We start from the raw sequence: 43,835 nt of genomic DNA on the forward strand, positions 1-43,835 counted from the left end.
CGGTGGGGGCGCACTGGTCAGCGTAGAGGATGTCACCGATATCCTGCACCAGGTGAAACAAGAGATGCCCCACCATCTTGGCAGGGTGGTCTTTCGGCCCGAGAACCAAAACGAGGAGCATCCTCTCCTGGCCCCCCGCAGGGAAGAGCAGCGCCTGGGACTGCGACCCAAACAGGCCTGGGAGTGGCGCCATGACCGCGACTAGGCGGGACTCCACCGTCAGCCTGGGACTGTTTATCTCCCTGATGGTACTGGTGGGCCTCAACCTGCGCCCTGCCCTCTCCTCCCTGGCCCCGCTGCTGACTCGTGTCCAGCAGGACATGGGGCTATCGCCCTTGGCCATCGGCACCCTCACCACGCTACCGGTTCTCTGCCTGGGGCTGTTTGCGCCCATGGCCCCCTGGCTGGCCAAGCGCCTGGGGCCCGAGCGGGCCCTGGCCGCCGGGCTGATACTGCTGGCCGTGGGACTGGCGCTGCGTGGCATTCCCGTCATCGCCACGCTCTTTATCGGCACGCTGATGGCAGGCGCCGCCATCGGGGTGGCTGGCACCCTGCTGCCGGCGCTGGTCAAGCGCGAGCTCCCCGCGGGGGCCGATCTGATGACAGGCGTCTACACCATGGCGCTGTGCCTGGGCGGGGCCCTGGGGGCGGGCTTGAGCATTCCTCTGGCCGACTGGCTGGGAGCGTGGCATCTGGGGCTTGCCGGCTGGTCGGCGCTGGCGCTCATCGCCCTGGTGGCCTGGCAGACCCTGGCTCCCCGCCGCGATGAGGCGGCGCTGCCCGGCGGCGGCGGTTCGATGCGCGCGGTGCTGACCCAGCCCCTGGCGTGGCAGGTCATGCTGATGATGGGGTTGCAGTCATCCCTGGCCTATATCGTCTTTGGCTGGCTTCCCACCCTGCTGGTGGCCCGTGGCTACGGAGAAGCCGAGGCCGGCTGGATGATGGGCGCCTCGGTGATGGTGCAGTTGCCCGCCGCCCTGGCCGCCCCCTGGCTGGCACGCCTGGGCCGGGATCAGCGTCCCGCCCTGCTCCTGGTACTGACGCTGGTCGCCTCGGGATTCTGGCTGCTGCTGCAGGGGGCACCCTCACTGCGCTGGGTCGGCGTGGTCCTGCTCGGCCTGGGCCAGGGGGGCAGCTTCAGTCTCGCCCTGACGCTGATCGTATTGCGCACTGGCAACTCGCGCCTGGCCGGCAAGCTCTCCGGCCTTGCCCAGGGCGGTGGCTACACGCTGGCTGCCATGGGCCCGCTGGGGGTAGGCGTGATGCTTCAGCTCGACCTGGGGCTTGGCAGCATCACCGGCGTGCTGCTGGCGATCTGTGCGTTAGCGGCCACCTTTGCCCTCTTTGCCGGTCGCAACCGCCGCCTGGAGATCGACAATGATGGCCAGGTGGTCACCCGATAGCGACCAGACGCTCTGATCATGGCCCTGTGCCACCATGATATCGGCCATACGCCACTTACATGATATCGGCCACAGCCACTTAGGAGCCGCCCATGAGCACGCCTGACTCCCGACGGCCTCGTCCCCTGCTGGTGATCTACACCGGCGGCACCCTGGGGATGCAGGAGACGCCCAGGGGACTGGCCCCGGGCGGCAATATCGAAGCCCGCCTGGCACGCGCCCTGAGGGGCCTGCCGGCGGGCAGCGTCGCCGAACTGCCCGCCTACGAGCTGCTCTCCCTATCGAACCCCATCGACTCCAGCGCGGCCACCCCCGCCGACTGGTCGCGACTGGCCGCGATCATCGCCGCGCGCTACCGTGACCATGCCGGCATCGTGGTACTTCACGGCACCGACACCCTGGCCTGGAGCGCCGCGAGTCTCGCCTACCAGCTGCAGGGCATCGACCGCCCCGTGGTGCTCACCGGCGCCATGAAGCCCCTGGAGGCGCCGGACAGCGACGCCGCCGGAAACGTCGCCCTGGCACTGCGCTTCGCCGCCAACCCGGCACTCCAGGAAATCGCCATCGCCTTCGGGGGAAGGCTGCTCCGCGGTGTATGTACCCGCAAGTGGCATACTCGCGATGCCATCGCCTTCGAAAGTCCCAACGCCCCGCTGCTCGGCGAGCAGATCGCAGGCACCGCCAGGCATTATCCCGAACATGGCCTTGACCGAGAGCATGGCCTTGACCAGGAGAAAGATATCGCGCCGCGCTTTGAGCTGCCCGATTATGCGCCGCTTGGCGACGGCGGCGTGGCACGCATCGCGCTGTGGCCTGGCATCAGCACCCGCCAGCTGGCGGCCTGGCTCAACGACCCACGCCTCAAGGGGGCACTGTTCGAGGTGTGGGGAGCCGGCAACCTGCCCGACGATCCTGCCCTGCTGGAACAGCTGACCCGAGCCAGCACTGACGGCAAGCTGATCGCCGCCATCAGCCAGTGCCCCCATGGCACCATCAGCCCGGGGGACTATGCCGCCGGCCAGGGGCTCACCGATGCCGGGGTGCTGGCGGGTGGAGCCATGACTCCCGAGGCGGCCCTGACCAAGCTGGTTCACCTGCTCGCCCAGCCGCTGGAGGATGCCGAGCGGCGACGTCGCTTCCTTGCGCCACTGGTGGGAGAGCGTTAGCGCCACCGACTCGGGAGCGTTGACGCGCCTCAGGCAGAGGGCGCGACAAATGGCTATGGTGGGGGTGCATGATTCGCGGTCACCATCGGCTGACCGCCCCACTGACCCAGCCGGGGACGCCACCATGGAACATCCCGACCACCCCTTCAGCGAACTCTTCGAACAGCTCGGGCTCGCGTCCGATCCCGATTCGATCAAGCGCTTTATCGACCGCCACGCCCCCATCCCCGAGGAGACGGCCCTGCCCGATGCCGCCTGCTGGAACGAAGGACAGGCGGAGTTCCTGCGCGAAGCGATCGAGGAGGATGCCGACTGGGCCGAGGTGGTCGATCACCTCAACGCCTCACTGCGCAAGGGGTGACATCCCACCCGAATGATCGCCATATACGCCGCGAGCCCACTCCCTGGAAAGGGGTGGGCTCGCATCGCCTCTCACCTGCATGACGCCGGTATGAGCGCCTCGCCGCCCATCCCGGCATTGGGGAGAGGTGGCGCCGACTGGCTCTTTACCGCAGCAATCCCCCGTCAGCCGAGATCGCGCATCAGCAGCGCAAACTCGATTCGCTCCGGAGCGATCGCCTCGCCAGGCACCGGGATGCGCACCACATGACCCGAACCGGGGGCGGCGCCGACGGATTCACCGCGCCTGTTCTCGATATGCTCGAGGACGAAACGACGATTGCCACCCGGCAACATCAGTTCCATGCCATCCCCCACCTCGAAGCGGTTCTTGACGTCGATCTCGAGAACGCCGCGATCGGGGTCGTAGCCGATCACCTCGCCGACAAACTGCTGGTGCACCCCCACGGAGTTGCCACGCTCATAGTTCTGATACTCGTCGTGGACATGGCGGCGATAGAAGCCCTCCGTGTAGCCGCGGTTGGCGAGGTTGTCGAGTTCATCCATCAGACGCATGTCGAAGGGACGGCCCGCCACGGCGTCATCGATGGCCCGACGATAGACCTGGGCGGTGCGCGCCACATAGTAGTGGGACTTGGTGCGCCCCTCGATCTTCAACGAGGAGACGCCCATCTCGGTGAGCCGCGGCACGTGCTGCACGGCGCGCAGATCCTTGGAGTTCATGATATAGGTGCCGTGCTCATCCTCGAAGATCGGCATCAGCTCACCGGGGCGTGTGGCATCCTCGATCAGGGCCGAGAGCTCATCCTGCCCCTCTACCCCACCGGCCGTGGCCGTGCTGTGGCGCGTGCTGCCACCGCCCGATGCGATCAATCCGCCCTGGCCGCCCCCCTGGCCCGGTGTCCAGACACCGCTGGCGGCATGGGCCGCGGCCGAGTTGGCCGGCACCAGGTCGCCGGTCTCGTCGTGGGCCGCCGCCACGGTGTTGTACTGCCAGCGGCAGGCATTGGTGCAGGTACCCTGGTTGGGGTCGCGGTGATTGAAGTAGCCCGAGAGCAGGCAGCGACCCGAGTAGGCGATGCACAGGGCACCGTGCACGAAGGTCTCGATCTCGAGATCGGGGCACTCGGCACGGATCTCGGCGATCTCCTCGAGCGACAGCTCGCGAGAGAGAATGATTCGGCTGATCCCCTGCTGCTGCCAGAAGCGGGCCGCAGCCCAGTTGACTACATTGGACTGCACCGAGAGGTGAATCTCCTGCTCGGGCCAGCGCTCGCGAATCATCATGATCAGCCCGGGGTCGGACATGATCAGCGCATCCGGCCCGGCCTCGATCACCGGCTCCATATCGCGCAGATAGGTCTTCAACTTGCTGTTATGCGGCGCAATATTCGAGGCCACGTAAAACTGCTTGCCCCGCTCATGCGCATAGGCGATGCCCTTGTGCAGGTTATCGAGCTTGAAATCGTTGTTGCGCACGCGCAGCGAGTAGCGCGGCTGGCCGGCATAGACCGCATCCGCGCCATAGGCGAAGGCGTAGCGCATGTTCTTGAAGGTGCCTGCGGGGGACAGCAGTTCAGGGGCTTGCATGGGGATCACCGTTGTCAGGACGATGGCACCCTCGACGGCGTCTGGCCGCAGGGATGCAAGGGGATGAAAGGCGCGAAAGTGTAGCAACTCACGCCGATCCTGGCCAGAATCTCCCGTCTTGCGTAGACTAGGCGGCCTTCCGGACCGGACCCCGGCCAAGATCCCGACGCGCCCGACAGATGGTGCGACGGGACGGACAAATTCTCCGACTCATCAGGTATCCCCATGACCCAACCCGACTCCCCGGCCACCGTGGTGATCTACTCCGGTGGCATGGACTCCTATACCGTGCTGCACCGTGCCCTGCGCGAGGGCCGCCGGGTACACGCCCTCTCCTTCGACTACGGTCAGCGCCATTCCCGTGAGCTCGAGGTCGCCCGCCGAGTCTGCCAGCGGCTCGGCGTGCCCCATCGGGTGGTCGACATCACCGCCATCCATGGCCTGATCGACGCCTCGGCACTGACCGATGCCAGCCGTACGCTACCGGAGGCCGACTACGAAGAGACCAGCCTTCAGGACACCGTGGTGCCCAACCGCAACATGATCCTGCTCTCGCTGGCCATCGCCAAGGCCGTGAACATCGGCGCCGACCGGGTCGATTACGGTGCCCATGGTGGCGACCACGTGCTCTACCCGGACTGCCGACCCGAATTCGTCGCGGCCATGCAGGCCGTGGCCGGCCTCGCCCACTTCACACCGATCGCCGTTCATGCGCCCTACCTGCACCACGACAAGGCCGCCATCCTCGCCGATGGCCTGGCCATGGGACTCGACTATGCCGAGACCTGGACCTGCTACCGGGGGGAAGCCCTGGCCTGCGGGCGTTGCGGCAGCTGCCGGGAGCGCCTGGCGGCCTTCGCCGCCAACGGGGTGCGCGATCCGCTGAGCTATTCCCGGCGGCCCGACGCCGCCGCCGATGATCAGCAACCCGACCCCGCCGCCTCCCCGGCCCTACGCTCTGCCACAGGAGATCACTGATGTATCAGGTCAAGGAGGCCTTCTACTCGCTGCAGGGCGAAGGCGGCCAGGCCGGCCGCGCCAGCGTCTTCTGCCGCTTTTCCGGCTGCAACCTCTGGTCGGGTCGCGAGGAGGACCGGGCCCGGGCAGTGTGCCGCTTCTGCGATACCGACTTTGTCGGCACCGATGGCCAGAACGGCGGACGGTTCGCCTCGGCCTCGGCGCTGGCCGACCACCTGGTCGCCCTGTGGCCGGACGCCCCCGGCACGGCCACGCCGCAGGTGATCTTTACCGGAGGCGAGCCGCTGCTGCAACTCGACGACCCCCTGATTGCCGCCATGCATGCCCGCAATTTCGATGTCGCCGTGGAGACCAACGGCACTCTGCCGGCGCCGCCTGGCATCGACTGGCTGTGTGTCAGCCCCAAGGGCACCGCCCCGCTCGTCCAGGCCTCGGGCGACGAGCTCAAGCTGGTCTACCCCCAGGCCGAGGCGCTGCCCGAACAGTTTGTCGACCTGGACTTCCGGCACTTCTTCCTGCAGCCCATGGACACCGCTCCCCGAGGAGTCGTCGGCGACACCCTGTCCGAGACCGTGGCCTACTGTCTGGCCAACCCCCAGTGGCGGCTGTCGCTGCAGACCCACAAGATTGCGGGGATCGACTGATGACACTGTTCGTCAACCGCCTCACCCATCTCGACGTTTCCCTGTGGTGTCCCAGCCGAGGCCTGATCGGCGCCAGCTGGTCCGTGGATGCCGAGCTTGACGGCGAGCTCGGCGAGGATGGCATGCTATTCGACTTCGGCGAGGTGAAGCCGTGGATCAAGACGCGGCTCGACCGGGACGCCGACCACACCCTGCTGGTACCTACCGCGGCCGCCGGCATCAGTGTGCACGACTGCGACGAGGGGCTCTGTGTGCGCACCGAGACTCCCTATGTCATGGAGGTCCGTGGCCCTCGCCAGGCCTTCACCCTGCTGCCCTGGGATGCGATCACCCCGAGCCGACTGGCCGAGCAGCTGGCCGCCGAGCTGTCGCACGAGCCACCGCCGCGGGTTGAGGCCATTCGACTGACACTGCGCGAAGAGACCATCGAGGGGGCAAGCTACACCTATAGCCATGGCCTCAGGCGCCATGCCGGCAACTGCCAGCGCATCGCCCACGGTCATCGCTCGAGACTCCATATTTGGCAGGATGGCCGGCGCCAACCGGCGCTCGAAGCCGACTGGGCCTCGCGCCTGTCGGATCGCTACCTGGTGGACGCGGCCGACGTGACCGAGGGCCTGGGCGCCTCCTCTCTCGGCCGGCTGACCAGCCGTTACACCGCCGAACAGGGGCACTTCATGCTGACCCTGCCTCGGGAGCGCTGCGCGGTGTTGCCGAGCCCGACCACGGTGGAGCATATCGCCGCCTGGCTCGCCGGCGTGATCAGCCAGGAAACCGGTCGGGTGACTCGAGTGCAGGCCTTCGAGGGTGTCGACAAGGGCGCCGTGGCCACGGCCCGGCCATAAGCGAGCCGCTCCACAGTCGCGAGGAGAGCATCATGCAACAGGCACAGGAGACGCCGGGGTGTCGCCCCGGTGCGGGGCATGCTGTATCGCCCCCTCGATCACCTCGCCCATACCCGGCATGCCGGAGGGCAAGCCGGCCGGGACACGCTGCGTACAGCTGGACGAGCATAACCTCTGTCGGCTGTTCAGTGATCCCTCTCGGCCGGCAGTTTGCCGGCTATTCGACTATGACGCCGAACTGTGCGGCCATCATCGCCACCAGGCGCTGGAGCGTATCACGGCGCTGGAGCTATCCACCCGAGAGGCGTGATGCCCTCAGGTATTCGACTCGAAGTGCTGCAGGGTTTCCAGCAACTCCCTGACACGTTGTGAAGAGAAGTCATACTCCGCCATCAGCGCCTCGAGTCGTTGTTCAAACCCTTCGGGGGCCGTTGTCGTCCGAGCCATATCCTCTGCGTCGGAAGGCTCGAGCGCCAGTTCGGAAGCAGGTTCGGCCGCCGGCGTGGTGTCCAGCGCGCGCAGGGCCTCGGCAAAGGCATCGTCGAGTTCCCGGAACTGGCGCAGCTTATCGCGCTCACCCATGGCTTTGCGTGGTGTCTGTTGTTTCATTGGTGGTCATCTTAAAGCGGGCGAAATGAGGCGTGCATGGCACATCGCCCGATTGGAGAAGCGTCGATTATACTCGCATTCAGCGCGCTCGCTAAAGCCATCATGCTCCACACGCCAGAGCCAGCCCCTGGGAATGGCTCCAGCCCAGCGGCTCGCCCTCCCGTTCAAGAGCAGACTGCGGCCTGATGGCGGGATACACGAACGGCGCCCACAGGCGCCGTTCGCAAGAGCCGGTCTCTGCCGTTCACGCCAGAAACCTAGTCTTCAACACGCACCAGCCAGGACTCGACGGTGTCGGGACCGAACTCATCCTTCCACGCCTTGAGAGTCTTCTGGTTACCACCGCGAGTCTCGACGACTTCTCCGGTATTGGGGTTCTTGTAGATCTTCAGCTTGCGCTTGCGACGCGTGCCGGTGGAAGCGGTTGTCGCCGCCTTGGTCCCGGAAGTTGCCGGCTTGGGATCGAGCAGTGCAATGACCTCGGCTGCACTCTTGCCATACTCCTTCATCAGCGACTCGAGCTTTTCCTTGAACTCGAGCTCGCTCTGTAGGCGCTTATCATTTTGCAGCTTATCAAGATTTGCCTGGAGCTCCTTCAACTGCTGCTCCATCTGCATATATTCGTTAAGAAGAGACATGGGAAGTTTCCTTGGAAATTACGACGGGATGCAAGGGATGTATATTATGCGCGTTAATCTCGATCCTTGGCAATAGTCTGGTTGAATTGATTAGCCAGTACAAGCCGTCGCAATTAAATACTTCCACCGACACTCAAGCTCAACAGTAGTGGCAAGCAAATAAATCACCAGGATGATGAACTCTCCTTGGCAAATAACTTTACGAGTTCATGGCACCACTATTAAGCAGAGACCCCGAGAGGCCGGAGCTCGCCCATCATCTCGATCATCGAGAGGGGAAATATCTCGTATAAAAAAACCGCCGCCCCGTAGGGCGGCGGTCTTGGCGGATCGGAAAGCGTTATCCGATCAGTCCTGACCCATCTGCTGCTTGATCAGGTCACCGATGGTGGTCGGGCCACCACTCTCGGGAGCCTCTTCACGCAGCTTCTTCAGGTTCTGACGAGTGTCGTCCTGATCCTTGGCCTTGATGGAGAGGTTGATCTGACGGTTCTTGCGATCCACACCGATGATGCGAGCCTCGACGCTGTCACCCTCGTTGAGGACGTTGCGAGCATCCTCGACGCGGTCGGCGCTGATCTCGGAGGCCTTGAGCACGGCGATGACATCGGTCGCCAGCTCGACCTGGGCTTCCTTGGCATCGACCTCGATCACACGACCGGTCACCACAGTGCCCTTGTCGTTCACGGCCAGGAACTCGGCGACCGGATCGGTATCCAGCTGCTTGATGCCCAGGGAGATGCGCTCGCGTTCCGGATCGATGGAGAGGATCACGGCCTCGGCCTCGTCGCCCTTCTTGAACTGGCGAACCGCTTCTTCGCCGGTATCGGTCCAGGAGATGTCGGAGAGGTGCACCAGGCCATCGATGCCGCCTTCCAGGCCGATGAAGATACCGAAGTCGGTGATCGACTTGATGGTACCGGCAACGCGATCGCCCTTGTTGTACGTGGCGCTGAAGGTCTCCCACGGGTTGGCGGTGCACTGCTTGATACCCAGGGAGATACGACGACGCTCCTCGTCGATGTCCAGCACCATGACGTCCACGTCGTCGCCGACCTGCACCACCTTGGACGGATGGATGTTCTTGTTGGTCCAGTCCATCTCGGAGACGTGAACCAGACCCTCGACACCCTCTTCCAGCTCGGCGAAGCAGCCGTAGTCGGTGAGGTTGGTGACGGTGGCGTGAACCTTGGTACCTTCCGGGTAACGATCCTTGATGTTGACCCACGGATCCTCGCCCAGCTGCTTCAGACCCAGAGACACACGGTTGCGCTCGCGGTCGAACTTGAGGACCTTGACGCTGATCTCGTCACCCACGGCCACGATCTCGCTCGGATGCTTGATACGCTTCCAGGCCATGTCGGTGATGTGCAGCAGACCGTCGACGCCACCCAGATCGACGAAGGCGCCGTAATCGGTGAGGTTCTTGACGATACCCAGGATCTGCTGGCCTTCCTGCAGAGTCGCAAGCAGGGCCTCACGCTCGGCGCTGTTCTCGGCCTCGAGGACGGCACGACGGGAAACGACAACGTTGTTGCGCTTCGGGTCGAGTTTGATGACCTTGAAGTCGAGCTCCTTGTTCTCGAGGTGCGTGGTGTCGCGCACCGGACGCACGTCGACCAGGGAGCCCGGCAGGAAGGCACGGATGGAGTCGACATCGACGGTGAAGCCACCCTTGACCTTACCGTTGATCACGCCCTTGACGATCTCGTCCTTCTCGAAGGCAGCTTCCAGCACCTTCCACGCTTCGGCACGCTTGGCCTTCTCGCGGGACAGGCGGGTCTCGCCGAAACCGTCTTCAACGGCTTCCAGGGCGACGTGGACCTCGTCACCGACGGCGATGGCCAGCTCACCGTTCTCGTCACGGAACTGGGCCGAGGGGATCTGACCTTCGGACTTCAGGCCGGCATTGACGGTAACCCAGTCACCCTCGATGTCGACAACGGTAGCCACGACGATGGCGCCCGGCTCCATGTTGATGTCCTGGAGAGACTGTTCAAAAAGTTCAGCAAAGCTTTCGCTCATGATGTTCCTACGTGATCAACGTTAAAGTGCGGCAGGGCCGCTTCCTCCGCACCACCAGCGAGTGCGGGCCTTATTCACCAAACCCCCGGAGATGTTGGCGCTGGTTCGACCTGGCTCGGCTCTCGGCAAACGGTGCCGAGCCACGTCATCACATGCTGCCGGAGGCGCCGCAAGGGAGTTTCAGGCGTCGGGGAGCAGACCACGCTGGGTCAGCAGCTCCGTCAGCCGATCCACCACTTCCGGTATCGTCAGGCGCGTGGTATCAAGCGTGATGGCATCTTCTGCCGGCTTGAGTGGCGCCACGCTGCGCTGCATGTCGCGGGCGTCGCGCGCCTGAATCTCCTTCAAAAGACTCGATAGACTAGCATCCACACCGGACTCCCGCAACTGGGCCTGGCGACGATGGGCCCGCTCCTCGGCACTCGCGGTGAGAAATATCTTCAGAGGTGCATCGGTGAAGACCACGGTGCCCATATCACGGCCATCGGCCACCAGCCCCGGGGACTGGCGGAAGTCACGCTGGCGACTCAGCAGTGCCTCACGGACCGCCGGCAACGCCGCCACACGGGAGGCCGCATCGCCTACCTGCTCGGTGCGGATGGTAGTGGTGGCATCGCTGCCCTCGAGCATCACCCGGGTGGCGCCGCCTTCGGCGACAAACACCACCTCGAGATGGCGCGCCACCTCGGCGAGACTCGCCTCATCATCCAGGGAGACGTCATGCTTGCCGGCAGCCAGTGCCGTGAGTCGATAGAGGGCGCCACTGTCGAGCAGGTGCCAGCCCAGGCGTTCAGCCACCAGGCGGCTGATGGTGCCCTTGCCGGCACCACCGGGGCCATCGATCGTCAATACCGGCGCCTGGGGGGTGGTCTGGGAATCGCTCATGCCCCCTCCTCGCCGCTCTCTTCCGTGAGTGTCAGCCCCACCTTGCGCGCCAGGTCGACGAACCCGGGGAAGGAGGTAGCCACGTTGGCACAGTCATCGATGATGATCTCCTCGCTCGCCCGCAGCGCAGCGATGGCGAACGACATGGCGATGCGATGGTCCTCGAGGCTGTCGATACGGCCGCCACCATAGTTGGGACCCTCGGCACTGCCTCCACCAACGATATCGATGCCATCGGGGTAGAGGGTGTGCTCGACGCCGATGGCGGCCAGCCCGTCGGCCATCGCCTGCAACCGGTCGGACTCCTTGACGCGCAGCTCTTCCGCGCCGCGCAGACGCGTGGTTCCCCGGGCATTGGCCGCGGCAATAAACAGCGCCGGAAACTCGTCGATGGCCAGGGGCACCTGCTCCAGCGGAATACCGATGCCCTGCAGCGGCGCATGACGGATATGCAGATCGGCTACCGGTTCGCCCCCTACCTCGCGCTCGTTCTCCAGGCGCAGATCGGCTCCCATCAACTTGAGGATATTGATCACGCCGATACGAGTCGGGTTGATGCCCACATGCTCGAGCACCAGGTCCGAGCCCGGGGTTATCGCCGCGGCCACCAGGAAGAAGGTCGCCGAGGAGATATCGCTGGGCACATCGATGGGCGCCGCGGTGAGACGACCACCACCGGAGAGCCAGCAGGTATCCCCATCACGGTGCACCGTATAGCCGAACCCGGCCAGCATGCGCTCGGTGTGATCACGGGTCGGGGCCGGTTCGCTGACCCGGGTCTCCCCCTCCGCATACAGGCCGGCAAGCAGCAGGCAGGACTTCACCTGGGCACTGGCCATGGGCATGTCGTAGGTGATGCCTTTGAGCGGACGACCACCATGGAGTCGCAGCGGCGGACGCCCCCCCTCGGCGGTGTCGATCTCGGCCCCCATCAGGCGCAGCGGGTCGGCCACCCGGTTCATCGGACGCTTGGTCAGGGAGGTATCGCCGGTGAGCACGGTATCGAAGGCCTGTCCGGCCAGCAGCCCGGCGAACAGGCGCATGGCGGTACCGGCATTGCCGACATACAGGGGGCCAGAGGGCTTCTTGAGGCCGTGCAGGCCGACCCCATGGACGGTGACTCGTCCCTGGTTTGGCCCCTCGATGGCCACCCCCATCTCGCGGAATGCCTGAAGGGTCGCCAGACTGTCCTCTCCCTCCAGAAACCCCTTGATCTCGGTGACCCCCTCGGCCAGTGCGCCGAGCATGATGGAGCGATGGGAGATCGACTTGTCGCCGGGAACACGAATGCGCCCGACCACGGCACCACCGGGGCTCATCCGGTAGCGCAGATTACCTTGCTGTTGCATCTGATATTCCGCCTGATAGCTGGTCTTGTTGAGCAGGGATTCGAAGTAGTGCCGAGCATGGCTGGCGCGATCGAAGATCGCCAACATGGCGTCACCATCACCACGCTCCACGGCATCACGCAGGCGTGCCACGCCGGCCTCGAAGTCATCGAGGGAGGCGAGCACGGCATCACGATTGGCGGTGAAGATGTCACGCCACATGACGGGGTCGCTGCCGGCGATACGCGTGAAGTCACGAAAGCCACCGGCGGCATAGCGAAAGATCTCCAGGCGCTCATCCTGGCGCGCCAGCGTGTCCACCAGCGAGAAGGCCAGCAGATGTGGCAGGTGGCTGGTGCGAGCCAGCACCTGATCGTGGCGCTCCACCTCCATCTCCAGCACGTCGGCACCACAGGCGCCCCACAGCGCCTGTACGCGGGCCAGCGCCTCGGGGTCGGTATTCGGTTCGGGCGTGAGGATCACCTTGTGGCCGATATAGAGCTCGGGGTCGGCCGCGGCCACGCCGCTCTTTTCGGAGCCGGCGATGGGGTGGCCGAGCACCAGGTTGGCCGGCATCCGACCGAAGACCTCCAGCGCACAGTCGCGGATGGCCGCCTTGGTACTGCCCACATCGGTGATCACCACGTCGCCGACGGCGTCACCCAGATAGCGGGCCAGCTCAACCATCACGCTGCGCATGGCCAGCACCGGCACGGCCAGCACGATCAGCGAAGCACCGTCGACCACCCTTTCGAGGCGAGTATCACCGCGATCGATCAGCCCCATCTCGAGGCCGCGCCGAATCTCGTCCGGATCCGGATCACAGGCGACGATCTGCTCAGCCGGCCCGAAGCCGCCGAGATCGCCGCTGTCGCGACGACCGTAGCCACTGGCTCTCAGGGCGGCGGCCAGCGAGCCCCCGATCAGGCCGAGCCCGACGATCAGGATGCGAGACTCCTCGTGCTTGCGCGTCACCATCGATGCCATGCCCTAGAGCACGCCGACGGGGTAGGACCCCAGCACCTTGACCTCGGCGGCGCGCAGGCGCACCTCCTCCAGCACCGCGGCCACCCGGGGCTCCTCGTGATGCCCCTTGAAGTCGATAAAGAAGACATAGTTCCACACGCCGCTGCGCGAGGGACGGGTCTCCAGGCGTGTCATGTCGATCTGATGGCGATGGAAGGGCTCAAGCAGATCATGCAGCGCCCCGGGCTGGTTGCGCATGGCCACCACGATCGAGGTCTTGTCGTCGCCGGACATGGGCACATCCTGATTGCCGATAATCAGGAAGCGTGTGGAGTTGTCCGGGCGGTCCTCGATCTTCTCGGCCAGGCGGGTCAGACCATAGAGCTTGGCCGACATGTCGCCGGCGATCGCCGCGCTGTGCCACTCGGTCTTGACCAGGCGTGCCGCCTCGGCATTGGAGGAGACCGGCACCCGCTCGGCCTGGGGATAGTGGGCATCCAGCCACTTGCGGCACTGGGCGAAGGACTGCGGATGCGAGTAGATCCGCGACACCTTGTCACGCCGGGTGGTCTCGCCCACCAGCAGGTGATGGTGGATTCGCAGCACCACCTCGCCGCAGATACGCAGTCCGGAATCGATGAAGGAGTCCAGGGTGTGGTTGATCACGCCCTCGGTGGAGTTCTCCACCGGCACCACCCCGTAGTTGACCGCCCCAGCCTCCACCTCACGAAACACTTCGTCGATGGCGGCCATCGGCAGGCTGATGGCACTCTCGCCGAAGTGCTTGAGGGTCGCCTGCTGGGTAAAGGTACCCTCGGGGCCGAGATAGGCGACCTTGATGGGCTGCTCCAGCGCCAGACAGGCCGACATGATCTCGCGGAACAGGCGTGCCACCTCCTCGCTATCCAGCGGTCCCTTGTTGAGCGCCATGATACGACGCAGCACCTGGGCCTCGCGCTCGGGGCGATAGAACACCGCTCCGGCATCCTCGGCGGTCTTGACCTGGGCCACCTGCTGGGCGCACTGGGCGCGCTCGTTCATCAGCGTCAGCAGCTGGCTGTCCAGATCATCGATGCGGCTGCGCAGCGCATCGAGATCGATGGGAGTGTCGCTCATGATATTCAGCCCTTTCTATTTTCGAAGTCGGCCATGAAATCGATCAGTGCATCCACGGCAGCTTCGGGAACGGCGTTGTAAAGGCTGGCCCGCATGCCGCCCACGCTGCGGTGGCCCTTGAGATTGAGAAGCCCCGCCTGCTCGGCCTCGGCGAGGAACGGCCTGTCCAGACGCTCATCGGCAAGCACGAAGGGGACGTTCATGCGTGAACGGTTCGCCGGCGCGATGGGGTTGGAGTAGAGCTCGCTGTCATCGATGGCGGCATATAGCTTGGCGGCCTTGCGCGCATTGATGGCCTCCATGGCCGGCAAGCCACCGATATCGTGCCTGAGCCACTCGAACACCAGCCCCGCCAGATACCAGCTGTAGGTCGCCGGCGTATTGACCATCGAGCCGCCCTCGGCGAGGGTTTTGTAGCCAAACAGCGTGGGCATGTCGGGGCGTGCGCGCTCGAGCAGATCATCACGCACGATCACCACGACCAGCCCGGCGGGGCCGATGTTCTTCTGCGCTCCGGCGTAGATAACGCCATATCGTGAGACATCCAGCGGGCCGGAGAGAATCGACGAGGACATGTCGCAGACCAGCGGCACCTCACCCCCGTCCGGACGCACCGCCCGCGGGGTATAGTCGAAGGCGAGTCCGCCGATGGTCTCGTTGGCGGTGACATGCAGGTAGGCCGCATCATGGGAGAGCTCGATCTCTCCCTGCTGCGGCACCCGGGTATTGCCACTGGCCTCACTCGAGGCCGCCACCCGGGCGTCACCGAACAGGTGGTGCGACTCGGCGATGGCCTTGCGACTCCAGATGCCGGTATCCACGAAGTTGGCGGTGCCGCCGTTTCCCAGCAGGTTGTAGGGCACCGCGGCAAACTGCTGGGTCGCCCCGCCCTGGGTGAAGAGCACCCGATAGTTGGCGGGGATCGCCAGAAGCTCGCGCAGATCGGCCTCGGCCTTTTCGGCGATGGCAACATACTCCGCCGAGCGGTGGCTCATCTCCATCACCGACAGGCCGTGACCACGGTAGTCGAGCATCTCGTCGCGGGCCCGCTCGAGCACCGCGGTAGGCAGCGCCGCCGGACCGGCGCAGAAGTTGAAATGACGTGTCATGCGTCCTGGTTCTCCATTGGGGTCAGCCCCTTCAATCCTCTTCGGCGCCTGATCCCGCACCCTCGTTGCCTGCCTCGGCGGAGTCGTCGCCTGCGCCTTCAGCCTCTCCAGCGCCCTCGGGCTCTTCCGACTCCTCGGGCTCATCGACGCGCACCGTCTTGACCAGCTTCTCCTCGTTACCCAGTCGAATCAGCATCACGCCCTGAGTATTGCGCGAGGTGATCGAGACCTCATCGACGCGGGTGCGCACCAGGGTGCCACGGTCGGTGATCAGCATCATTTCATCGGAGGAGTAGACCTGCATGGCCGCCACCAGCGAGCCATTGCGCTCGCTGGTCTGCATGGCGATGACACCCTGACCGCCACGACCGCGCAGCGGGAACTCCTCGAGACGACTGCGCTTGCCGTAGCCGTTCTCGGAGGCGGTCAGGATATAGATCTGGCCGCCATTAGCGGCCTCCACGGACGCCCCCTCCTCACCCTCGATCTCGGCGTCACTCTCCGCCCTTCTATCAAAGCCGGCCTCGGCATCGATCAGCTGGCTCTGGGGGATGATCAGGCTGATCACTTCGGCACCATCGAGGAGGCGCATGCCACGCACGCCGCGCGCGGTACGCCCCATGGCCCGTACATTCCCCTCCTCGAAACGGATCGCCTTGCCATTGGAGGAGAGCAGCATGACATGATCGGAACCCGAGGTGATGGCCGCACCGACCAGGCGGTCGCCCTCCTCGAGATCGATGGCGATCAGGCCGACGCTGCGCGGCCGCGAGAACTGCTCGAGGCTGGTACGCTTCACCGTGCCCTTGGCGGTGGCGAAGAAGATATAGCTTTCGGGGTCATAGTCGCGCACCGGCAGGATGGCATTGATCGACTCGCCCTCGTCCAGCGGCAGCATGTTGACCAGCGGCTTGCCGCGCGACCCACGGCTGGCCGCCGGCATCTCATAGACCTTGAGCCAGTAGACCTTGCCGCGATTGGAGAACAGCAGCACGGTGTCATGGGTCGAGGCCACCAGCAGATGCTCGATGACATCCTCGTCCTTCATGGCGGTGGCGGACTTGCCGCGTCCACCGCGCCGCTGGGCCTGGTAGTCCGAGAGCGGCTGGGTCTTGGCATAGCCGGAGCGGGACACGGTGACCACCATGTCCTCCTCGGCGATCAGGTCCTCCATGGAGAGGTCGAGGTGGCTTGCCTGAATCTCGGTCTTGCGCGGATTGCCGAACTGGTCACGTACCGCAACCAACTCCTCGCGGATCACCTCGAGCAGACGCTCGGCGGACGCCAGGATGGCCATCAACTCGGCGATCTTCTCGAGGATACCGAGATATTCGTCGAGCAGCTTCTCGGTTTCGAGCCCCGTCAGGCGGTGCAGACGCAGCTCGAGGATAGCCTGGGCCTGGGCCGGCGACAGGCGATACTCGCTGCCCGCCGTATTGAGCCCGAAGCCCTCCTCGAGATCCTCGGGCTTGCAGGAGGTGGCGCCGGCCCGCTCGAGCATGCCGGTGACCTGCCCGGGCGACCAGTCTCGTGCAAGCAGCTTCTCCTTGGCCTCGGCCGCATTGGGCGAGGCCTTGATCAGCTCGATGACCTCGTCGATGTTCGAGATGGCAACGGTGAGGCCCTCGAGAATATGGCCACGTTCGCGAGCCTTGCGAAGCTCGTACAGGGTGCGCCGTGTCACCACCTCGCGACGATGACGAATGAATGCCTCGAGAATCTCCTTGAGATTGAGGATCTTCGGCTGACCGTTTTCGATCGCCACCATATTGATGCCGAAAACGGTCTGCAGCTGGGTCTGGGCGAACAGGTTGTTGACCACCACCTCCCCGGACTCGCCACGCTTGACCTCGATCACCACCCGCAGACCGTCCTTGTCGGACTCGTCGCGCAGCTCGGCGATCCCCTCGATGCGCTTCTCCTTGACCAGCTCGGCGATCTTCTCGATCAGACGCGCCTTGTTCACCTGATAGGGAAGCTCATCGATGATGATGTGATCCCGGCCACTCTTCTCGTCATGCTCGATGGTGTGGCAGGCGCGCACGTAGATGCGCCCCCGGCCGGTGCGATAGGCCTCGAGGATCCCGGCACGGCCGTTGATGATGCCGCCCGTGGGGAAGTCAGGGCCGGGGATATGCTCCATCAGATCGTCGACGGTGAGGGTGTAGTCATCGATCAACGCCAGGCAGGCGTTGATGATCTCTCCCATGTTGTGCGGCGGGATATTGGTGGCCATGCCCACGGCGATACCCGACGAGCCATTGACCAGCAGGTTGGGCACCTTGGTGGGCAGCACCTCGGGGATACGCTCGGTGCCGTCGTAGTTGTCGACCCAGTCGACGGTCTCCTTCTCCAGATCGGCAAGTAGCTCGTGGGAGAGCCGCGCCATGCGAACCTCGGTGTAACGCATGGCGGCGGCACTGTCGCCGTCAATGGAGCCGAAGTTGCCCTGGCCGTCGACCAGCACATGGCGCATGGAGAAGTCCTGAGCCATGCGCACGATGGTGTCGTAGACGGCACTATCACCGTGGGGGTGATACTTACCGATGACGTCGCCCACCACACGAGCGGACTTCTTGTAGGGTTTGTTCCAGTCATTGCCGAGCTCGTGCATGGCAAACAGCACGCGCCGATGCACGGGCTTGAGGCCGTCGCGCACATCCGGCAGCGCCCGGCCGATGATCACGCTCATCGCGTAATCGAGGTACGACTGCTTGAGTTCGTCCTCGATGTTGACTGGCAGAATCTCTCTGGCGAGCTCACCCATGGGTCGTCGAATCCTTTGCACTGCAGGAGGTTGGCCGCCCGCCGTGGCGTTGCCCGGGGCGCCATTTACAGCCGCACATCATATCACTCCGGCGCGGGCAAAGGGAGCTGACTATTCGAGTTCCGCCCCGCCATCGCTACTCCAGCACGAGGGGAGCCAACAGCTCATGCAGCTCCCCCTCGATGGGAATGGCACGGTTGGCAGCCACGTCGAGCAACACGAAGGTAATGGTGGCACGACTGACCAGTGCATCATCGCCACATCGATGAATCTCCTGGGCCATGCGCGCGCTACGCGCGCCGAGCTCGCAGACCCTGCTGCTGACCTTGAGATCGTCGCCGGCCACGGCCGCCGCGCAGTAGTCGATATTGACATTTACCGCCACGAAGGCCACATCACCGCGCTGTAGACGATGAAACAGCTCGGGTCGATCATCGAAATAGGCCCAGCGCCCCTCTTCCAGGAACTCCAGATAGCGGGCATTGTTGACGTGACCATAACCATCGAGATGGTAACCACGCACGCGCAGTGAAACAGAGGAAATTCGACTATCCACGGGTCATCACTCCTTGGCCTGAAAAGGCTCGATTCTAGGCATCCACACCGCCCGAATTCAAACATTCGTTTTATATCTGTCTCATGATCGATGCTGGCACCCTCGCGCCCCTTCGGTGATAATGGCGACCCTTTTCTCCGGGGAAAAATGCTGCATGTGGTTCAAGCACTTACACCTTTATCGGCTACACAACGCACCTGAACTGGATGCCGCCACGCTGGAAGAAGCCCTGGCCGAACAGGCGGCGCGACCTCTGAGCGGACAGGATCCCCGCCGCCTGGGCTGGACCTTCCCGGGCGGTCGTGCCGACACCAGCCGCCTCCACGAGCTGCAGGGGCAACGCCTGCTCAGCGCCCTGCGTCAGGAACGGCTGCTGCCCGCCAGCGTCGTCAAGGAGGAGGTCGACGAGCGCGCCGCCGAGGTAGAGGCTCGCGAGGGGCGCAAGCTGCGCCGCCAGGAGAAGATCACCCTCAAGGAGCAGGTAGTCGAGGAGCTGCTGCCCCGCGCCTTCGTGCGCAGCCAGAAGATCGACCTCTGGTGGGACACCCGGCGTCGGCTGATCGGGGTCAACGCAAGTTCGCGAACACGAGCCGAGGAGCTACTCGACCTGCTGCGGGAAACCCTGGGCAGTCTGAAGGTCACGCCACTGGCAACTCAGGTAATGCCCATGCGCGCCATGACCCAGTGGCTTACCGACCCCGCCTCACGCCCCGCCGACCTGGTGATGGGTGACCAGGTGGAGCTCAAGGCCAAGGGCGATGACGGCGTGCTGCGAGCCCGCCAGGTCGACCTCGACAGCGACGAGATCCAGCAGCTGCTGGAGAGCGGCCGGCAGGCCAGCAAGCTGGCCGTGGAGATCGAGGGCCGGCTAAGCTTCGTCCTGCATGACGACCTGGCGCTGAAGTCGCTGCGCTTCGGCGACGCACTGATCGACGAGGCCAACGCCAGCGATGATGGCGATGACGCCCTGCTGCGCCTGGATACCGATTTCGTACTGATGGCCCAGGCTTTGGGCGACAACACCGAACGCCTCATTGCCTGGCTGGGCGGCGAGGCCGGCACCGCAAGCGACATCCAAGCATCATGACCGAGAACCGACCCGACAGCAGCGCCCAGGACCCCTGGGCCGACATCCGCCCCTTCAACGACGAGGAAGTCGCGGGGGTGCTAGCGAATCTCACCCAGGAGCCCGAGTTGCTCGACGCCCTGACCCGCTATCGCCTGCCGCGACTCTCGCGCCTGATGCCTGGCCTCTCGCGCCGACTGGCAAGCCTGGCGCTGCGCCGGCAGGTGCGTGGCGTTCAAAGCATCAAGCAGTTCCAGCAGCGTATCGCCGGCTACATGGAGCGGATGATTCGCACCACGACCGATGAGTTCAGCACCGCCGGTCTCGACAGGCTCGACCCGGCGACGGCGTATCTGTTTATCGGCAACCATCGCGACATCTCCCTGGACCCCGCCTTCGTCAACTACGCCCTCTACCTGGCGGGTCGTAACACGGTGCGCATCGCCATCGGCGACAACCTGCTCAAGAAGCCCTATGTCACCGACCTGATGCGCCTCAACAAGAGCTTTATCGTGCCGCGCAGCGCGCGTGGCAAGCGCGCCATGCTGGCCGCCTACCAGAAGCTTTCCGGCTATATGCGTCACTCCATTACCGGCGACAATCACTCCATCTGGATGGCCCAGCGTGAGGGGCGCGCCAAGGACGGCATCGATGGCACCGACCCGGCGATCATCAAGATGATGACGATGTCGCGGCGGGCCGAGGATCGCCAGGCAAGCCTCGGCGAGGCGATTCGCGAACTTCGCCTGGTACCGGTCGCGATCAGCTACGAGTATGACCCGTGCGACGTACAGAAGGCCCGCGAACTGCATGCGATGCATACACTCGGTAAATACGAAAAGGGTCAGTACGAGGACATCAGCTCCATTGTTGCCGGCATCACCGGCCACAAGGGGCGCGTCAAGCTCACCTTCGGCACGCCGCTCAGCGCCGACTTCACGGCGCCTGATGAGGTCGCCGCCGAGATCGACCGACAGGTACTGGAAGGCTACCAGCTCTTCCCCAGCCACTATCTGGCACTGGAGACCCTGGGGCACGCAGCGGAGCTTGTCGACCTCGGTGAGGTCACCGAGGCCGACCGCGAGCGCTTCCAGACACGGCTTGCTCAGGTGCCTGCCGAGCTTCGGGAGTGGTGGCTGGCCCAGTACGCCAACCCGGTTCTCAACAAGGCGGGGCGCGCCCCCTTCACGCCAGTCGCGGCCCAGAACGAACCCAGGAGCGAGGCACGCTGAGTTCAGGCCGACGGCACGCCTGGTCAGCTGGACCGGAACCCTCCCCCCCGACGACCCATTAATCTCCATGCCGGCCGACACTCTAACGTGCGGCTGGGCATGGGTGTGCGGATACGGCATGGCCAGAGTAGCCAAGCCTTCCGACCCCGAGCCTCGGCCTTAGCCGGCAATTCTGTAAACTGATGTAAACTGACGTTAGTTGATGTAAGCTGATACCCATGACTCGTCGCGAGCTGTCCAGCTGGCAGCGGCTCGCGCCCAAGCGCTGATGCAACCTTTACGCCTGAGTATCTGATCTGAAGCTAGACTGTCGGCCGCCAAGCCCATGGGGAGTACATCGACGTGTCGCTTACCAAGCAGCTCTGGCTGACTATTGCCCTGGCACTCTTACTGGCCTTTAGCGGTAGCCTGTATATCGGCTTGTCAAGCTTCCGACACCAGATAGAGCAAGAGGCCGAGATACGCAACCGTCTGAATGCCGAGGCTTTAGCACTAATCATCAGCCAGGTGAGCATGACCCCGGATAGCATTGGACAACTGCTTGCCACCCAGTTTGACTCCGGCCACTACCGCCGAATCGAACTGCGTGACACACAAGGCAATGTCGTGGCCCTGCATGAAGGCAGCAAGCCGCCTATCGAGGTTCCGAGCTGGTTCGTCAACCTGGCCAACATCGAAGCACCGGCCGGCCATGCGACCGTCCATGACCCCTTGAACCGTTACAGCACTCTGACCTTCGAGAGCCAGCCCGACATCGCCTATCGACCGCTGTGGCTCGCGACTCTAAAGCTTGCCGGCTGGTTCGGAATGCTCTGCCTAGTCGGCCTATTACTCGCTGCATGGGTCGCACGTAGCATTCGCCGACCGCTGCGACGCCTGGTGAAGCAAGCCCACGATATTGGTAACCGCCAGTTTATCACCACTCCCGAACCTCGCCTGCGCGAGGTGCGGAAGGTGGTCAAAGCCATGAACCGCCTTTCCGAATCCCTGGCCGAGATACTTGGCCGTGAGAGCGAACGCCTCGACCTGCTTCGCAAGCGATTGCAGCACGACCCGGTCTCGGGCGTACTCAATCGAGAGGCCTTCATGAAACAGTTGCACAACAAGCTCAAGTGTAGCGACCGCCAAGCCACAGGCACACTCGCCATGGTCCGGTTGTCACGACTGGGGAAAGTCAACGAAAGCCTGGGCCAGGCCGACACCGATATGCTGCTGCACGAACTGGGGCAGAGCCTCGCCCAGGTTGGCAGGCTGGTGGGCGAAGGGGTTGCCGGCCGTCTGAACGGCAGTGATTTCGCCCTGTTGATCCCCTCCTCCAGTGATACTGCGCTGGTCGGCGAAGAGATCATCCAGCGGCTGACCACCCTCGAGCAGGCACAGCAGGAGACTACCCTCACGCTTCCTTCGGCGTTGATCACCTACGCCCAGGGCGACCAACCGAGCACCCTTCTGGCAAGCCTCGACGGAGCACTCGCCAACGCCGAGAACAGCGGCCATCTTGTCCAGCTGGTGGCCAAGGGGGCTCGGCGCCTGACGCTTTTCAACAGTCACGCCGAATGGCGCCAGGCCTTGTCTCAGGCACTCGAGGACGGCGTCTATCTAGGCCGCTACCCGGTGCTCGATGCTCAAGGCCAGCTGTTGCACCTCGAATGCCCGGCGCGTCTGCGCCTGAAGGGCAAATGGCGCCCGGCCGATATCTTCATGCCCTGGATCTCTCGCCTTGGATTCGAACCCCTGCTGGACCTGACGGTGGCCCGAGAGACGCTGCGCGAGATCAATCGCCACGGCATACCTCTGGGCATCAACCTCTCCCCGGCCTCGCTGCGCGACGGGCGTTTCATGCTGGATTTCCACAATCTGCTACAGGGCAATCGGGAAGCCGCACGCCAGCTTTGGATCGAGGTGCCGGAAGTCATGCTGTCCCACGATCTGGAGACATTGCGTAGTCTGGGTCGCGAGCTTCAGCTCTTCGGCTGCCGACTGGGGGTGGAACATGTGGGTCGCGAGTTCCGCCGCATTACCGATCTCGAGGGCTTGGGTCTGAGCTACATCAAGATCGACGCCACCCTGGTCGAGGGTCAGCACGAGAGCCTGGATCAACAGACACTCCTACGGGGTATAGCCACCCTCTGCCAGTCAATTGGCATCATAGCCATTGCCGAGGGTGTCGCCAACCTGAAAGAGGCCGAGGTGATCTTCAAGCTCGGCATCAACGGCGTCACTGGCCCGGGTATCCGCCAGCTGGGCCGGCCCGGCAGCCAGGCACAGTTTATTGACTGAAACCGACTCCCGACGAAACATCGCCCCCTGGCCAAGCTCATCGACTCCCAACAAGGAACCTCATCAGCACCCTGCAAACGTGCTATCGTCATGGCATCGACACGGCCGGTTATCACAAGGAGCACGCCATGTCCTCATCGGAAATTCAGAAGACGCGCGTCATCAACGAACTGCAGGGTTTCATAAGGAAGCTTCTGCAGGATCCCAGAATCCTCGACCAGGCGCTGGAGATCGCCCGCCGTCATGTGCCGGAGGGTAATTCTCAGGAGGTCGTGGCGCGCATCGCCAACGAGATCTCGGACACCACCAGCATTCATATTCCGGAGGATCCCGAGGAGCATAGCGAGGCCGACAGGCTCTTCCTCGAGCTGCTGCGTGAGGTCGTCAACGAGGAACAGGCACTCTACTGAGTAACGACCTGCCCTCTTCAAACAAGAACCCCGCGACGCCCGGCACCTGCCGGGCGTTTGCGTGTTCGTGCCCCACGACTCTGTTAGAATAACAACCCATTGATTTGACTAGAGCTATACAGCCCTCACCATCATGTACTACCTCCTCAAGCTAAGCCCCGAGATCACCATCAAGTCGCGCTCCGTTCGTCAGCACATGACCCGCTGTCTCGCCGCCAATGTGCGCAATACTCTGAAGCCTCTGGAGCCCGGTATCGGGGTGCGCGCGGGATGGGACCTGTTGATGGTGTCGGTGCCTGATAGCGCCGACGCGCCGCTGATCGATGAGGTCGAGGCGCGTCTCTGTCGGGTCCCTGGTGCCCAGGAGGTTCAGGAGGTTCGCGAGGTCGACTTCGATGACCTCGATGATATCGCCAATCATGTCGTGCCATGCTGGCAGCCGCGCATCGCCGGCCGGCGCTTTCGTGTCTCGGCCAAACGCCGCGGCCAGCACGACTTCACCTCCTCCGATCTGGAACGCCATCTCGGCGCGGCACTGCTCGCCGCCGCGCCCGATGCCAGGGTCGACCTCAAGCACCCCGAGGTGAATGTGACGGTAGAGGTCATCGAGCAACGACTGCGCCTGATCGATCGTCGCCTGCCGGGACTGGGCGGCTACCCACTCGGCCTGCAGGGCCAGGCCCTGGCGCTGATCTCCGGCGGTTATGACTCACCAGTGGCCGCCTGGCGAATGATCCGCCGCGGCATCAAGACCCACTTTCTGTTCTTCAACCTGGGCGGCCCCGAGCATGAGCGGGGCGTGCGTGAGGTCACCCACCACCTCTGGCAGCGCTACAGCCTGTCGCATCGCGTCAACTTCATCTCGGTTCCTTTCGAGCCGGTGGTCGGCGAGATCCTGCGCAAGGTGCCGGACGGCATGATGGGTGTGGTGCTCAAGCGCATGATGGCACGAGCCGCTTCACGCATCGCCCAGCGTGCCCGCATACCGGCGCTGGTCACCGGCGACGCCATCGCCCAGGTCTCCAGCCAGACCCTGACCAACCTGGCGCTGATCGATGATGCCAGCGATCTGCCGATACTGCGCCCGCTGCTGACCGATGACAAGCAGACCATCATCAACCAGGCGCGAGTGATCGATACCGCCCGCTTCGCCGAGGTGATGCCCGAGTATTGTGGTGTCATCTCGCGACGCCCCAACACCCGTGCCCGTCGCGACCAGATCACCGAGGCCGAGGCCGAGTTCGACTTTGCCATACTGGACGCCGTCATCGAGACCACCGAGACCACCCGTATCGACCGTCTTGGCGAGAACCAGCACGACTCAACTGGCCACAAGGCCGGCGGGGAGGTCCCCGAAGCCCACGCGGGCGAGGATGTCAGCGTTATCGACATTCGCCCCCCGGTAGAGCGCGAGGTGGCCCCGCTCGCCCTGAAGTCGGGCCAGCGCCTCGAGATCCCCTTCTACGAGCTGCAGCAGCGTGCCCCGGAGCTACCCGACGACCGGCACTATTTCCTGTACTGCGAACAGGGCGTGATGAGCCGTATGCAGGCGCTACACCTCCATGACCGAGGCCTCACCCACTTCGGTGTCTATCATGTGTCCGCCAGGCGTTGAGCCTGCGCCGACTTCCCGGGAGTGAGTGTCTACGCTAGCAGGAAGGCCACCTGGCATTGCAGAGGGGGCACCTCAGCCTAGCGGTCATTACCGATGGCGAGCCCCCACACTTCCCGCCACCCACCCCGACATGCCGCTCTACCTGGACTCCCCGGGGCTCAGTTCGTGCTGCAGGAGAATACGCTGCGCATCCTGGTGCCCGCCTGGCGGATCCAGAACGTCCGCGACTTCTCCTTCGATGCCGTGACTGCCTACCTGGAGGTCAACACTTCCGACGACGGCCGACCGATGCTGGGCGTCTACGAAGTGTACGACGTAGCCCCTGGCGATCTCTCCCTGCCCTATCGCTTGAAGGAGAGTGCGCCCTAATCGGCGCTGGACATCGAATCGACGGCCCCGAAACGCCATACCCGGTGTACTGCACCGGGTATGGCGTGGTCGACCGGGGTGCCAACCTCAGTTGCAGGGCACCACGTTGCGTTGGGTGTTCAGGGCCCAGAGCTTCTGGCCGTCCGGCGTCTCGCCTTCCTGGCTCCAGGTTTCGGTAACCTTGACGCAGTAGGAGCCAAGACTCTCGGTGGTCACCTGGGGGTCGGCGGGGCGCTCGTTGCCGATGCGCATGATGTCGGGATTCTCGCTAGTGTAGTTCGGGGCGATGGCCCCTCCTGCGCAACCGGCGAGCAGTGCGACGATGCCCATGAGGGGCAGGATACGGCGAAATGCCATGGATAATACCTCCGAGAAGAACGTTGGGGTCCATCGAAGGTGACGTTAGGCTGATGAGTCCGTCGGCAGGCCACGCCATCCACTGGGCCCCCACCGGCAGAGGGGCAGACTCTACCCGAGTCGTCGGGTCGCGCCAAGCGTCGCCGGTCGGCGACGATGGGTCGGGATCCCCCGGCCGCCGGACATAACGCGACTCACGTCGGTGGCCCTCGATGGCGGGCCACCGGGCAGGTGCAGTCGGGGGCGAAGATGCTACAATCGAGGCCTGATTTCACGGATAGGTCGCATGGCGGCCTCGACTTCGCCCCGGCGTCGAGTCGGCCGCCATGTACCACGCTTACGGGAACCTCTGAGCCACCATGTTGAATACCGCCCCGCGCAAGATACTGGCCACCAGCGCCCTGCCCTACGCCAACGGCGCCATCCACCTGGGCCATCTGCTGGAATACATCCAGACCGACATCTGGGTGCGCTTCCAGAAGAGTCGCGGCCATGAGTGCCACTACGTCTGCGCCGACGACGCCCACGGCACCGCCATCATGCTGCGCGCCGAGCAGGAGGGCATCACTCCCGAGGCGTTGATCGAGCGCGTCAGCCGGGAACACCAGGCGGACTTCGCGACCTTCGGCGTCGCCTTCGACAACTACCACTCGACCCACTCGGAAGAGAACCGCTACTTCAGCGAGCTGATCTACACTCGCCTGCGCGACAAGGGCCATATCGCGACCCGCGACATCGAACAGATGTACGACCCGGTGAAGGGGCTCTTCCTGGCCGACCGCTTCATCAAGGGCACCTGCCCATCGTGCAAGACCGATGACCAGTACGGTGACAACTGCGAGGCGTGCGGGGCCACCTACACCCCGGCGGAGCTGATCGACCCGGTGTCGGCCATCTCCGGTGCCACGCCCGAGGTGCGCAGCTCCACCCACTACTTCTTCAAGCTGCCCGACTTCGCCGACTTCATGCATGGCTGGATCAACGATGGCCATGTCCAGCCCCAGATCCGCAACAAGCTGATGGAGTGGTTCGAGGCCGGATTCAACGAGTGGGATATCTCGCGTGACGCCCCCTACTTCGGCTTCGAGATTCCCGATGCCCCGGGCAAGTACTTCTACGTCTGGCTCGATGCCCCGATCGGCTACCTGGCCAGCTTCAAGAACCTCTGCGACCGCGAGGGCATCGACTTCGACAGCTACTGGAAGAGGGGTAGCGACGCCGAGGTCTACCACTTCATCGGCAAGGATATCGTCTACTTCCACGCCCTGTTCTGGCCCGCCATGCTGCATGGTGCCGACTTCCGCACCCCGACGGCGGTAAACTGCCACGGCTTCGTGACCGTCAACGGCGCCAAGATGTCCAAGTCCCGTGGCACCTTTATCAAGGCCGCCACCTATGCGGACCACCTCAACCCGGAGTATCTGCGCTACTACTTCGCCGCCAAGCTCACCTCGAGGGTCGACGACCTCGACCTCAACCTCGAGGACTTCGCCGCGCGGGTCAACAGCGACCTGGTAGGCAAGGTCGTCAATATCGCCAGCCGCTGCGCCGGCTTCGTCAAGAAGCTGGGTAGTGGCAGGCTCTCCGCCCACTGCGCCGAGCCCGAGCGCGTCGCCCGCTTCATCAGCGCCGGCGACGAGATCGCCGAGCAGTTCGAGACCCGCGAATTCGGCCGCGCCATGCGCCTGGTGATGGAGCTGGCCGACGAGGCCAACACCTATATCGCCGAGGCGGAGCCCTGGGTACTGGCCAAGCAGGAGGGGCGCGAGCAGGAGGTGCTGGATATCTGCTCGGTCGGTATCAACCTGTTCCGCCAGCTGATGGTCTATCTGGCGCCGGTAGTCCCGGCCATGGCCGAGCAGGCCCGTGGCTTCCTCAGGCTCGAGTCGCTGGACTGGCATAGCCGGCACGAGCTGTTGCTCGACCACGAGATTGCCAAGTTCAAGCCGCTGATGACCCGCGTGGAGAAGGACAGAGTCGATGCCATGATCGAGGCATCAAAGGAGGATCTGGTGGAAGAACAGAAGCTCAAGGAGACCCCCAGGGGGCCCCTGACCGAGGAACCGATCGCCGAGGAGATCTCCTTCGACGACTTCATCAAGGTCGACCTGCGTATCGCACGCATCGCCAAGGCGGAGTATGTCGAGGGCGCCGACAAGCTGCTCAAGCTGAGCCTGGATCTGGGCGGCGAGAGCCGTACGGTCTTCTCGGGCATCCGTGCCGCCTATGCCCCCGAGGCACTGGAGGGTCGTCTCACGGTGATGGTCGCCAACCTGGCGCCGCGCAAGATGCGCTTCGGCGTCTCGGAGGGAATGGTGCTGGCCTCGGCCAACGACGAGGGCATCTATCTGCTCTCACCGGACTCCGGCGCCGAGCCCGGTCAACGGGTGACCTGAACCACCGTGAGTCGCCATGACCTGATCGAGGCCATCGATGCCCTGCTGCCCCAGACCCAGTGCGGCAAGTGTGGCTTCGATGGCTGTCTGCCGTATGCCGAGGCGATCGCCGAGGGCGAGCCGATCAATCGCTGCCCCCCGGGCGGCGAGCAGACGCTCGCTCGGCTGGCCACCCTGACCGGCCAGCCCGAGCAGCCGCTGGCGGAACCCGCCCAGCTGCCCCTGGCCGCGGTGATTCGCGAGGCCGAGTGCATCGGCTGCACCAAGTGCATTCAGGCCTGCCCGGTGGATGCCATCCTCGGGGCGGCCAAGCGCATGCACACGGTGATCACCGACGAGTGTACCGGCTGCGAGCTTTGCGTGGCGCCCTGCCCGGTGGACTGCATCGACCTCGTGCCTCACCCCGCCTGGGCGTCTGCCGAAAGCGATACGGAGCGCGACGCTTACCTGGCGCGCCGCGCCGAGCTGGGTCGCCGACGCCACCGCACCAGACAACAGCGCCAGGCCCGGGAGGCCCGCGACAAACGACTCGAGCGCCAGAGGCGGCTGATGCAACAGCGGCGCGCCGCCGCCGGCAAGGAGACTAGCGGCTCACTCGGCGGCGCGGTCATCCAGCGCCAGCGGCAGATGGCCGTCAAGGCCGCCGAGCAGGCCCTGAAGCGAGTGCAGCAGCAGCTGGAGAGCGCTCGCCGCCGCGGCGACGACAAGGCCGAGGCCACTGCCCTGGCCCAGCTGCCCGAAGCCGAGCGGCTGCTTGCCGAGGCCAGAAGCGCGCTAGAGCAGGTAGACTCCACCGAATGATCCGATGACACCTTCCCGACTCACTGCCCGGGGCTGATCCGGCGACAGGCCTGCGAGGAGGCGCTGTGAATACTTCCCTGTACGCTACCGACGCCATCCCTGGCGTAGGACCTCCTCTTCGGCCTGTCCCCGGCGCCCCGAGCTCCTGCCAGGGACTGCCATGAACGCCCAGAAACGCTACGAAATCTTCGCGCGGCTGCGCGAGCACAACCCCCACCCCACCACCGAGCTCCGCTGGGAAACCCCCTTCGAGCTGCTGGCCGCGGTGCTGCTCTCCGCCCAGGCGACCGATGTGGGCGTCAACAAGGCCACCGCGCGGCTCTTCCCGGTAGCCAATACCCCCCAGGCGATCATCGAGCTGGGCCTCGATGGACTCAAGGAACACATCAAGACCATCGGCCTCTACAACACCAAGGCCGTGAATCTGATGAAGACCTGCCATCTGCTGGTGGAGAAGCACGGCGGCGAAGTCCCCGGGACGCGCGCCGCCCTCGAGGCGCTGCCCGGCGTCGGGCGCAAGACCGCCAACGTGATCCTCAACACCGCCTTCGGCCAGCCCACCATCGCCGTGGACACCCATATCTTCCGGGTTTCCAATCGCACCGGCATCGCCAAGGGCAAGGATGTGGTCGAGGTGGAGAAGAAGCTGCTGCGCCACGTGCCCAGGGAGTTCCGGCAGGATGCCCACCACTGGCTGATCCTGCACGGTCGCTATACCTGCATCGCCCGCAAGCCGCGCTGCGGCAGCTGCGTGATCGAGGATCTGTGCGAGTACAAGGAGAAGACCGAACTCTAGCGAAACTCCACGGCTTTATCCTCCTGGCACTCTGGCATCTAGAAGCCTTCCGCCTCGAGACGCTCGGCCAGCTGCTCGAGAATCTCTATGCCCTGCACGTCGGTTGGCAGCCACGGCAGCCGCGGGCGCGGCAGATGCCCCAGCTGCTCGTCGATGCGCCTCAGGTAGGTGGCCTCCTGCTCGCGGCGTGCGTTGAGGAAGTCACCGTCGGCCTCCGGAGGAATCACCCGATTGACGAGCGTGCCCGCCACCGGCACATGGGCCTCCTCCAGGGTGGCCACCGCGCGCGCCGTCTCGAGGATCGGCAGTCGCTCCGGGGTCATCACGAAGAGGAAACCGGTCTCGTCCGGATTCTCGATGCGTCGGCGCGCCTGATGAAACAGCCGCCGTCGTTCCATCAAGGTCCTGGCCACATCGCGCGTCTTCTCATCGAGGTCCGCCAGCCCATCCTCGTGGGGGTCATCGAACGGCGTCGAAACATCCTTGCCGCGCTTGGGCGCCAGGTGTGACAGGACCTTGCCCAGCTCCTCGGACTTGCGATTATGGGCCAGCAGTCCATCGGTCCAGGCGGCCATCGCCTCGGGCAGCGTCAACAGGCGCAGGGTATGGCCGGTGGGTGCCGTATCGAAGATGATCAGGTCCCACTCCCCCGAATCATCGGTGACCAGGCGCGACAGCCGCTCCAGCAGTGCTGCTTCCTGGGTACCCGGTGACTGCCGGGTCAGGCGCATTTGACGCTCGAGCTCGGCCATCATCTCCGGTGCCGCATAACGGCGCATCTGAGCGGTGACACGGGTCAGGTGGGCCTCCACCTCGGCATCCGGGTCGATCTCCATGGCGTCGAGATTGGGCAGCAGCCGCCGCGGCACATCACTCAGCTCACGATCGAAAACGTCGCCCAGGCTATGCGCCGGATCGGTGGAGACCACCAGCACCCGCCGCCCACGGCGGGCCGCGAGCACCGCCAGGGCCGCGGCGACGGTCGTCTTGCCGACCCCACCCTTGCCACCCACCCAGAGCAGACGTTTTTCCAGAAGTTCTTTCATTGAACCCTCAACAACATTTGAAGTGGTCGAGTGGCGAGCGCTCCATTCCCATGCGTTGGTGCCAGTCGTGGAAGCGCTCCAGCAACAGGGGCTGCAGCTCCAGGGTGTAGTAGGCCGCCGGATTGGGAACTCCCATCATCTCGGAGAACACCAGCAGCATGAACAGGTCGTCCTCGTCTCGACGGGCGCGGGCAATCGCGCCCCGATAGCGAGAGGAGTAGACCTCCTCCGCGAAGAAGCGGGCCTGGCTAAGCCAGGCCCGAATCCGTTCGAGACGAGCCGCACGACCCTCCGCCTCATGGTCGTCGCTCATCCTGTGACTCCTCAAGGTTCGCCATTTATTCTTGCTGGGCAGGGGCCTCGCCCTTGATCCGCTTGAGAGCCGACACGCACTCGAGCGAAACCAGAATGGCCGCGACCAGCACCACGATATCCAGCACCAGCAGGAAGTAGTTACCCTGCTCGAAGAAGCTGCGCAGCTGCAGCAACAACGCGATGATGGTGACCACCAGAAGAAAGACCAGCGGTGCCAGGGTAAACCACATGGGGCGACCCAGGCGTACCAGCATCACGGTGACCACCAGCAGCGACAGACCGGCCAGCAGCTGGTTGGTGGTGCCGAACAGCGGCCAGATGATCAGCCCGCCGGAGCCATCCGCTCCGCCCGCGCCGAAGGCCAGCAGCAGACAGCTGCCCACCGCCAGCAGGGTGGCGATCGCCGGCTTCTGCATCCAGCGCTGCTGATAGATCTCGCCCCACTCCTGGAAGATATAGCGCTGCAGGCGCAGGCCGGTATCCATGGTGGTGCCGGCGAACAGTGCCGCCATGACGGTCAGCAGGGTCGCCGCGGTGGCTTCGGGCAGGCCCACGCCATTGGAGATGATAAAGGCTCCCCCCTCGACGAAGGCGTTGACGCCCCCCTGACCGAAGGCGGTGTACATCGCCTCCCAGTCGGCAAAGGTCGCAAAGCCGGCGGTCGCCGCGAGAATGGCGGCCAGCGCCAGCATGCCTTCACCCACGGCCCCGAAGTAGCCGACGAAGCGTGCGTCGGTTTCCTTGTTGAGCTGCTTTGAGGTGGTACCGGACGACACCAGGCCATGGAAGCCGGAGATGGCACCACAGGCGATGGTCACGAACAGCAGCGGAATCAGCGAAGGCGTACCGGCCGGCACATTGTCGTTGAACGCCGGCGCCACCATGCTCGGGTTAAGCAGCAGAATGGCGCCATACAGCACGATCAGACCCACGAACAGCTGCAGGCCATTGATATAGTCCCGCGGCTGCAGCAGCACCCAGACCGGCAGCAGCGAGGCAATCGCGGCATAGCCGAAGAGCAGCAGGATCCAGATGGCGTTGCCGGAGACACCCGCCACTTCCGCCGGCATCTGCAGGGGCACCGAGGGCCCGATGCCGATCAGCGCATAGAGCGCCACCACGCCGACGATGGAGACCATCGGCAGGCTCATCTTGCGGCGATAGATCATCTGACCGATCACCAGCGCCACCAGAATGGCGCCCCACACCGGTACCACGGCACTGGAGAAGTTCATCATCAGGCCGGCAATCACCACGGCGAATACCGCATTGACCATCAGCAGCACCAGGAAGATGACGATCATGAAGATGCTGCGGGCACGCTTGCCCACCACATCACCGGTCAGGGCACCGACCGACTTGGCCCGGTTGCGCACGCTGGCCCAGATCGCTCCCGAGTCGTGAACGCCGGCGAAGAAGATGGTCCCCAGCACGACCCACAGGAAGGCCGGGAGCCAGCCCCAGATCACCGCGATGGCGGGTCCCACGATGGGCGCCGCACCGGCCACGGAGGTGAAGTGGTGGCCCCACAGCACATAGCGGTTGGTGGGCACGAAGTCGATGCCGTCCTCGTATTCGTGGGCCGGCGTCTTGAAGTCGGGGTCGAGTCGATAGATCTTCTCGGCGATGAACTTCGAGTACACGAAGTACCCGGCCGCCATCGCGGCAAGACCCAGGACCATGACGAGAATGGCACTCATGGCACTCTCCTAGCTGTGGACGTGACAGGCAGTTACAAGCTTTAGTTACGGGATGATCTTCGTCTCTTATGTGCGCGACGTCCATATCACGAGCCAACGAAGCCACTCAGGTGCGACGAAAGTGGTACCCACCATCGACACTGCCCGGCCCCTGTCGGCCCTACCCCAGGCCGAACTCGCCGATACGATCCACGGTGCGCCGATAGGCGTCGCGTTCGCGACAGGCATCGAGAAAGTCGACCAGCCGGGGGAATTCGACCAGCCCGCCACGACTTTCCAGCGCCAGCAAGGGAAAGCTCATCTGAATATCGGCGACACTGAAGGACTCGCCCGCGAACCATGGCCCTCGCGACACCAGCTCCTCCGTCCAGAACTGTGCAAGGCGACGGATCTCCGGCCCCAGATACTGCTGTTCCACACCGCGGGCAAAGAGCCGGCCCAGCGGGCGTGCCAGGGTCGGCACCGGCGGCTGCCCGAGCCGCGAGAACACCAGCCGCATGACAAGCGGCGGCATGGCCGAGCCTTCGGCATGGTGCAGCCAGAAGCGGTAGCGCTCATGGGCCTCGCTGCCGGGCAACGGGGCCAGCCGGGCCTGCGAGTCATGATGCTCGACCAGGTAGTCGATTATCGCACCGGATTCGGCCAGTACCCGTTCGTCGCGGCCCAGATCACGAATCAGCGGCGCCTTGCCCAGCGGGTGAAGCTGACGCAGCGACGCCGGCGCCAGTTGAGTCTCGGGGTCCCGCGAATAGCGGACGACCTCGAAGTCGATATCCAGCTCCTCGAGCAGCCACAGGACCCGTTGCGAGCGAGAGTTCTCCAGATGGTGCAGCTCGATCATGCTCATATCTCCGAATGGAAATGAAGGAAAACAGGAAGAGAAAAAGACAGTAGGCTTTGCCTGAAAAGTCGGCGAGCGGAGGTTAGACAAGGCAAAAATCGGCGAAAAGACGGACCGGACTCGCGCACGAGCTTACGGAGTGTAAATGAGTCCTTTGAGTCGATTTTTAACGCCATATAGCCGAGCGCAGCCAGTTTTCGGACAGAGCCTGAGCCCCACCGTAGCACGCCCCGCCATCGCCGCCTTGTGCCAAGGTCGTCTTTGCCCGGCCATCAACACCCACTTAGACTGATGGCAACAATGATCATAATGACCTGGAGTGCGTCATGGCCAAGGTGTTGGTGGTAGACGATGAGCCGAATATCGTCCTTTCACTGGAGTTTCTGATGCAGCAGGCCGGCTTCGAGGTGGTCACCGCGGAGAATGGCGAAAACGCCCTGGCGCGGGTCGCGGAGGGGGCGCCGGATCTGGTATTGCTGGATATCAGCCTACCCGGCATCAGCGGCTTCGATGTTCTCGAACGCCTGCGTGGCGATCCGGCCCATCGCCGCCTGCCCATCATCATGCTCACCGCCCACGGGCGCGAGGTCGAACGCGAGAAGGGCCTGGCGCTGGGCGCCGATGACTACGTCACCAAGCCCTTCTCGACCCAGGCACTGGTGGAGAAGGTCAAGACCCTGCTCGCCGAGGTGTCCTGATGAGTCGTCGGCTCTCCGGCCTGCCTCGCCGCCAGCGGCTGATCGGCCTGTGGCTGCTGCTCAGCGGCATCAGCATCTTCGGTGGTGCCGTCTTCGCCCTATGGCTCGACACCCTCTTCCAGCCCCGGGGGATCGCCCGCCTGGTACTGTGGGCGGGCTGCTTCTCGGGTGGCGGCACCATCTTCCTGGTCGGCCTGCTGCTCGAACGCCAGCTGTTCACTCCGCTTCGCCACCTGCAGGTGCAGCTGGCACGCCTGGTGGCCAACCCGGACGCCCGGGACGACTATCCCCCGGAGGGCTGGCTACGGGCTCTTGGCCCCGATCTGGTGCGGGTTCGCGAGGCGTGGCGCAGCGACCGCTCCCGGCTGGCCACCGCCCACGCCGAAGGCGCGCGGAGCGCGGCACGGATACGCCAGGAGCTCGAGACCCTGCTGCAGGTGCTCGATACGCCGCTGCTGCTATGCGACCACCACCGTCGCATTCTGCTGTTCAACCAGGCTGCCGAGACGCTGTTCGAGGATCACGCAAGCCTTGGCCTTGGCAAGCGTCTCGAGGCCCTGCTGCCCGCCGTGAGTCTGCAGGATGCCCTGAGCCAGTTGCCGGCCAATGGTGCCCCTCGCGAGGTGCTGGTGCCCAGTGGCGAGCGCTGGCTGCGTGCCACCTTGCGTCGGGTACCCGGCAGCCATGGCGAGACTATGCTGACCCTTATCGACACCACCGCCGCCTGGGCCAGCGAGATGGGTGCCCGTGCCGAGCTGCTCGATGGCCTGCCGCGGCTACGCCGCCATGGCGCCAGCCTGACCAGTGCCGCCGACGCCCTCTCTGCCCTGCCCGAAGGCGCCGGCGAGATGCGCCGCCGGCTTGAGCGAGTGATCGCCGAGGAGAGCCAGGCCCTGGGGGAGGATATCGATGGCCTCTCGTCCCTGATCGAGCGCATGCAGCAGGAGGGCGAGCGGCTGGTCCCCCTGTGGTCCAATGACCTCTGGGCCAGCCTCAACGAGCGGCTGCCGACGACACGCCAGCTCACCGCGGTCGGCATGCCGGCCTGGCTGAAGGGCGATGCCAGTGCCCTGCTGGTACTGCTGGGCTCGCTGCTCGACACCCTGGAGGCAACGCTGGGCGATGTCCCCCTGGAGGGCGAGGTATGCCTGGGCAACAAGCGGATCTACCTCGACCTGATCTGGGAGGGCAAGCCGCTTGCCGAATCACGGCTCGGCGAGTGGCAACAGCAGCACCTGGAGGCGCTGCCCCTCACGCCCCGGGTGGCCGACGTGCTGCATCAGCACGATAGCGACGTCTGGAGCCTGGCCGATGACGATGGGCAGCATGCTCGGCTGCGCCTGCCCTTTCACGCCGCGGGGCGGGTCGGGGCACCGCGCCCGACGCTTCCGCCACGCCCCGAGTTCCACGACTTCGGCATCGCCGACCTGCCGGCGCCCGATGCGGAGCTGGCCGCGCGACCACTCCGCGCCCTGGAGGTGGTGGCCTTCGATACCGAGACCACCGGCCTGGAGCTGCGACGCGGCGACACCGTGATCAGCATCGGCGCCTGCCGGGTCGTCAACGCACGACTGCTGGCCAGTGAAACCTTCGACCTCTACGTCGACCCGGGAAAACCGATCCCCCCGGCCAGCACTGCCATTCACGGCATCACCGATGACGCCGTCACCGGCGCCCCACCGCTCTCGGTGGCACTGCCTCGCTTCCGCGACTATGTGGGAGACGCCGTGCTGCTGGCCCACAATGCCGCCTTCGATCTACTGGCCCTGCAATCACCCGGGGCCGGCATCGCGCTGGACATGCCGGTACTCGACACCCTGCTGATCTCCCGGGCGCTGGATGCCAGCCTCGATGGCCATGACCTCGACAGCCTGGCCGAACGCTATGACCTCTCCTTCCCCCCGGGCACTCGCCACACCGCCCTGGGCGATGCCCGTGTCACCGCCGAGCTATGGCTGTCGCTGCTGCCCCGTCTGGAGGCCCGCGGCATCGACACCCTCGAGAAGGCCCTGGCCCTGCAGAACAGTGCATTGAGCAAGGAGGACGCCTGCGCCTCATGACGACCACCCCCGATCGGAGCGTCTTGCCATGCTGAGCGTACCGCGTCGCCGCGAGCGCCTGCTGGCATTGATCATCCTGGCCGCACTGCTGTTCACCCCGCCTCTGGTACTGGTGGCGGATCGTGCCATGGCGATCTCCTGGCTGCCGCTCTATCTGTTCATCGCCTGGGGGCTCATCATCGCGCTGACGGCCTGGCTGATGGAGAGCCCGAGCCCTCGCAAGCCACCTGGGGAGTAGATCATGCGCAGCGACATCGTGGTGCTCAGTGTCGCCTTCGGCTACCTGGCACTGCTGTTCCTGATCGCCGCCTGGGGCGACCGACGCGCCGAGCAGGGCCGCTCGATAATCGGCTCGCCCAACGTCTATGCGCTCTCCATCGCCGTCTACTGTACCGCCTGGACCTTCTACGGCAGCGTGGGCCGCGCCGCCCAGTTCGGCCCCAGCTTCCTGCTGATCTACCTTGGGCCGACCCTGGCGATGCTGATGGCCCCCTTCCTGATTCGCAAGATGGTGCGTATCGCCAGCGCTCAACGCATCACCTCGATTGCCGACTTCATCAGTGCCCGCTACGGCAAGAGCTCGGGCCTCGGGGCCCTGGTGGCACTGATCGCCCTGATCGGCATCACGCCCTATATCGCCCTGCAGCTCAAGGCGATCACCGTCACCCACGCGGTGCTGGTGAACTACCCCGATGCCGGCGACCTGCGCCTGGCCGACGAGCCCTTCTGGCTGGACAAGTCGTTCTGGGTAGCACTGGTGCTGGCCGTCTTCATCATCCTCTTCGGCACCCGCCACCTGGATGCCAGCGAGCGCCACGAGGGCATGGTGGCCGCCATCGCCTTCGAGTCCCTGGTCAAGCTGGTGGCCTTCCTGTCCGTGGGTATCTTCACGGTCTTCGTGCTCTTCCAGGGCCCCGGCGACCTCTTCGCCCGGGTCGCCGCCACACCCGACCTCGCCAACCGGCTCGGGCTGGATGCCGTCCCGGGCACGAGTACGGCCTGGTTCGGCATGCTGGTGCTGGCCTTCCTGGCATTTCTCACGCTGCCCCGCCAGTTCCAGGTGCTGGTGGTGGAGAACGTCGACGAGCGCCACCTGGCCCGCGCCAGCTGGCTCTTCCCGCTCTATCTGCTGGCCATCAACCTGTTCGTGATCCCCATCGCCATGGCGGGCCTGTTGCTGATGGGGGATGCCGACCCCGACCGCTTCGTGCTCACCCTGCCGCTCTCTGCCGACCTGGAGGGGCTGCCGCTGCTGGTCTTTATCGGTGGCCTATCGGCGGCGACCAGCATGGTCATCGTCGAAACCATCGCGCTCTCCACCATGGTCAGCAACCAGCTGGTCATGCCGCTGCTGCTGCGCACCCGCCACCTGCATCGCAGTGCCAGCGGCGAGCTGGCCGGCTGGCTGCTGGGCATCCGTCGGGTGGCAATCGTGCTGATACTGCTGCTCGGCTACCTCTATCATGCGCTGGTCGGCGACGCCTACAGCCTGGTGACCATCGGCCTGGTCTCCTTCGCCGCGGCCTGCCAGTTCGCCCCCGCCATGCTGATCGGCATGTACTGGCGCGGCGCGCATCACCGTGGCGCCGCCCTGGGGCTGATCGCCGGCACCCTGGTCTGGGCCTGGACCCTGCTGATCCCGGGCTTCGCCCAGTCTGGCTGGCTCGACGCCACCTTCCTCGAGCGGGGGCCCTTCGGCATCAGCTGGCTGCGACCCTATGCACTCTTCGGCCTGGAGGGCTGGGACATCTACACCCACTCGCTGCTCTGGAGCCTGGCCGCCAACCTCGGCCTACTGGTCGGGGTCTCGCTGTTCAGTCGTCAGTCGCCGCTGGAGCAGACTCAGGCGGCGCTGTTTGCCGAGGCCATGCACCCGAATCTGCTGGAGACCTCCCTATGGCACGGCCAGACCACCCGCGGCGAGCTGCGCACCCTGCTCGACCGGTATCTGGGCACGGGGACGACCGCGCGGGTCTTCGCCGATACCGAACCCCAGACGAGTGATGCCGAACAGCCGGCCACCCCGGCCCAGATCGCGCGCGCCGAACAGGCGCTCTCCGGGGCGCTTGGGAATGCCTCGGCACGGGTGCTGATCAACTCGGTGGTACGCGGTGAAGCACTCGACCTGGAATCGATCCTCAGCATCCTCGATACCACCTCCGAGACCCTGGAGATCAACCGACGCCTGGAGCAGAAGTCCAGCGAGCTGGCCCAGGCCAGCGAGGAGCTGCGGGCCGCCAACGAGCGTCTGCGCGAGCTCGACCGCCTGAAGGACGAGTTCGTCGCCATGGTCAGCCACGAGTTGCGCACTCCGCTTACCTCGATCCGCGCCTTCGCCGAGATCCTGCGCGACAGCGACAACCTGCCTGAAGAGAAGCGGTTGCACTTCCTCGATGTGGTGGTCAAGGAGAGCCAGCGACTCTCACGGCTGATCGAGGAGATTCTCGACCTGGCACGCCTGGAGAGCGGGCGCCTGACGCTCCACCCCCAATCTCTCGACCTGGTGGCACTGGTGCGTCACAGCGTGGATGCGGTGCATCATATGCAGGCGGACCGGGGAGTGGCGCTGGAGGTGGTGATCGAGCCGGAGCGGGCCCCGGTCATCGGCGACCCGGATCGCCTGGAGCAGGTGATCATCAACCTGCTCGACAACGCCGGAAAGTTTGCCGACGAGGAGGACGCACGAGTACGACTCAGCCTGCTGCCACACAAGCGTCACTACCGCCTGATGGTGGAGGACAATGGCCCCGGGATCGGCGAGGAGGAGCGCGAACGGGTGTTCGAGAAGTTCCACCAGATCCAGCGCGTCGATGCAGCGCCCGACAGGCGTCATGGCCGCCCCCGAGGCAGCGGTCTGGGCCTGCCCATCAGCCGCGGGATCGTGGCCCATCTGGGCGGCCGGCTGTGGGTGGAGCAGGCCCCTCATCTCGGTGGTGCCTGCCTGATCATGGAGCTTCCCGAGGCACCGCCGGATTCACAGGCGCCTTAACCGGGCGATACACCAGGCCCCCATCGCGAGGCGGAGCCTCCCTCCTGCTGATCACGCGCTGGACCCTAAGCCCGCTTCGCACTCCGCTGCAGCGCCCGTATCTGCTGTAGGTCATATCGCAGCAGCAACCGCTGGTCCTTGCCGAGGCGTGCCATATCCACCCAGCCGTCGGCAGCACGGCCGGCGGTGAGATTGTGGCACTGCTCATGGAGCAGCAGTGCCTGCAAGCGCCCATGGGCAGCGGTGAGTTCACGGCAGCTGTCGGCCCCCAGCTTGCCCCTGGCGACCAGCGCAGCGAGCCGCCGCCGGGTATCGATTTCGCGCACACCGTGCCGCAGCGACATCAGTCTTGTCGCGGCAACCAGTGGCAGGATGGCCTGATGCTTGAGATTGATGGCCCGCTCGTGGGGCGCCCCTTGCAGTGACCCGGCCAGCCGGCCGAGGCGATCCAGCGCCACCGGCTGCTCATCGAACAGCGCCCCCATCTCGTCGAGGAAGAGCCCCGCCGCGGGAAGGCGCGCCGCCACCCAGTCGCTCAGCGCCTCGGCGAGGGACTCGTCACCGAAGGCCGGGGTGAAATCGAGCAGGATATTGGCCTGCTGGACGCGCTTGACGCGTCGGTCGGCGCTCCATATCTCGAGCTGGCGCTGCCACTCCGAGAGGCGCTTGCGCCACATCGGCCAGCGCGCCATGACATGACCACTGCACAGCGGAATCCCCGCGCGATCGAGCCGCTCGCTGAAGCGCTCGCCCAGCGACTGGAAATAACCGTCGATCTCGACATGCCGGGCATCCGGATACTCGTCGATGATCATGGCATTGTCCTGATCCGGGGCCAGCAGGCTCTCGTGGCGGCCCCCGGAGCCCAGCACCACGACACAGTACGCCACCGGCGGCGCGCCCCACCCCTGTCCCTTCATCTCGATCTCGGCGAGACGAATGGCACGACGGTAGAGCCAGGCGTTATGGTCGCTGATCAGTTGGGCGATCCGCCAGGCAGGCAGATCGAGACGCCACAGGGCCTCCACGAGGGTGGGCTGCCAGGCGTGGGCGTCGGCCAGGTCGGGATGGGGCCCCAGATCGACCAGGGCATCGCGCAGGGGCGCGAGAAGATCGGGCAGGCTGGCGGGATCCGGCAGGGTCGCCCCGGCAAAAAGATCCCGCCATGGTGAGGCACGATGCAGAAGGCGCACGACTCTCTCGCCAGGACTAGCGAGCGAACATGTCGTCGCCCATCTCGTCGATGAAGCGCTGCGCCTTGCTGACCATCAGCTCGTCGCAGGCCTCGCGGCCGGGCACCATATCAGAGCGTTCGAAGCGGTGCTCGAGCACCTCATCCTCGTCCTCTTCGCCATCCCCGCTCAGCGGCCGACGGATCCAGCCGCTGACGCGGTATTGGCCACCCTCCTGGGCCGGCTCGGAGACAATCAGATAGCCGTTATGCTCCACCGGCTCGGCGGCCGGAGCATGGCCAGGGGAGCCATCGTCATCGCCGGCACCGAACAGCCCCGAGAGAAGCTTCTTGAACATGACAAGCCTCCTACTAGTACCTAGACCTGGTAGTACCTAGACCTGGCACCCACGATCCTTGCGGAATGCATGCCGGTGGAGCGCCCGCAGGCGCCCCACGGCGGCATCAGTCCTGCTTGCGTCCCTTGCCGGCGGCAATACGCAGGCGCAGGGCATTGAGCTTGATAAAGCCTTCGGCATCCTTCTGGTCGTAGGCGCCGGCATCATCCTCGAAGGTCGCGATGGACTCGTCGAACAGCGACTGATCGGACTGGCGACCGGCGACGATGACGTTGCCCTTGTAGAGCTTGAGGCGAACCACACCCGAGACATTGCGCTGGGTCTCGTCGATGGCGGCCTGCAGCATGCGACGCTCCGGGCTCCACCAGTAGCCGTTATAGATGACCTCGGCATACTTGGGCATCAGCTCATCCTTGAGGTGAGCCTCCTCACGGTCGAGCGTCAGCGACTCGATGGCGCGGTGCGCCTTGAGCATGATGGTGCCCCCGGGCGTCTCGTAGCAGCCACGAGACTTCATGCCGACATAGCGGTTCTCGACGATATCGAGACGGCCGATGCCGTTGTCACCGCCCATCTTGTTGAGCTTCTCGAGCACCTCATGGGGCTTCATCGGCACCCCATCGATGGCCACGATATCGCCCTTGTCATAGGTAAGCTCGACGTAGGTGGGCTCGTCCGGGGCGGCCTCCGGCGAGACGCTCCAGCGCCACATGTCCTCCTCGGCCTCGGCCCAGGGATCCTCGAGAATGCCCCCCTCATAGGAGATATGCAGCAGGTTGGCGTCCATGGAGTAGGGCGACTTCTTCTTCTGGCCGGCGAAGTCCACCGGGATGTCGTGCTGCTGGCAGTAGGCCATCAGCTTCTCACGGGAGTTCAGGTCCCACTCACGCCAGGGCGCGATCACCTTGACGCCGGGCTTCAGCGCGTAGGCGCCGAGCTCGAAGCGCACCTGGTCATTGCCCTTGCCGGTGGCACCGTGGGAGATGGCGTCGGCGCCGGTCTGGTTGGCGATCTCGATCAGGCGACGGGCGATCAGCGGGCGCGCAATGGAGGTGCCGAGCAGGTACTCGCCCTCGTAGATGGTATTGGCACGGAACATCGGATAGACGTAGTCGCGCACGAACTCCTCGCGAAGGTCCTCGATGTAGATCTCCTTGACGCCCAGTGCCTGAGCCTTGGCACGCGCCGGCTCCACCTCCTCGCCCTGACCGATGTCAGCGGTGAAGGTCACCACCTCGCAGTTGTAGGTTTCCTGCAACCACTTGACGATTACGGAGGTGTCCAGGCCGCCGGAGTAGGCCAGCACCACCTTCTTGACATCGGACATTCGAGGAGCTCCTTTCTGATGAATACGAGAGACCTGCCAGTATAGCGCGCCAGCATGGCCTCGAATACCGCCCATCCACGGGACCTCACGGGAGCGAGCTGCTAGACTGCGCGGACTCGAGCCGGGCCGCGGCCAGCCTGCCCGTGACATCAATGCCAAACACGAAGGAGAGGTGCATGAGCGAGGCGATCGCCCGCGACCTGATGGCACAGCGATTCCGCAGCTACCTGCCGGTGGTGGTCGACATGGAAACCGGCGGCTTCGATTCCGAGCGCAATGCGATCCTCGAGATCGCCGCGGTCACCCTGACCATGAACGCCGAGGGTTACCTGCTCCCCGAGTCGACCTATGCCTTCCACGTGGAGCCCTTTGCGGGTGCCAGCATCGAGCAATCGGCACTGGACTTCACCGGCATCCGGCTCGACGACCCCCTGCGTCGCCAGGTGGCGGTCAACGAGACCGAGGCGCTCAACGAGATCTTTCGTCCCATACGCAAGTCGATCAAGGCCCATGGCTGCACCCGCGCCATCCTGGTCGGCCACAACTCGGCGTTCGATCACGGCTTCCTCAACGCCGCGGTGAACCGTTCCGGCATCAAGCGCAACCCCTTCCACCCCTTCTCCAGTTTCGATACCGCCTCCCTGGCCGGCCTGATGTACGGCCAGACGGTACTGGCCCGGGCCTGCCGAGCCGCCGGCATCGAATTCAACAACAGCGAGGCGCACTCGGCTCGCTATGATACCGAGCGCACCGCCGAGTTGTTCTGCGCCATGGTCAATCGTTACAAGGAGATCGGCGGCTGGGCCCAGACCCAGCGCGAACAGGGAATGGAAGAGGCGCCATAGGCTGGAAAGCAGCATAAGCCCGCCCCATAGCAAACACCCCCGCAGCCATGAACTGCACCCCGAAAGTTGGACACCCACATCCAACCTTCGGGGTGTTTTTATGAGTAACCGATACGACGAGTGTTTCAAGCTGCTGGTGGCACAGCAGTGCTTGCACGGTGACACCAGCTTGAGGGA

40 protein-coding genes (1 of these 40 cut by a window edge) are annotated in these 43,835 nt (G+C 64.8%); 22 read left to right on the forward strand and 18 right to left on the reverse strand.

Annotated features, from left to right (window positions below; all coding sequences use genetic code 11):
• From IOC61_RS01685 to IOC61_RS01700, 4 genes are all read left to right on the forward strand, one after another.
• Positions 1 to 205, forward strand: the 3' end of a protein-coding gene (locus IOC61_RS01685) for a hypothetical protein (protein WP_195687156.1). Its footprint begins 350 nt before the window's first position; only the last 205 of its 555 coding nucleotides appear in the window; its start codon lies beyond the left edge, outside the window; it ends in the stop codon at positions 203 to 205.
• Positions 192 to 1,403, forward strand: a complete 1,212-nt coding sequence (locus IOC61_RS01690; RefSeq protein ID WP_229332854.1) for an MFS transporter — start codon at positions 192 to 194, stop codon at positions 1,401 to 1,403. The genes IOC61_RS01685 and IOC61_RS01690 overlap by 14 nt, the downstream gene beginning before the upstream one ends.
• 92 nt (positions 1,404 to 1,495) lie before the next feature.
• Positions 1,496 to 2,569 (forward strand): asparaginase, encoded by a 1,074-nt coding sequence (locus IOC61_RS01695; RefSeq protein WP_195687157.1) that lies wholly within the window; start codon positions 1,496 to 1,498, stop codon positions 2,567 to 2,569.
• A gap of 124 nt (positions 2,570 to 2,693) precedes the next feature.
• The gene (locus tag IOC61_RS01700; RefSeq protein WP_195687158.1) at positions 2,694 to 2,930 is read left to right on the forward strand and encodes a DUF2789 domain-containing protein; all 237 of its coding nucleotides are present in this window, start codon (positions 2,694 to 2,696) and stop codon (positions 2,928 to 2,930) included.
• Between the two features lie 164 nt (positions 2,931 to 3,094).
• On the opposite strand, the gene yegQ is transcribed toward IOC61_RS01700, so the two are convergent.
• Positions 3,095 to 4,519, reverse strand: coding sequence for a tRNA 5-hydroxyuridine modification protein YegQ (gene yegQ, locus IOC61_RS01705; protein WP_195687159.1), 1,425 nt, complete (start codon positions 4,517 to 4,519; stop codon positions 3,095 to 3,097).
• 225 nt (positions 4,520 to 4,744) lie between these two features.
• On the opposite strand from yegQ, the gene queC reads away from it, so the two are divergent.
• Genes queC through IOC61_RS01725 form a run of 4 tightly spaced genes read left to right on the forward strand, consistent with a single transcriptional unit; the run spans position 4,745 to position 7,296 of the window.
• Positions 4,745 to 5,497 (forward strand): 7-cyano-7-deazaguanine synthase QueC, encoded by a 753-nt coding sequence (gene queC, locus IOC61_RS01710; RefSeq protein WP_195687160.1) that lies wholly within the window; start codon positions 4,745 to 4,747, stop codon positions 5,495 to 5,497.
• The gene (gene queE, locus IOC61_RS01715) at positions 5,497 to 6,141 is read left to right on the forward strand and encodes a 7-carboxy-7-deazaguanine synthase (RefSeq protein WP_195687161.1); all 645 of its coding nucleotides are present in this window, start codon (positions 5,497 to 5,499) and stop codon (positions 6,139 to 6,141) included. The genes queC and queE overlap by 1 nt, the downstream gene beginning before the upstream one ends.
• Positions 6,141 to 6,986 (forward strand): 6-carboxytetrahydropterin synthase, encoded by an 846-nt coding sequence (locus tag IOC61_RS01720; protein ID WP_195687162.1) that lies wholly within the window; start codon positions 6,141 to 6,143, stop codon positions 6,984 to 6,986. The genes queE and IOC61_RS01720 overlap by 1 nt, the downstream gene beginning before the upstream one ends.
• A gap of 58 nt (positions 6,987 to 7,044) precedes the next feature.
• Complete coding sequence (locus IOC61_RS01725) at positions 7,045 to 7,296, forward strand: YkgJ family cysteine cluster protein (protein ID WP_195687163.1); 252 nt, start codon at positions 7,045 to 7,047, stop codon at positions 7,294 to 7,296.
• Positions 7,297 to 7,301: 5 nt separating this feature from the next.
• On the opposite strand, the gene IOC61_RS01730 is transcribed toward IOC61_RS01725, so the two are convergent.
• The 9 genes from IOC61_RS01730 to IOC61_RS01770 form a co-directional block, all read right to left on the reverse strand.
• On the reverse strand, positions 7,302 to 7,595 hold the full coding sequence (locus tag IOC61_RS01730) for a hypothetical protein (RefSeq protein WP_229332855.1): 294 nt from the start codon (positions 7,593 to 7,595) through the stop codon (positions 7,302 to 7,304).
• A gap of 257 nt (positions 7,596 to 7,852) precedes the next feature.
• A complete protein-coding gene (locus IOC61_RS01735; protein ID WP_195687164.1) occupies positions 7,853 to 8,233 on the reverse strand; it encodes a histone-like nucleoid-structuring protein, MvaT/MvaU family in 381 nt (126 codons plus the stop codon).
• Positions 8,234 to 8,581: 348 nt separating this feature from the next.
• Complete coding sequence (gene rpsA, locus IOC61_RS01740; protein WP_195687165.1) at positions 8,582 to 10,258, reverse strand: 30S ribosomal protein S1; 1,677 nt, start codon at positions 10,256 to 10,258, stop codon at positions 8,582 to 8,584.
• Between the two features lie 180 nt (positions 10,259 to 10,438).
• On the reverse strand, positions 10,439 to 11,143 hold the full coding sequence (gene cmk / locus IOC61_RS01745; RefSeq protein ID WP_195687166.1) for a (d)CMP kinase: 705 nt from the start codon (positions 11,141 to 11,143) through the stop codon (positions 10,439 to 10,441).
• Entirely contained in the window at positions 11,140 to 13,449 is a 2,310-nt protein-coding gene (locus IOC61_RS01750) for a bifunctional prephenate dehydrogenase/3-phosphoshikimate 1-carboxyvinyltransferase (protein ID WP_195687167.1), read from the reverse strand. Before IOC61_RS01750 ends, cmk begins: the two co-directional genes overlap by 4 nt.
• A 12-nt stretch (positions 13,450 to 13,461) precedes the next feature.
• The gene (pheA, locus tag IOC61_RS01755) at positions 13,462 to 14,553 is read right to left on the reverse strand and encodes a prephenate dehydratase (RefSeq protein ID WP_161422634.1); all 1,092 of its coding nucleotides are present in this window, start codon (positions 14,551 to 14,553) and stop codon (positions 13,462 to 13,464) included.
• A gap of 5 nt (positions 14,554 to 14,558) precedes the next feature.
• Entirely contained in the window at positions 14,559 to 15,662 is a 1,104-nt protein-coding gene (gene serC, locus IOC61_RS01760; protein WP_195687168.1) for a 3-phosphoserine/phosphohydroxythreonine transaminase, read from the reverse strand.
• Positions 15,663 to 15,693: 31 nt separating this feature from the next.
• Complete coding sequence (gyrA, locus tag IOC61_RS01765) at positions 15,694 to 18,429, reverse strand: DNA gyrase subunit A (protein WP_195687169.1); 2,736 nt, start codon at positions 18,427 to 18,429, stop codon at positions 15,694 to 15,696.
• Positions 18,430 to 18,565: 136 nt separating this feature from the next.
• On the reverse strand, positions 18,566 to 18,985 hold the full coding sequence (locus tag IOC61_RS01770; RefSeq protein ID WP_195687170.1) for an acyl-CoA thioesterase: 420 nt from the start codon (positions 18,983 to 18,985) through the stop codon (positions 18,566 to 18,568).
• A 154-nt stretch (positions 18,986 to 19,139) separates the two neighbouring features.
• Here IOC61_RS01770 and IOC61_RS01775 point away from each other — a divergent pair, with 154 nt between their 5' ends.
• The 6 genes from IOC61_RS01775 to IOC61_RS01800 all read left to right on the forward strand — a co-directional run bounded on the left by IOC61_RS01775 (position 19,140) and on the right by IOC61_RS01800 (position 25,957).
• Entirely contained in the window at positions 19,140 to 20,072 is a 933-nt protein-coding gene (locus IOC61_RS01775; protein ID WP_195687171.1) for a recombination-associated protein RdgC, read from the forward strand.
• Positions 20,069 to 21,283: a 1-acyl-sn-glycerol-3-phosphate acyltransferase gene (locus IOC61_RS01780; RefSeq protein ID WP_195687172.1), complete on the forward strand. Its 1,215-nt coding sequence runs from the start codon at positions 20,069 to 20,071 to the stop codon at positions 21,281 to 21,283. The genes IOC61_RS01775 and IOC61_RS01780 overlap by 4 nt, the downstream gene beginning before the upstream one ends.
• Positions 21,284 to 21,625: 342 nt before the next feature.
• Positions 21,626 to 23,563, forward strand: coding sequence for an EAL domain-containing protein (locus tag IOC61_RS01785; RefSeq protein WP_195687173.1), 1,938 nt, complete (start codon positions 21,626 to 21,628; stop codon positions 23,561 to 23,563).
• Positions 23,564 to 23,691: 128 nt separating this feature from the next.
• A complete protein-coding gene (locus IOC61_RS01790; protein ID WP_195687174.1) occupies positions 23,692 to 23,973 on the forward strand; it encodes a hypothetical protein in 282 nt (93 codons plus the stop codon).
• A gap of 133 nt (positions 23,974 to 24,106) precedes the next feature.
• A complete protein-coding gene (gene thiI, locus IOC61_RS01795; protein ID WP_195687175.1) occupies positions 24,107 to 25,588 on the forward strand; it encodes a tRNA uracil 4-sulfurtransferase ThiI in 1,482 nt (493 codons plus the stop codon).
• A gap of 165 nt (positions 25,589 to 25,753) precedes the next feature.
• Positions 25,754 to 25,957: a hypothetical protein gene (locus IOC61_RS01800; protein WP_195687176.1), complete on the forward strand. Its 204-nt coding sequence runs from the start codon at positions 25,754 to 25,756 to the stop codon at positions 25,955 to 25,957.
• Positions 25,958 to 26,044: 87 nt separating this feature from the next.
• Here IOC61_RS01800 and IOC61_RS01805 read toward each other — a convergent pair whose 3' ends face one another.
• Complete coding sequence (locus tag IOC61_RS01805; protein WP_195687177.1) at positions 26,045 to 26,314, reverse strand: hypothetical protein; 270 nt, start codon at positions 26,312 to 26,314, stop codon at positions 26,045 to 26,047.
• 359 nt (positions 26,315 to 26,673) lie between these two features.
• On the opposite strand from IOC61_RS01805, the gene metG reads away from it, so the two are divergent.
• The 3 genes from metG to nth all read left to right on the forward strand — a co-directional run bounded on the left by metG (position 26,674) and on the right by nth (position 30,307).
• Complete coding sequence (gene metG / locus IOC61_RS01810; protein ID WP_195687178.1) at positions 26,674 to 28,710, forward strand: methionine--tRNA ligase; 2,037 nt, start codon at positions 26,674 to 26,676, stop codon at positions 28,708 to 28,710.
• 6 nt (positions 28,711 to 28,716) lie between these two features.
• Positions 28,717 to 29,511 carry an RnfABCDGE type electron transport complex subunit B gene (locus IOC61_RS01815; protein WP_195687179.1) on the forward strand — a complete coding sequence of 265 codons (795 nt, stop codon included), beginning with the start codon at positions 28,717 to 28,719 and terminating at the stop codon, positions 29,509 to 29,511.
• A gap of 160 nt (positions 29,512 to 29,671) precedes the next feature.
• Positions 29,672 to 30,307 (forward strand): endonuclease III, encoded by a 636-nt coding sequence (nth, locus tag IOC61_RS01820; RefSeq protein WP_195687180.1) that lies wholly within the window; start codon positions 29,672 to 29,674, stop codon positions 30,305 to 30,307.
• A gap of 38 nt (positions 30,308 to 30,345) precedes the next feature.
• On the opposite strand, the gene IOC61_RS01825 is transcribed toward nth, so the two are convergent.
• The 4 genes from IOC61_RS01825 to IOC61_RS01840 form a co-directional block, all read right to left on the reverse strand.
• Positions 30,346 to 31,353, reverse strand: a complete 1,008-nt coding sequence (locus tag IOC61_RS01825) for an ArsA family ATPase (RefSeq protein WP_195687181.1) — start codon at positions 31,351 to 31,353, stop codon at positions 30,346 to 30,348.
• A 7-nt stretch (positions 31,354 to 31,360) separates the two neighbouring features.
• Positions 31,361 to 31,666, reverse strand: a complete 306-nt coding sequence (locus IOC61_RS01830) for a cory-CC-star protein (RefSeq protein ID WP_195687182.1) — start codon at positions 31,664 to 31,666, stop codon at positions 31,361 to 31,363.
• A 25-nt stretch (positions 31,667 to 31,691) separates the two neighbouring features.
• Complete coding sequence (locus IOC61_RS01835) at positions 31,692 to 33,368, reverse strand: carbon starvation protein A (RefSeq protein WP_195687183.1); 1,677 nt, start codon at positions 33,366 to 33,368, stop codon at positions 31,692 to 31,694.
• A gap of 160 nt (positions 33,369 to 33,528) precedes the next feature.
• Positions 33,529 to 34,209, reverse strand: coding sequence for a glutathione S-transferase family protein (locus IOC61_RS01840; protein WP_195687184.1), 681 nt, complete (start codon positions 34,207 to 34,209; stop codon positions 33,529 to 33,531).
• A gap of 326 nt (positions 34,210 to 34,535) precedes the next feature.
• Here IOC61_RS01840 and IOC61_RS01845 point away from each other — a divergent pair, with 326 nt between their 5' ends.
• Genes IOC61_RS01845 through IOC61_RS01860 form a run of 4 tightly spaced genes read left to right on the forward strand, consistent with a single transcriptional unit; the run spans position 34,536 to position 39,956 of the window.
• Positions 34,536 to 34,907, forward strand: coding sequence for a response regulator transcription factor (locus tag IOC61_RS01845; RefSeq protein WP_195687185.1), 372 nt, complete (start codon positions 34,536 to 34,538; stop codon positions 34,905 to 34,907).
• On the forward strand, positions 34,907 to 36,967 hold the full coding sequence (locus IOC61_RS01850; RefSeq protein WP_195687186.1) for a 3'-5' exonuclease: 2,061 nt from the start codon (positions 34,907 to 34,909) through the stop codon (positions 36,965 to 36,967). The genes IOC61_RS01845 and IOC61_RS01850 overlap by 1 nt, the downstream gene beginning before the upstream one ends.
• Before the next feature lie 28 nt (positions 36,968 to 36,995).
• Positions 36,996 to 37,205, forward strand: coding sequence for a hypothetical protein (locus IOC61_RS01855; protein WP_195687187.1), 210 nt, complete (start codon positions 36,996 to 36,998; stop codon positions 37,203 to 37,205).
• 3 nt (positions 37,206 to 37,208) lie between these two features.
• The gene (locus tag IOC61_RS01860; protein WP_195687188.1) at positions 37,209 to 39,956 is read left to right on the forward strand and encodes a sensor histidine kinase; all 2,748 of its coding nucleotides are present in this window, start codon (positions 37,209 to 37,211) and stop codon (positions 39,954 to 39,956) included.
• A gap of 65 nt (positions 39,957 to 40,021) precedes the next feature.
• Here IOC61_RS01860 and IOC61_RS01865 read toward each other — a convergent pair whose 3' ends face one another.
• The 3 genes from IOC61_RS01865 to IOC61_RS01875 form a co-directional block, all read right to left on the reverse strand.
• On the reverse strand, positions 40,022 to 41,149 hold the full coding sequence (locus IOC61_RS01865) for a DUF294 nucleotidyltransferase-like domain-containing protein (protein ID WP_195687189.1): 1,128 nt from the start codon (positions 41,147 to 41,149) through the stop codon (positions 40,022 to 40,024).
• 16 nt (positions 41,150 to 41,165) lie between these two features.
• Positions 41,166 to 41,486, reverse strand: coding sequence for an HlyU family transcriptional regulator (locus IOC61_RS01870; RefSeq protein WP_195687190.1), 321 nt, complete (start codon positions 41,484 to 41,486; stop codon positions 41,166 to 41,168).
• 106 nt (positions 41,487 to 41,592) lie between these two features.
• Complete coding sequence (locus IOC61_RS01875) at positions 41,593 to 42,813, reverse strand: argininosuccinate synthase (protein ID WP_195687191.1); 1,221 nt, start codon at positions 42,811 to 42,813, stop codon at positions 41,593 to 41,595.
• Positions 42,814 to 42,989: 176 nt separating this feature from the next.
• On the opposite strand from IOC61_RS01875, the gene rnt reads away from it, so the two are divergent.
• Positions 42,990 to 43,658, forward strand: a complete 669-nt coding sequence (gene rnt, locus IOC61_RS01880; protein ID WP_195687192.1) for a ribonuclease T — start codon at positions 42,990 to 42,992, stop codon at positions 43,656 to 43,658.
• Positions 43,659 to 43,835 lie beyond the last annotated feature (177 nt).

The sequence above is a fragment of the Halomonas sp. KAO genome (assembly GCF_015595025.1).
Taxonomy (GTDB): domain Bacteria; phylum Pseudomonadota; class Gammaproteobacteria; order Pseudomonadales; family Halomonadaceae; genus Halomonas.

Excerpts from the sequence above, each read along its gene's own strand:
- IOC61_RS01840 (WP_195687184.1), bottom strand. The coding sequence starts at position 34,209 with ATGATCGAGCTGCACCATCTGGAGAACTCTCGCTCGCAACGGGTCCTG.
- IOC61_RS01850 (WP_195687186.1), top strand. The coding sequence starts at position 34,907 with ATGAGTCGTCGGCTCTCCGGCCTGCCTCGCCGCCAGCGGCTGATCGGC.
- queC (WP_195687160.1), top strand. The coding sequence starts at position 4,745 with ATGACCCAACCCGACTCCCCGGCCACCGTGGTGATCTACTCCGGTGGC.
- IOC61_RS01730 (WP_229332855.1), bottom strand. The coding sequence starts at position 7,595 with ATGAAACAACAGACACCACGCAAAGCCATGGGTGAGCGCGATAAGCTG.
- rnt (WP_195687192.1), top strand. The coding sequence starts at position 42,990 with ATGAGCGAGGCGATCGCCCGCGACCTGATGGCACAGCGATTCCGCAGC.
- IOC61_RS01830 (WP_195687182.1), bottom strand. The coding sequence starts at position 31,666 with ATGAGCGACGACCATGAGGCGGAGGGTCGTGCGGCTCGTCTCGAACGG.
- IOC61_RS01720 (WP_195687162.1), top strand. The coding sequence starts at position 6,141 with ATGACACTGTTCGTCAACCGCCTCACCCATCTCGACGTTTCCCTGTGG.
- IOC61_RS01695 (WP_195687157.1), top strand. The coding sequence starts at position 1,496 with ATGAGCACGCCTGACTCCCGACGGCCTCGTCCCCTGCTGGTGATCTAC.
- IOC61_RS01780 (WP_195687172.1), top strand. The coding sequence starts at position 20,069 with ATGACCGAGAACCGACCCGACAGCAGCGCCCAGGACCCCTGGGCCGAC.
- IOC61_RS01845 (WP_195687185.1), top strand. The coding sequence starts at position 34,536 with ATGGCCAAGGTGTTGGTGGTAGACGATGAGCCGAATATCGTCCTTTCA.
- IOC61_RS01825 (WP_195687181.1), bottom strand. The coding sequence starts at position 31,353 with ATGAAAGAACTTCTGGAAAAACGTCTGCTCTGGGTGGGTGGCAAGGGT.
- IOC61_RS01860 (WP_195687188.1), top strand. The coding sequence starts at position 37,209 with ATGCGCAGCGACATCGTGGTGCTCAGTGTCGCCTTCGGCTACCTGGCA.
- IOC61_RS01735 (WP_195687164.1), bottom strand. The coding sequence starts at position 8,233 with ATGTCTCTTCTTAACGAATATATGCAGATGGAGCAGCAGTTGAAGGAG.
- serC (WP_195687168.1), bottom strand. The coding sequence starts at position 15,662 with ATGACACGTCATTTCAACTTCTGCGCCGGTCCGGCGGCGCTGCCTACC.
- IOC61_RS01870 (WP_195687190.1), bottom strand. The coding sequence starts at position 41,486 with ATGTTCAAGAAGCTTCTCTCGGGGCTGTTCGGTGCCGGCGATGACGAT.
- metG (WP_195687178.1), top strand. The coding sequence starts at position 26,674 with ATGTTGAATACCGCCCCGCGCAAGATACTGGCCACCAGCGCCCTGCCC.
- IOC61_RS01690 (WP_229332854.1), top strand. The coding sequence starts at position 192 with ATGACCGCGACTAGGCGGGACTCCACCGTCAGCCTGGGACTGTTTATC.
- cmk (WP_195687166.1), bottom strand. The coding sequence starts at position 11,143 with ATGAGCGATTCCCAGACCACCCCCCAGGCGCCGGTATTGACGATCGAT.
- pheA (WP_161422634.1), bottom strand. The coding sequence starts at position 14,553 with ATGAGCGACACTCCCATCGATCTCGATGCGCTGCGCAGCCGCATCGAT.
- IOC61_RS01790 (WP_195687174.1), top strand. The coding sequence starts at position 23,692 with ATGTCCTCATCGGAAATTCAGAAGACGCGCGTCATCAACGAACTGCAG.
- IOC61_RS01835 (WP_195687183.1), bottom strand. The coding sequence starts at position 33,368 with ATGAGTGCCATTCTCGTCATGGTCCTGGGTCTTGCCGCGATGGCGGCC.
- yegQ (WP_195687159.1), bottom strand. The coding sequence starts at position 4,519 with ATGCAAGCCCCTGAACTGCTGTCCCCCGCAGGCACCTTCAAGAACATG.
- IOC61_RS01775 (WP_195687171.1), top strand. The coding sequence starts at position 19,140 with ATGTGGTTCAAGCACTTACACCTTTATCGGCTACACAACGCACCTGAA.
- gyrA (WP_195687169.1), bottom strand. The coding sequence starts at position 18,429 with ATGGGTGAGCTCGCCAGAGAGATTCTGCCAGTCAACATCGAGGACGAA.
- thiI (WP_195687175.1), top strand. The coding sequence starts at position 24,107 with ATGTACTACCTCCTCAAGCTAAGCCCCGAGATCACCATCAAGTCGCGC.
- queE (WP_195687161.1), top strand. The coding sequence starts at position 5,497 with ATGTATCAGGTCAAGGAGGCCTTCTACTCGCTGCAGGGCGAAGGCGGC.
- IOC61_RS01875 (WP_195687191.1), bottom strand. The coding sequence starts at position 42,813 with ATGTCCGATGTCAAGAAGGTGGTGCTGGCCTACTCCGGCGGCCTGGAC.
- IOC61_RS01700 (WP_195687158.1), top strand. The coding sequence starts at position 2,694 with ATGGAACATCCCGACCACCCCTTCAGCGAACTCTTCGAACAGCTCGGG.
- IOC61_RS01750 (WP_195687167.1), bottom strand. The coding sequence starts at position 13,449 with ATGGTGACGCGCAAGCACGAGGAGTCTCGCATCCTGATCGTCGGGCTC.
- nth (WP_195687180.1), top strand. The coding sequence starts at position 29,672 with ATGAACGCCCAGAAACGCTACGAAATCTTCGCGCGGCTGCGCGAGCAC.
- IOC61_RS01805 (WP_195687177.1), bottom strand. The coding sequence starts at position 26,314 with ATGGCATTTCGCCGTATCCTGCCCCTCATGGGCATCGTCGCACTGCTC.
- rpsA (WP_195687165.1), bottom strand. The coding sequence starts at position 10,258 with ATGAGCGAAAGCTTTGCTGAACTTTTTGAACAGTCTCTCCAGGACATC.
- IOC61_RS01855 (WP_195687187.1), top strand. The coding sequence starts at position 36,996 with ATGCTGAGCGTACCGCGTCGCCGCGAGCGCCTGCTGGCATTGATCATC.